This window comes from Elusimicrobiota bacterium (assembly GCA_016182905.1).
Lineage (GTDB): Bacteria > Elusimicrobiota > Elusimicrobia > UBA1565 > UBA9628 > GWA2-66-18.
In genome coordinates, this window is the sequence record JACPFR010000014.1 from 1 (window position 1) to 56097 (window position 56097).

The 56097-nt window shown below is 67.3% G+C and carries 55 protein-coding genes and 1 tRNA gene; 32 read left to right on the forward strand and 24 right to left on the reverse strand.

Annotated elements, in window-relative coordinates; translation table 11 throughout:
• On the forward strand, positions 1–1612 hold a 1612-nt coding region (locus tag HYV14_05330; protein ID MBI2385421.1), incomplete at its 5' end, for a Zn-dependent oligopeptidase.
• Positions 1613–1786: 174 nt separating this feature from the next.
• Here HYV14_05330 and HYV14_05335 read toward each other — a convergent pair.
• Both HYV14_05335 and HYV14_05340 read right to left on the reverse strand, forming a co-directional pair.
• The gene (locus tag HYV14_05335) at positions 1787–2629 is read right to left on the reverse strand and encodes a prolipoprotein diacylglyceryl transferase (protein MBI2385422.1); all 843 of its coding nucleotides are present in this window, start codon (positions 2627–2629) and stop codon (positions 1787–1789) included.
• Position 2630: 1 nt separating this feature from the next.
• On the reverse strand, positions 2631–3800 hold the full coding sequence (locus tag HYV14_05340) for a class I SAM-dependent methyltransferase (protein ID MBI2385423.1): 1170 nt from the start codon (positions 3798–3800) through the stop codon (positions 2631–2633).
• 92 nt (positions 3801–3892) lie between these two features.
• Between HYV14_05340 and HYV14_05345 the strand changes: the two genes are divergently transcribed.
• From HYV14_05345 to HYV14_05365, 5 genes are all read left to right on the forward strand, one after another.
• On the forward strand, positions 3893–4939 hold the full coding sequence (locus tag HYV14_05345) for a hypothetical protein (GenBank protein MBI2385424.1): 1047 nt from the start codon (positions 3893–3895) through the stop codon (positions 4937–4939).
• 3 nt (positions 4940–4942) lie between these two features.
• Positions 4943–6199 carry a hypothetical protein gene (locus tag HYV14_05350; protein MBI2385425.1) on the forward strand — a complete coding sequence of 419 codons (1257 nt, stop codon included), beginning with the start codon at positions 4943–4945 and terminating at the stop codon, positions 6197–6199.
• 12 nt (positions 6200–6211) lie between these two features.
• Positions 6212–6285, forward strand: a tRNA-Ile gene (locus tag HYV14_05355).
• A gap of 21 nt (positions 6286–6306) precedes the next feature.
• The gene (gene rfbA, locus HYV14_05360) at positions 6307–7194 is read left to right on the forward strand and encodes a glucose-1-phosphate thymidylyltransferase RfbA (protein MBI2385426.1); all 888 of its coding nucleotides are present in this window, start codon (positions 6307–6309) and stop codon (positions 7192–7194) included.
• Between the two features lies 1 nt (position 7195).
• Complete coding sequence (locus HYV14_05365) at positions 7196–7957, forward strand: hypothetical protein (GenBank protein MBI2385427.1); 762 nt, start codon at positions 7196–7198, stop codon at positions 7955–7957.
• A gap of 127 nt (positions 7958–8084) precedes the next feature.
• On the opposite strand, the gene HYV14_05370 is transcribed toward HYV14_05365, so the two are convergent.
• On the reverse strand, positions 8085–10748 hold the full coding sequence (locus HYV14_05370; GenBank protein ID MBI2385428.1) for an isocitrate lyase/phosphoenolpyruvate mutase family protein: 2664 nt from the start codon (positions 10746–10748) through the stop codon (positions 8085–8087).
• A gap of 179 nt (positions 10749–10927) precedes the next feature.
• Here HYV14_05370 and HYV14_05375 point away from each other — a divergent pair, with 179 nt between their 5' ends.
• From HYV14_05375 to HYV14_05390, 4 genes are all read left to right on the forward strand, one after another.
• Positions 10928–11212, forward strand: a complete 285-nt coding sequence (locus HYV14_05375) for a hypothetical protein (GenBank protein ID MBI2385429.1) — start codon at positions 10928–10930, stop codon at positions 11210–11212.
• Positions 11213–11293: 81 nt separating this feature from the next.
• The gene (locus HYV14_05380) at positions 11294–12739 is read left to right on the forward strand and encodes a tetratricopeptide repeat protein (protein ID MBI2385430.1); all 1446 of its coding nucleotides are present in this window, start codon (positions 11294–11296) and stop codon (positions 12737–12739) included.
• Positions 12736–13524, forward strand: coding sequence for a TatD family hydrolase (locus HYV14_05385; protein ID MBI2385431.1), 789 nt, complete (start codon positions 12736–12738; stop codon positions 13522–13524). Before HYV14_05380 ends, HYV14_05385 begins: the two co-directional genes overlap by 4 nt.
• Positions 13521–14090, forward strand: coding sequence for a GNAT family N-acetyltransferase (locus HYV14_05390; protein ID MBI2385432.1), 570 nt, complete (start codon positions 13521–13523; stop codon positions 14088–14090). The genes HYV14_05385 and HYV14_05390 overlap by 4 nt, the downstream gene beginning before the upstream one ends.
• Here the strand turns inward: HYV14_05390 and HYV14_05395 are convergent.
• From HYV14_05395 to HYV14_05410, 4 genes are read right to left on the reverse strand one after another with little or no spacing between them, the layout of a single operon-like run.
• Positions 14087–15523, reverse strand: coding sequence for an aldehyde dehydrogenase (locus HYV14_05395; protein ID MBI2385433.1), 1437 nt, complete (start codon positions 15521–15523; stop codon positions 14087–14089). The two genes, HYV14_05390 and HYV14_05395, sit on opposite strands and share 4 nt — an antisense overlap.
• A gap of 1 nt (position 15524) precedes the next feature.
• Complete coding sequence (locus HYV14_05400; protein MBI2385434.1) at positions 15525–16301, reverse strand: glucose 1-dehydrogenase; 777 nt, start codon at positions 16299–16301, stop codon at positions 15525–15527.
• Positions 16298–16600 carry a hypothetical protein gene (locus tag HYV14_05405; GenBank protein ID MBI2385435.1) on the reverse strand — a complete coding sequence of 101 codons (303 nt, stop codon included), beginning with the start codon at positions 16598–16600 and terminating at the stop codon, positions 16298–16300. Before HYV14_05405 ends, HYV14_05400 begins: the two co-directional genes overlap by 4 nt.
• A gap of 52 nt (positions 16601–16652) precedes the next feature.
• Positions 16653–17738: a hypothetical protein gene (locus tag HYV14_05410; GenBank protein ID MBI2385436.1), complete on the reverse strand. Its 1086-nt coding sequence runs from the start codon at positions 17736–17738 to the stop codon at positions 16653–16655.
• 66 nt (positions 17739–17804) lie between these two features.
• Here HYV14_05410 and HYV14_05415 point away from each other — a divergent pair, with 66 nt between their 5' ends.
• The 5 genes from HYV14_05415 to wecB (HYV14_05435) all read left to right on the forward strand — a co-directional run bounded on the left by HYV14_05415 (position 17805) and on the right by wecB (HYV14_05435) (position 23136).
• Positions 17805–18863 carry a deoxyhypusine synthase gene (locus tag HYV14_05415; GenBank protein MBI2385437.1) on the forward strand — a complete coding sequence of 353 codons (1059 nt, stop codon included), beginning with the start codon at positions 17805–17807 and terminating at the stop codon, positions 18861–18863.
• Between the two features lie 7 nt (positions 18864–18870).
• Positions 18871–19725, forward strand: a complete 855-nt coding sequence (locus HYV14_05420) for a histone deacetylase (GenBank protein MBI2385438.1) — start codon at positions 18871–18873, stop codon at positions 19723–19725.
• 164 nt (positions 19726–19889) lie between these two features.
• The gene (locus HYV14_05425) at positions 19890–20942 is read left to right on the forward strand and encodes an agmatinase family protein (GenBank protein ID MBI2385439.1); all 1053 of its coding nucleotides are present in this window, start codon (positions 19890–19892) and stop codon (positions 20940–20942) included.
• Positions 20939–22048: a UDP-N-acetylglucosamine 2-epimerase (non-hydrolyzing) gene (gene wecB / locus HYV14_05430; GenBank protein ID MBI2385440.1), complete on the forward strand. Its 1110-nt coding sequence runs from the start codon at positions 20939–20941 to the stop codon at positions 22046–22048. The genes HYV14_05425 and wecB (HYV14_05430) overlap by 4 nt, the downstream gene beginning before the upstream one ends.
• Complete coding sequence (gene wecB / locus HYV14_05435) at positions 22045–23136, forward strand: UDP-N-acetylglucosamine 2-epimerase (non-hydrolyzing) (protein ID MBI2385441.1); 1092 nt, start codon at positions 22045–22047, stop codon at positions 23134–23136. Before wecB (HYV14_05430) ends, wecB (HYV14_05435) begins: the two co-directional genes overlap by 4 nt.
• Here wecB (HYV14_05435) and HYV14_05440 read toward each other — a convergent pair.
• The 5 genes from HYV14_05440 to HYV14_05460 are packed head-to-tail and all read right to left on the reverse strand — an operon-like array spanning position 23118 to position 27492.
• On the reverse strand, positions 23118–24236 hold the full coding sequence (locus HYV14_05440; protein ID MBI2385442.1) for a glycosyltransferase family 4 protein: 1119 nt from the start codon (positions 24234–24236) through the stop codon (positions 23118–23120). The two genes, wecB (HYV14_05435) and HYV14_05440, sit on opposite strands and share 19 nt — an antisense overlap.
• Positions 24233–25162, reverse strand: coding sequence for an NAD-dependent epimerase/dehydratase family protein (locus HYV14_05445; GenBank protein ID MBI2385443.1), 930 nt, complete (start codon positions 25160–25162; stop codon positions 24233–24235). The genes HYV14_05440 and HYV14_05445 overlap by 4 nt, the downstream gene beginning before the upstream one ends.
• A gap of 3 nt (positions 25163–25165) precedes the next feature.
• Positions 25166–25705, reverse strand: coding sequence for a hypothetical protein (locus HYV14_05450; GenBank protein MBI2385444.1), 540 nt, complete (start codon positions 25703–25705; stop codon positions 25166–25168).
• Between the two features lie 46 nt (positions 25706–25751).
• Positions 25752–26123: a hypothetical protein gene (locus tag HYV14_05455; GenBank protein MBI2385445.1), complete on the reverse strand. Its 372-nt coding sequence runs from the start codon at positions 26121–26123 to the stop codon at positions 25752–25754.
• A 19-nt stretch (positions 26124–26142) separates the two neighbouring features.
• Positions 26143–27492 carry a glutamine synthetase gene (locus tag HYV14_05460; GenBank protein ID MBI2385446.1) on the reverse strand — a complete coding sequence of 450 codons (1350 nt, stop codon included), beginning with the start codon at positions 27490–27492 and terminating at the stop codon, positions 26143–26145.
• 222 nt (positions 27493–27714) lie between these two features.
• Here HYV14_05460 and HYV14_05465 point away from each other — a divergent pair, with 222 nt between their 5' ends.
• The 6 genes from HYV14_05465 to HYV14_05490 are packed head-to-tail and all read left to right on the forward strand — an operon-like array spanning position 27715 to position 32889.
• Positions 27715–28530 carry a ParA family protein gene (locus HYV14_05465; protein MBI2385447.1) on the forward strand — a complete coding sequence of 272 codons (816 nt, stop codon included), beginning with the start codon at positions 27715–27717 and terminating at the stop codon, positions 28528–28530.
• On the forward strand, positions 28527–29438 hold the full coding sequence (locus tag HYV14_05470) for a ParB/RepB/Spo0J family partition protein (protein ID MBI2385448.1): 912 nt from the start codon (positions 28527–28529) through the stop codon (positions 29436–29438). Before HYV14_05465 ends, HYV14_05470 begins: the two co-directional genes overlap by 4 nt.
• A complete protein-coding gene (locus tag HYV14_05475; GenBank protein ID MBI2385449.1) occupies positions 29438–30436 on the forward strand; it encodes a hypothetical protein in 999 nt (332 codons plus the stop codon). The genes HYV14_05470 and HYV14_05475 overlap by 1 nt, the downstream gene beginning before the upstream one ends.
• The gene (locus tag HYV14_05480; GenBank protein MBI2385450.1) at positions 30423–31478 is read left to right on the forward strand and encodes an aspartate-semialdehyde dehydrogenase; all 1056 of its coding nucleotides are present in this window, start codon (positions 30423–30425) and stop codon (positions 31476–31478) included. Before HYV14_05475 ends, HYV14_05480 begins: the two co-directional genes overlap by 14 nt.
• On the forward strand, positions 31475–32332 hold the full coding sequence (locus HYV14_05485) for a hypothetical protein (GenBank protein ID MBI2385451.1): 858 nt from the start codon (positions 31475–31477) through the stop codon (positions 32330–32332). The genes HYV14_05480 and HYV14_05485 overlap by 4 nt, the downstream gene beginning before the upstream one ends.
• 41 nt (positions 32333–32373) lie before the next feature.
• Positions 32374–32889 carry a hypothetical protein gene (locus HYV14_05490; GenBank protein ID MBI2385452.1) on the forward strand — a complete coding sequence of 172 codons (516 nt, stop codon included), beginning with the start codon at positions 32374–32376 and terminating at the stop codon, positions 32887–32889.
• A 57-nt stretch (positions 32890–32946) separates the two neighbouring features.
• Here HYV14_05490 and speE read toward each other — a convergent pair whose 3' ends face one another.
• From speE to dnaA, 10 genes are all read right to left on the reverse strand, one after another.
• A complete protein-coding gene (gene speE, locus HYV14_05495) occupies positions 32947–33795 on the reverse strand; it encodes a polyamine aminopropyltransferase (GenBank protein MBI2385453.1) in 849 nt (282 codons plus the stop codon).
• Entirely contained in the window at positions 33792–34730 is a 939-nt protein-coding gene (locus HYV14_05500) for an adenosylmethionine decarboxylase (GenBank protein MBI2385454.1), read from the reverse strand. The genes speE and HYV14_05500 overlap by 4 nt, the downstream gene beginning before the upstream one ends.
• Positions 34731–35141, reverse strand: a complete 411-nt coding sequence (locus HYV14_05505; protein MBI2385455.1) for a hypothetical protein — start codon at positions 35139–35141, stop codon at positions 34731–34733.
• Between the two features lie 2 nt (positions 35142–35143).
• The gene (serS, locus tag HYV14_05510; GenBank protein ID MBI2385456.1) at positions 35144–36445 is read right to left on the reverse strand and encodes a serine--tRNA ligase; all 1302 of its coding nucleotides are present in this window, start codon (positions 36443–36445) and stop codon (positions 35144–35146) included.
• Positions 36442–36960, reverse strand: coding sequence for a hypothetical protein (locus HYV14_05515; protein MBI2385457.1), 519 nt, complete (start codon positions 36958–36960; stop codon positions 36442–36444). Before HYV14_05515 ends, serS begins: the two co-directional genes overlap by 4 nt.
• A gap of 10 nt (positions 36961–36970) precedes the next feature.
• The gene (gene gyrA, locus HYV14_05520; protein MBI2385458.1) at positions 36971–39487 is read right to left on the reverse strand and encodes a DNA gyrase subunit A; all 2517 of its coding nucleotides are present in this window, start codon (positions 39485–39487) and stop codon (positions 36971–36973) included.
• Between the two features lie 134 nt (positions 39488–39621).
• Positions 39622–42144 carry a DNA topoisomerase (ATP-hydrolyzing) subunit B gene (gene gyrB, locus HYV14_05525; protein ID MBI2385459.1) on the reverse strand — a complete coding sequence of 841 codons (2523 nt, stop codon included), beginning with the start codon at positions 42142–42144 and terminating at the stop codon, positions 39622–39624.
• 40 nt (positions 42145–42184) lie between these two features.
• Positions 42185–42490, reverse strand: coding sequence for a DUF721 domain-containing protein (locus HYV14_05530; protein MBI2385460.1), 306 nt, complete (start codon positions 42488–42490; stop codon positions 42185–42187).
• Positions 42487–43605, reverse strand: coding sequence for a DNA polymerase III subunit beta (gene dnaN, locus HYV14_05535; protein MBI2385461.1), 1119 nt, complete (start codon positions 43603–43605; stop codon positions 42487–42489). Before dnaN ends, HYV14_05530 begins: the two co-directional genes overlap by 4 nt.
• A 197-nt stretch (positions 43606–43802) precedes the next feature.
• Positions 43803–45152 carry a chromosomal replication initiator protein DnaA gene (dnaA, locus tag HYV14_05540; GenBank protein ID MBI2385462.1) on the reverse strand — a complete coding sequence of 450 codons (1350 nt, stop codon included), beginning with the start codon at positions 45150–45152 and terminating at the stop codon, positions 43803–43805.
• Positions 45153–45396: 244 nt separating this feature from the next.
• Here dnaA and raiA point away from each other — a divergent pair, with 244 nt between their 5' ends.
• The 11 genes from raiA (at position 45397) to lepB (ending at position 54981) form a co-directional block, all read left to right on the forward strand.
• Complete coding sequence (gene raiA, locus HYV14_05545) at positions 45397–45921, forward strand: ribosome-associated translation inhibitor RaiA (GenBank protein ID MBI2385463.1); 525 nt, start codon at positions 45397–45399, stop codon at positions 45919–45921.
• 4 nt (positions 45922–45925) lie between these two features.
• Positions 45926–46876, forward strand: coding sequence for an HPr(Ser) kinase/phosphatase (gene hprK / locus HYV14_05550; GenBank protein MBI2385464.1), 951 nt, complete (start codon positions 45926–45928; stop codon positions 46874–46876).
• A complete protein-coding gene (gene rapZ, locus HYV14_05555; protein MBI2385465.1) occupies positions 46873–47733 on the forward strand; it encodes an RNase adapter RapZ in 861 nt (286 codons plus the stop codon). The genes hprK and rapZ overlap by 4 nt, the downstream gene beginning before the upstream one ends.
• Positions 47730–48149 (forward strand): PTS galactitol transporter subunit IIBC, encoded by a 420-nt coding sequence (locus tag HYV14_05560; protein ID MBI2385466.1) that lies wholly within the window; start codon positions 47730–47732, stop codon positions 48147–48149. The genes rapZ and HYV14_05560 overlap by 4 nt, the downstream gene beginning before the upstream one ends.
• On the forward strand, positions 48149–48631 hold the full coding sequence (locus HYV14_05565; GenBank protein MBI2385467.1) for a PTS sugar transporter subunit IIB: 483 nt from the start codon (positions 48149–48151) through the stop codon (positions 48629–48631). The genes HYV14_05560 and HYV14_05565 overlap by 1 nt, the downstream gene beginning before the upstream one ends.
• Entirely contained in the window at positions 48628–49224 is a 597-nt protein-coding gene (locus HYV14_05570; protein ID MBI2385468.1) for a hypothetical protein, read from the forward strand. Before HYV14_05565 ends, HYV14_05570 begins: the two co-directional genes overlap by 4 nt.
• Entirely contained in the window at positions 49221–50009 is a 789-nt protein-coding gene (locus HYV14_05575; GenBank protein MBI2385469.1) for a PTS system mannose/fructose/sorbose family transporter subunit IID, read from the forward strand. Before HYV14_05570 ends, HYV14_05575 begins: the two co-directional genes overlap by 4 nt.
• Entirely contained in the window at positions 50006–50272 is a 267-nt protein-coding gene (locus tag HYV14_05580; GenBank protein MBI2385470.1) for an HPr family phosphocarrier protein, read from the forward strand. Before HYV14_05575 ends, HYV14_05580 begins: the two co-directional genes overlap by 4 nt.
• Positions 50273–50413: 141 nt before the next feature.
• Positions 50414–52135, forward strand: coding sequence for a phosphoenolpyruvate--protein phosphotransferase (gene ptsP, locus HYV14_05585; protein ID MBI2385471.1), 1722 nt, complete (start codon positions 50414–50416; stop codon positions 52133–52135).
• A 6-nt stretch (positions 52136–52141) separates the two neighbouring features.
• The gene (gene lepA / locus HYV14_05590) at positions 52142–53950 is read left to right on the forward strand and encodes an elongation factor 4 (protein ID MBI2385472.1); all 1809 of its coding nucleotides are present in this window, start codon (positions 52142–52144) and stop codon (positions 53948–53950) included.
• Positions 53951–54141: 191 nt separating this feature from the next.
• Positions 54142–54981 (forward strand): signal peptidase I, encoded by an 840-nt coding sequence (gene lepB / locus HYV14_05595; protein MBI2385473.1) that lies wholly within the window; start codon positions 54142–54144, stop codon positions 54979–54981.
• A 109-nt stretch (positions 54982–55090) separates the two neighbouring features.
• Here lepB and HYV14_05600 read toward each other — a convergent pair whose 3' ends face one another.
• Both HYV14_05600 and HYV14_05605 read right to left on the reverse strand, forming a co-directional pair.
• Complete coding sequence (locus HYV14_05600) at positions 55091–55597, reverse strand: hypothetical protein (GenBank protein MBI2385474.1); 507 nt, start codon at positions 55595–55597, stop codon at positions 55091–55093.
• Positions 55598–56044, reverse strand: a complete 447-nt coding sequence (locus tag HYV14_05605; protein MBI2385475.1) for a hypothetical protein — start codon at positions 56042–56044, stop codon at positions 55598–55600.
• Positions 56045–56097 lie beyond the last annotated feature (53 nt).

Sequence of the window (56097 nt, forward strand, 5' to 3'; positions counted from 1 at the left end):
CGTCGACAAGGAGCTGCTCGACTTCAAGCGCTCCGGCCTCGAGCTGCCGAAGGAGAAGCGCCAGGAGGTCGTCGACCTGCGCAAGAAGCTCGTCGAGCTAGAGGCCACCCTCGGCAAGAACATCAACGACTACAAGGACTTCGCCCTGTTCGACCTGTCCGAGCTCGACGGCCTGCCCGAGGACTTCGTCGCCCGCCTCGACAAGGTCGACGGGAAGTACAAGGTCGGCCTCGACTACCCCGACTACTTCCCGTTCATGGAGAACTCCACCAACCCGGCCGCGCGCCGCGTGATGGAGGGCAAGTTCAACGACCGCGCCACGCGCCAGAACCTGCCGGTGCTCAAGGAGGTCCTCGCCCTGCGCCTGAAGGCCGCGCGCCTGCTCGGCTACCCGACCCACGCGAGCTTCGTCCTCGAGGACCGCATGGCGAAGGACCCGAAAGCGGTCGCCGCCTTCATCACCCGCCTGCGCAAGAAGGTGAAGATCCTCGGCGCCGACGAGCTCGAGGTCCTCAAGGCGCTGAAGGTCGTCTTCGAGGGCCGCGCCGCCGACGGCAAGTTCAACGCCTGGGACTGGCGCTTCTACGACAACCAGCTCAAGAAGGCCAAGTACTCCGTGGACAACCAGAAGATCAAGGAGTACTTCCCGGCCGATCACGTGACCGAGCAGATGCTCGGCGTCTACCAGAAGCTCCTGGGCCTGAAGTTCCGCCAGATCACGGACGCCGACACCTGGCATCCCGACGTGAAGCTCTACGAGATCACCGACGCCGCGGGCGGCGAGCCGATCGCGTACTTCTACCTCGACCTGTTCCCGCGCGAGGGCAAGTACAAGCACGCCGCCGCCTTCTCGATGATCACGGGCCGGGTCCTGCCCGACGGCCGCTACCAGAAGCCGGTGTCGTCGATGGTCGCCAACTTCAACAAGTCCACGAAGGACCGCCCGTCCTTGCTGACCCACGACGAGGTGGAGACCTTCTTCCATGAGTTCGGCCACATCATGCACCAGACCCTGACCAAGGCCCGCTACGGCCGCTTCTCCGGCTCGGCGACCGCGCGGGACTTCGTCGAGGCCCCGTCGCAGATGCTCGAGAACTGGGTCTGGGACCGGGAGGTCCTGCAGTCGTTGTCGGGCCACTACTCCGACCGGACGAAGAAGCTGCCGGGCGAGCTGCTCAACAAGATGCTCGCGGCCAAGAACGTGAACTCCGGCCTCGTGACCTTGCGCCAGCTCCTGTTCGGGTCGGTGGACCAGCTCTACCACGGCAACCCCCCCTCGGACACGACCAAGGCCTACGCGCGCCTGGCCTCGGAGGTCTCCATGATCCCGATGTCCTCCGGCACGCACCCCGAGGCGAGCTTCGGCCACCTGATGGGCTACGACTCGGGCTACTACGGCTACATGTGGTCGAAGGTCTACGCCGAGGACATGTACTCCCTCTTCAAGGAGGCAGGCGCGCTCAACCCGCAGCTGGGGCGGCGCTACCGCACCGAGATCCTCGAGAAGGGCTCCTCGCGCGACGAGATGGAGTCGCTCAAGGCGTTCCTTCTGCGCGAGCCCAACGAGGACGCGTTCCTCGAGAGCATCGGCCTCAAGCCCGGAAAGAGCTGAAGGCGATCGCGGAGATCAGCCAAGCGCGAATTGATAAGGGCCGGCGGAAGGATCATGTCCGACGGGGCTTGGGGTTGACGCGACCATGGCCGTCGTTGTCGCGTCTACCCCGGAGGGCGCGGCCAATCGCGCCCGTCCCCGGAGGACATGATCCTTCCGCCGGGCCGTCTCGAGCTAGGGCTTGCCGTCGGCGTAGATCGTGCGCGACTTGGGGTCGCGCTCGATGACGCCGCGGACCTTGAGCGCCCAGGCGGCGGCGAGGCCGGCGCCGAGCGAGACCCACTGGGACGGCGACAGGAACGACCAGAGGAACACGCCGCGGTCGTCGCCGCGCAGGCACTCGATCGAAAATCGCAGGATCGAATAGTAGAGGATGTAGCCGAGGAAGGCCGAACCGTAGCGATACTTCCCCGCGCGAATCTTCGGGAGGACCCAGCCGATCAGGACCGCCGCGGCCGCGGCCTCGCCGAACGCCTCGTAGAGCTGGGTCGGATGAAGCAGCACGCCGAGCAGCCGCGGCGGCACGCTCGACGCGGGGTCCATGAACGCCGAGCCCCAGGGCAGGCCCGTCGGGCGCCCGTGGCAGCAGCCCTCGGCCCAGCAGCCCAGGCGGCCCAGCACATGGCCCAGCGCGAGCGCCGCGCCGAAGTAATCGGCCACGGGCAGATACAGGCGCGGGCGGTGGGTCTTGTTGTGCCAGATCTGGAAGAAGAACCCCGCGAGGCAGGCCAGCAGGAAGCCCGACCAGAACACCCAGCCCGTACCCCAATCGCGCAGCATCGCCCCGGGATCGGCGGCGAAGTCCCGCCACTCGACGAGGAAGAAGCCGAGCTTGCCGCCCGACAGGGCCGCGGCGAGCAAGGTCCCCACCAGCGCGTAGAAAAGCCCCGGCGTGGCCCGCAGATTCTTGACCTGGGTGCGCAGCCAGACGATGCCGGCCAGATAGCCCAGCGCGGTGAGGACGGAGTAGGTCGAGATCGTCGTGCCGTCGGCCAGGCGGCACAGGGTCGGGTGCATCTCAGGGCTTCTCGCAGAGGATCTGCTTGAGCACCGACTGCGGCCCGTCCACCACCGACGCGTAGGTCAGGTACAGGTGCCAGGCCCGCTCGATCGTGGGCGTGATCATGTGCCGGGTCCGCGGCAGGTTCTCGACGTAGAGCTTGTACCAGTGCCGGAGGGTCTTCGCGTAATGGCCGTAGCGGAAGTTGATGTTCTTCACCCGGAAACCCAGCTTCTCGATGATCTTGAGGTGCACGTGCAGCGGGAACTGGAAGTGGTCGGGGAACACGTACTTCTGCGAGAATGTCCCCGAGATCGTCGTGTAGTTGGTCAGGCCCGCGTTGTTGGCCGGCGGGATGATGGCATGGAACCACGCCTTGCCGCCGGACTTCAGCAGGCCGTAGCAGTGCCGGTAGTAGCGCTCGATCTCGGAGCGGTCGAGATGGCTGATCATGCCGCAGGTGTGGAGCTTGTCGAAGCTCCCGTCGGCGGGCACCTCGAGATAATGCAGCAGCTTGAGGTTCTTCGAGAAGCCGTCGTCGACCTGGTTCTGCGAGAGGGTGATGCCGAGGGTGTTCTTGCAGCCGAACTTCGTCTCCGCCAGGTGCGGCGCGAAGCCGTAGCCGGTGCCGATGTCGATGAACTTGTCGTCCGGCTGGACCTGCAGGGCGGTCAGCGCCTGATCGAACTTGTCGTACTGGGCGTCGCCCAGGGCCTGGTCGTCGAGGTCCCCGATCTTGAGCGGGTCCTTCCACATCGCGCAGGAGTAGGCCTTCGTCCTTTTGTCCAGATAGGACAGGATGAAGTCGTTGGGCAGGTCGTAGTGGGAGCTGACCGCCCGCAGCTTGCGCCGGATGTTCGAGGGGAAGAGGGCGGTCGTCAGGTAGCGCAGCTGGTACTTGAGATGGATGCGCCACAGCTGGTCCTTTCGCACGAAGTTGCGCGCCCCGACGAAGGAATACATGTCGCCGTTGAGGTCGGCGTCGCCCATCGCGTAGTGGTCGAGGAACTCGGAGAGGTCCTGGCGGGCGAGGGCCGCGAGCGAGTCCTCGGTCTTGCAGGCCATCTCGACCTTCTCCGGCCCGGAGCCGACGGCGCGGCTCTGGCCCTTGTAGGAGATGCGGATGATATATGGAAGCGTCGGGAACATCCAGTTCATCGCGGCGCCGGCCTGGTCGAGTTTGGACAAAGAGGTCTCCTGAGCCTTAAGCTTAACGGCGCGCGGCGCGCGCGTCAAGCCCGGGGCTTGACGGAACGCCTAGACGGGCTATACTCCATCCCATGACCATCAAACCCCTCCTCGCCGCCGCCCTGATCGCCGCCTCCTGCCTGCCGCTGCGCGCGCAGGACTACGACAAGAAGGACGTCAAGAAAGCGGAGAAGCTCGCCGCCGCCGACAAGGATTTCAAATCCCTTCCCGAGGACGAGAAGCAGGAGGTCATCCTCTTCATCGCCAAGGAGATCCACGGCCACCGGCGCAAGGCGATCGACGCCGACATCCGCACGCTGAAAGGCGCCAAGCTCGAGGACCTCAAGAAGAAAGCCCGGCGCAACGTCGTCATCGCCGAGCAGGACAAGGAGGCGGTGTCCGTACCGGGGACGAGCCGCCTCGACGTCAAGCACATCGACACCCCGCCCTTCGGCCGCCTTTTCAAGGACAACGAATGGGACGTGCTCGGGGACTCCGCCGAGGCGCAGACCCTCAAGCAGAACATCGACAAGGTCTCCGACGTCGTCAAGAAGGGCGGGGGGCGCCTCGTCTCGATGCACGTCGAGTCCTCGGCGAGCACCCTGCGCAACACCGGCAAGGCGGCGAAGCTGACCCATCTCGAGCTGTCGAAGCTGCGCGCCGAGGCGGCGGCCCGCTACGCGCTCGACTACCTGAAGACGAAGGGCTTCGACCTCGATGAGGACGAGCAGGTGACCCTGGATTACTACGGCGCGAACAAGAACGGGACCTCCGGCGCGTCGAGCCCGTTCGCCGTGCCCGCCGGGACCGACCCCAAGCTCGTCTCCGAGGGCTCCTGCCAGGCGCCGCCCGACATGAAGGCCGCCGCCGCCGCGGGGGACCTGGCCAAGATCGCGGCGTTCTACGACCCGAACAAGTTCGTCCAGCTCACCTTCGACGCGGTGTTCGAGGTCAAGGATGACAAGCCCGGCAAGGACATCCCCGGCGAGGCCCACGTCGTCACCGCGACCGTGGATTACCGCGACCCGGTCAAGATCAAGCTGCCGCGCATCCGCCTGCCGCGCATCCACATCGGCTGGCCCTTCGGCAACCGGGACCAGCGCAAGGCACGGCGCCAGGTCAGATGCCCGAAGTGGTGAGCGATGCTGATCCTGCTCGCCCTGCTCCTGGCGGGGCCGTCCCCCGCGCGCGCGGAGGGCGCTCCTTCCTCGCAAGCCCCGGGCCTCGACTCGGCTGACAAGGACGGCGACGGGGTGGTCAGCGGCAAGGAGCGCCGGCAAAAGCGCCGAGCCGAGCGGCGCGCCCGCCGCGGCGAGAAGGGCCCGAACGGCGAGATCATGAGCGACGAGGAGGCAGACGCCGCCGACGCCGCGGAGTCCTCCTCCCGGAGCGCGTCCGCCTCCGGCAAGGCCTCCGCCGCGGCCGCCGCGCTGAAAAGCTCCCTGCCCTCCATGGACGCCGCCGGCGGCCTCCCCGGCGGCACGGGAGCGCCGGGTGGACGGGAGATGAACGAGGGCGGCCGAAAGTCGGGCGTCGTGACGAGTGCTTCGGCCGGAGGGTCGAGATCGACTCCCGCGGGAGACGCCGAGACCCTGCCGAGCGGGGATCCCGGAAGGCCCAAAGCCCCGTCCGACTTCGCCCTCGCCGCGCGCTCGGGCTACGCCCCCGCCTTCGCGGCCGCCGGGCTCAAGCTCGGCCCCGACGGGAAGAGCGTCGTGCGCCTCGACGGCAAACCCGCGACGGCGGAAGACTACGCCCGCCTGCAGAGGGAGATCGCGTCGATGCCCGCCGCCCTCGGCCGGCGCCCCGACTTCTTCTCCGTCGTGAGCCCGGGACATTACGCCGACCTCAAGCGCGGCTACAAGGAGAAGAAGGAGGGCGACGCGGTCTACAAGGACGTCGGGACGACCGCGGAGGACCGCGACTTCGTCCACACCGCCTCCTGCGACAAGCTCTCGGGCGATTGCAACAAGAACGTCGAGAAGGCCTCTTACAAGAAGGGCGACTTCGTCGCGCCCGAGGACCTCGACAGCATGTGGGACGCACTGCAGAAGGAGCTCGACGGCTCCGCCGAGGCGGGCGGCCTGCCCAGCCTCGCGACGACGCGCTCCGACATCTCCCGCGCGGCGGCGATGGACGCGGCGCGGGCCCTCTCCTACGCGGGCGCCGGGGAGGACGACGCGATCCGGATCGCGACCGGCGAGGGGCCCAAGACCGCCCCGACGCAGATCTCCCAAGCCGTGGCGTCGCTCGGCCGCCTTTGGAAGCGCGCCTCGTCGATGACCTCGCCCGAGGCCGGCGGCACGGCGGGGGGCGGCTCGGGCGCCCCGATAGCCCTCGGCGCCTTGGCCCTCGCCGCGCTCGGCGCCGGCGCGCTGTTCCTGCGCCGAAAAGGCTAAAATCACGAATACGCCCCTGTAGCTCAGTTGGTTAGAGCGGTCCGCTCATAACGGATTGGTCGCCGGTTCAAGTCCGGCCGGGGGCATTCTTTTAGGAGACCTATCGCATGGCCAGTCAGCGCTTGAAAGGCATCGTGCTCGCCGGGGGCTCGGGGACGCGCCTGTACCCCGTGACCCGCTCGGTCAGCAAGCAGCTTGTCCCCGTCTACGACAAGCCGATGATCTACTATCCCCTGTCCACGCTCATGCTGGCCGGCATACGCGACATCCTCATCATCACGACCCCCGAGGACCGGCCGGCCTTCGCGCGCCTGCTCGGCGACGGTTCGTGGGCAGGACTGAATATTTCATATGCGGTCCAGCCCAAGCCCGAGGGCCTGGCCCAGGCCTTCATCATCGGCGCCGACTTCGTGGGCAAGGACCGCGCCGCCCTCGTCCTCGGCGACAACATCTTCTACGGCCACGGCCTGCCCGAGCATCTGCGCGCCGCCGCGGCGCAGAAGACGGGCGCGACCGTCTTCGCCTACCACGTCCGCGACCCCGAGCGCTACGGCGTCGTCGAATTCGACGCGCGGGGGCGGGCGGTGAGCCTGGCCGAGAAGCCGCTGAAGCCGAAGTCCAACTATGCCGTGACCGGCCTCTACTTCTACGACAACACGGTCCTCGATATCGCCGCCAAGCTCAAACCCTCCCCGCGCGGTGAGCTCGAGATCACCGACGTGAACAAGGCGTTCATGCGGAAGGGGAAGCTGCACGTGCAGACGATGGGCCGGGGCATCGCCTGGCTCGACACCGGCACGCACGAGGCGCTCCTGCAGGCCTCGACCTTCATCCAGGTCATCGAGGAGCGGCAGGCGCTCAAGGTCGCCTGCCTCGAGGAGATCGCCTTCAACATGGGCTGGATCGACGCCAAGGAGCTGCGGGCGCTGGCCGAGCCGATGCGCAAGAACGAGTACGGCCGCTACCTGCTCCGCGTCGCCGAAGGGCGGGACTGAGATGCTGAGGCCCGACGTCGTCGAATATCTCAAGGAGAACCTGAAGAGCTACCCGGTCGAGGTCCTGCGCAAGCAGCTCGCCGACGAGGGCGTCTCCGACGCGGACTTCACCGATTCCCTGGCCGCGGCCCTGCGCGCCCCGACGACGGTCTCCAAGACCCTCCCGGTGAAGCGCAAGGCCAGCGTCGCCGCGATCGCCTTCCTCTGCGTCGGGGTGGCGATCATCCTCTCGATCGGGTTCTACGCCCTGTCCCAGAAGCCGACGCTGTCCCGCAACGAGGGCAACACCGAGAACCCCCCGGGCGAGTCCGGCTTCATCGGCCATGCGGGCTGGATCGTGCGCCTGCCCAAGGACTACGTCGGCATATCGGACTTCAAGGACTCGAGCAAGCGGCATCAGGTCGTGTACTTCTGCAAGAAGGGCACCGACCCGACGAACTTCGTCAACGAGGGCCTGTTCGGCCAGCTCGGCATCGTCAAGCTCGAGGTGCTCCCGACCCAGTTCCCGAACAACCCGACCGGGATCGCGAACCTCTCGCGCATGGCCGCCGGCAAGTACAAGAACGCGGGCGAGAAGTTCACGATGAAGAACATGCAGGTCGCCACCTTGCCCGGCGTCTCGGTCACGGTCCTCTCCCCCTTCCCGCGCGCGGAGGCCTTCGTCCTGGGGCAGGACCACATGTACTTCTTCTCCGCCGGCCAGGAGGACGACGTCTGGCGCGACATAGTTCTCAGCCTGCGCGACGCCCACACCGAGAACTGAACGGCTGAACCACAAAGACACTAAGGCACAAAGAGAAGAGGGTTAACGGCGAACATTTGCCGTTAACCCTCTTCCGTTTCTTTGTGTCTTAGTGTCTTTGTGGTTTTTTCCGTTCAGCTGTCCGCCGTCAGACGCCCTTGCTGACCTTCTCGAGCGTGAGCCAGCGGTTGGTGCCCGCGAACTTCTGGTGCATGCGGGACCGGGGCTCGCCGTTCGGCTGGTCGATCTCGGTGAGCTGAAGGTCCGCCAGCGCGTCGATGCCGCGCTCGCGGAAGCCCCGCAGCGAGTTCTCGAGCGCCATCCCGACCGTGCGGAAGGCGAGCAAGGTCGAGAACTGGAGCGTGAAGCCCATCTTGCCCAGGACCTCGTTGGTGATCAAGGTGCCGTCCTTCTTCGCCTTGCCCCAATGCAGCGAGGGCGAGAGGTTGAAGCCGAGCATCTGGTTCGGGTAGTACTTGTGCACGCCCTCGGCGAACTCCTGGGGCCCCTCAAGGTCGGTGTTGTTGAACTCGGGCCAGATCACGTCGACGCCGAGCGAGGCGGCCTCGAGCGCGCGGTCGATCGCGTGCTGGACGCTGCCGGTGCGGCCGCCGGGGACGGCGCCGTCGACCGCGTCGGTGCGGGCGATGACGACGAGGTTCGTCCCCGTGGCCTGCGCCGCGGCCTTCACTGCGATGAGCTTCTCGATCCACTTGTTGGTCGGGACGAGGACCTTCTCGCGCTTGACGCCGTGGTGCGCGACGATGTGGCCGCAGGTGCGCTCCGCCGGGTCCTGGTCCTCGAGATGGACGCCGGCGACGCCGGATCTGATGAGCTCGCGCGTGAGAGTGAACGTCTGGGTCGGGCCGCCGAACCCGGCCTCGATGTCGGCGAATATGGGAGGCGTGTTGAGGACCAGGCCGCCGTCGTCGTAGAAGTGGCGGTCGCGGGTGCCCTCGATGCCGCGCACGAGCTCGCGCGCCAGGTCGACCATCTGGTGCGACGGGTAGATGCCGATGTCGGGGTACATGTTGTGCGCGACGGCCAGCTGCCAGCCGCTGGCGTAGATCGCCTCGAAGCCGAGGTCGGTCAGCATCGACGCGGTCATCGCGTCGTAGGCGCCGGCGGTATGCAGGAAGGACTTCGACGGGTTCGTGAGGCGGTGGGCGAACTTCTCATGGAGCAGGGCGCGGAGCTTGTCGGAGGGGTGGACCTTCTCGTGGGGCGCGTACATCTTGGCGAATTCGGCTTGGGGATACTTCCAGGACTTTATGCCCTCGGGCAGGGGGGCGACTGCTTCCTTGATCATTTGCTGGCTCCATTCGCTGGCTCTTTGGTATTTATCCGCCGTGGCGGATTCCGGATTCGCGGCCAAGATCTTGGTCAGCTCCTCGCCGAACCAGCGCTCGACGAGCGCCGCCGTCACCTTCACGCCCTCGTCGGTGACGACGGCGTGGCGCACGCGCTGGGCGATCATCAGGCGATAGATGCGGTCGGTCGCCAGGTCCTCCATGAAGTTGCCGATCAGGGCGCCGGTCCTGTCGTAGCCCTTGATCATGCGCGCGCCGAGCCCGGAGAGGACGCCGAAGCGGTACTCGATGCAGGTGCGGATCGCGTCGCGCGTGCCGGCGACGGTGACCGCCCCGACGCCGGCGGGCGAAGGCGTCAGGTCCGGCCGCGTCGCGGCGGCGTGCGTCACGCCGAGCTGGTTCGGGGCCGGGAACTGGGAGATGGCGCCCTCATGCTGGTCCGGATGGCCGGTCCAGGCGCCGTCGAAGCCGATGGAGGCCTCGTTCTTCTTGTCGGCGGCCAGGCGCTCGAGCGCCCGGGCGTTGACCGCGGCGTCGGCGCGGTCCGGGAACAGGGCGCTCATGCCGCCGATCGCCAGCGCCCCGCGCCGATGGCAGGCGTCGACGAGGCGCTTCCTGAGGTTCTGGAAGAAAGGGACGGCGTGCGGTATCGTGTTCCGGTCGGGCAGGATCCACGCCGGGTCGGCGAGCTTGAAGTGCAGCAGGCTCGCCATGTAGTCCCAGCGTCCGAGGTTGAGGCCGATCGCGTGGCGCCGCGCCGCGAACAGGATCTCCTCGACCTGGTACGCCGCCGGGAGGGACTCGATCAGGAACATGATCCGGGTCGTCCCGACGGGGACGCCGATCGCCGTCTCCATCTCCGCGATGACGTCCGAGAACCAGGCGGCTTCCTCGAACGACTCCGTCTTGGGAATGTAGAAGCAGAGCTTCGCCTGCAGGGCGGCGTCTTCCGACGCCGCCCGGCGGCGCTGATCCGCCGTCCCGAAGAAGACGGCCGCGAGGTCGAACAGGGACCCGGAGACCGTCTCGCCGGGGAGCGCGTTGACCTCGTCGAGGTGGAGGCCGCGCGGCCGGTAGAACATGACCTGCGCCGACGGCTTGATCGTCGCGCCGTTGAAGGAGAGCCTGCCCTGGATCGCCGCCACCGTGTTGCGGTGCGCGGCCCGCACGTTCGCCCAATCCGTCGTGATCGAGTCCTCTCCGTCGGGCATGCAGCCGGGGTCCTTCGTGTTGCACATCGCGACGAGGAGCTTGGCGTTGTCGGCGGGCCCGGTGATCTGGTTGCGCTGGTCGCGCGCCCAGTCGGGGATGGTCAGACGCCACGCTCCGGAGGTCGCCTCGGAGTCGGGAAGGTAGCCCGGGGCGATCCCGGCGTGCGCGTCCGCGAGGGCGCGCCGCCGCGCCGCGAGCAAGGTCCGGCGGCGAGGCTCGAAGGTCCGGTGCAGCGGACGGAAGAATTCCAAGAGCTCCGGGGAGGGCGCGTCCTGGATCGGGGTCTCCATGATGTCTGTCATACTCGGGTCCCACCTAAGGTAAGAAACATCGCTCGCCCGGTCAATGACGAGTTTGTGAACAAACGGCGTTATTTTTTTGACCCCTCTCCCCCCCTTGCGAAAACAGGGAAGTCCCGTTACACTCCTATCCCGAGCCGACTCAGCGGCTCGGACCGGAGGAACCCTGCATGAAAAAGAAGGTCCAGAGCGCCGCCGCGAAGGCGGCCCCCCGTAAGATCAAGAAATCTCCCGTGCGCCGCCTCGTCCTGAAAGCCGCGCCCGCCGAGACGATGACCCCCGACGAGGTCTCGCATCTCGAGACTTTGGTCAAACGCTTTGAGGACAGCGAAAAGGCCTGGCAGCGCATGACGGCCCCCATCGACGACGCCGATCCGTGGACCCAGGTCGAGGAGCACATGCTCGAGCGCCGCGACGGCGACTCGGACAGACGCTGGAAGTTCTTCTCTAAATAGGCGCCGCGCGCCTAAGCACCCCGCCCCCCTCTTCCGATTCGTCGAAGAGGGGGGCGGGCTCTTTTTCCTATAATAATGACGATGAAAGCCTCATCCCGGCGGACGAACATGCTCATCGTGATCGCGCTCCTCATGATCGCGGTCGCCTTCGCCGCCTACTCGGTCATCATGATGAGCTGGTTCAAGACGCCGCCGCGCTCCGGCGCCGCGGCCGGCCTCACCGTTGCGTCGCGCGCCGAGGCCGAGGAGCGCCTGGCCGCCGCCCGCAAGGAGTTCCGCGCCCGCCTGCTCGACGCGCGGGCGCATCTGCGGCTGTCGGACGCGCTCTGGAAGGCCGGACGGCCGGTCGATTCCTTCTACGTGATGTACGCCGCCCGGCAGCTGTTCAGCGAGGACGCCTTCGCCCGCGCGCACGCCGAGGTCGTCCTCGGCGCGGGCGGGCCCGCCGCCGAGACGCGCCGCCGGCTCGACGGCGTGCGCGACGCGGCCGCCGCCGTCCCGATCCACGCGGAGATCGCGCGCGAGCACCCCGACGCTCCCGAAGGCCGCATGTCGCTCGACTCGCTGTCGCGCATGGCCGCGGGAGACGAGAACGCCGCGGGCGGAGAGGCGGCCCAGCTCGCCCGGACCGCGCTCGAGGATATCCACCACGACGACCCCAAGCATCCCGGCAAGCTCGCGGCGCTCGGCATGGCGTTCTTCGCCCGCGGCGATTTCGCCCTCGCCCACGCCGTCGCCTCGGAGGCCCTCGCCAAGGACCCGGACCAGGCCGGCGCGGCGCAGATCATGGGAGCGCTGGCGCTCCAGCAGAAGGACATGGACGGCGCGCTGCGCTGGCTCGCGGCGTCCTGGGACCGGAATCCCGACGACCTGTACAGCGCCTCGAAGCTCGCCCAGATCTACGACAAGCGGCGCGCCGACGCGGAGAGCGCCCTGCCGTTCTATCTGGCGCTGCACCGCCAGAATCCCGATTTTTCCGACGGCGGCGAGCCCGTCGAGCGCCGCATACGCGAGACCCTCGACGCGCGCCGCGAGTCGCTGCTCAAGCTCGCGCCGGTCGAGGGTCTCGGCGCCCGCTTCGCCCTCGACGACGCGTCCCTGCGCGCCGAGGCCTGCCTGCGCGCCGCCGCGTTCAAGGACCCGCGCTGGATCGACCGCCTGAGCGAGCTCCTCGACGACGACGCCGAGATCGTGCGCCGCAACGCCGACTACGCGCTGTTCGAGATCGGCAAGAAGGACCTCGAGGCGGTCCGCATGCGCCGCGACCTGTGGCTGGCCAGCGACAAGCCCCTCGTGCGCATCCGCGCTCTCAACCTGTTCGCCGACCTCGAGGGCAAGAACGCCCTGCCCGCGCTGGCGACCGCGCTGCGCGACCCCGATCCCGCCGTCCGCGCCTTCGCCAAGGTGATGGTCCTCGACCATTACTTCGACGCGGCGCCGGAGGCCTCCAAGCTCCGCGCCCGCTACCTCGCCGAGGAGCGCGACCCCGAGGCCCTGTCCTTGCTCGCGCGTTTCCCCGCGAAATGACCTTCGTCGACACTCACGCGCACCTGGGCGACGCCCAGTTCGACGCCGACCGGGACGCCGTCTTCGAGCGGGCCGCCGCGGCCGGCGTCTCGCGCGTCGTCGAGATCGCGGACCACCCCGACGAGTGGGCGCGCGCCGTCGCCATCGCGCGCGCGCGGCCCGGCGTCGCACGCTGCACCTTGGGGCTCCACCCGTACTACGCGGACCTCTACGACGCCGCCTTCCTCGCCCGCCTGCGCGCCGCGCTCGACTCGACGCCGGAGGCCGTCGCCATCGGCGAGATCGGTCTCGACTACGCGCGGGCCGAGGTCCCGCGCGACGTCCAGCGGCGCGCGTTCGAGGACATCGCCGCGGCCGCGAGGTCCTGGAACGTCCCGGTCGTCGTGCACTGCCGCGACGCCTTCCCCGACCTCCTTCCGATACTTGCCAGAGTCTACGACGGCAAGCCGTCCGGCCGCTTCTGGGGCGTCATCCACTGCTTCACCGGCACGCCCGACGACGCGGCGGCGTGCACGGCGCTGGGCTTCGCCCTCGGCGCCGACGGCCCGGTGACCTACAAGAAGAACGACGCCCTGCGCGAGGCCTTCCGCCGCGCCGGCCCGGACGCGACCGTGCTCGAGACCGACTCCCCCTACCTTCCCCCGCAGAGCAGCCGCGGCAAGCGCAACGAGCCCGCCGCCATCCTCGAGATCGCGGCCAAGCTCGCCGAGGTCTGGGGCGTCCCGCTCGACGAGGCCGGCCGGCGCACGAGCGCGGCGGCCGCCGCGCTGTACCGCTGGCCGTGATCCGGGAACTGACGGAGAACGAGCTCCCCGAGGCCGCCGCGCTCGCGGCCGCCGCGTTCCGCGAGGACCCGGGCTTCGTCCACATACTGCCGGACGACGCGCTGCGCCGCCGGCGTCTGCCGTCGCTGTTCGAGGCGATGCTGCGCGTCGACGGGCTGGCCGGGGGCCGGGTGTCCGGGGCTTTCGACGACGGCGCCCTGATCGGCCTGTCCTCGATCATCCCGGCGGGCGTCGAGAATCCGGACCTGCCGGACTGGATCAAGCACCTCCCGGGTCTGGCCTGGTTCCTCGGGGAGCCCTCAGCACTCCTGCGCGCGCTCGCCTTGATCCACGCGATCGAGGAGCGGCGCACGAAGGAATCGGATTATCTCCACCTGCTCGCCGTCCATCCCGCGACCCAGGGACGCGGCGTCGGCGCGGCGCTCCTGAACGCCGCCCCGAAGTCCCTGTATCTCGAGACCTTCGAGGAGAGGAACGCCTCCTGGTACGAGGCTCGCGGCTTCCGAAGGATCGCCGAGATCCGCTCCCCGGTGCGCCCTTCGTTCTGGGCCTTGAGGCGAGGCTAGGCGTTCGAGATGAAGACGTTCTTGACCTCGGAGTAGAGGTCGAGCGCCTTCAGGCCGAGCTCGCGGCCGAGGCCGGAGCCCTTGCAGCCGCCGAACGGAGCCTCGAGATGGACGCTCGAGCTCGTGTTCACCGAGATCACGCCGCTCTGCACCGCGCGCGTCACCCGCAGGATCCGGCCGACGTCGCGCGTCCAGAGGGAGGCCGACAGGCCGTACGCGGAGTCGTTGGCGAGCGCGACGGCTTCCGCCTCGTCCTTGAAGGGGATCACGGCGAGCACCGGCCCGAAGATCTCCTCGCGGACGATCCTCATCTCGGCGTCGGCTCCGGCGAACACGGCCGGCGTCATGTAGTGTCCCCCCTTCGGGACGCCCTTCGGACGGACGCCGCCGCACAGGAGCTTGGCGCCCTGGGCCTTGCCGGAGGCGATATAGGCGACGATCTTGGCGTGCTGCCGGGCGGAGATGACGGGGCCGATCTGGGTGCCTTTTTTCTCCGGATGGCCGACGACGAACTTCCGCGTCCGCGCGACGAGCGCGGCGACGAGCTTGTCGTGGACCTTGCGATGGACGAGGACGCGCGAGCGGGCGCAGCAATCCTGGCCCGCGTTGTAGAAGACCGACCAGACGGACTTCTCGACGCACAGGTCGAGGTCCGCGTCGTCGAAGACGATGTTGGGGGACTTCCCCCCCAGTTCGAGCGAGACGCGCTTGATGCCGTCGGCCGCCGCCTTCATGATGCCCGTGCCGGTCGCCGTCGAGCCGGTGAACGAGATCTTGCGCACGAGGGGATGGCGCACGAGCGCGTCGCCGCAGCCCGGACCGGGGCCGGGGACGACGTTGAGCACGCCCTCGGGAAGGCCGGCCTCGGCGGCGAGCTTGGCCAGGGCCAAGGCGGTGAGCGGGGTCTCGGGCGAGGGCTTGAGGACGACGGTGTTGCCGCAGGCCAAGGCGGGGCCTATCTTCCAGGCCGCGATGACGAGCGGGAAGTTCCACGGCACGATGAGGCCGCACACGCCGACCGGCTCGCGCAAGGTGTAGTCGAGGCCGGCGCCGGCGACAGGGATCGTCTCTCCGAAGTGCTTGTTCGCCGCGCCGCCGTAGTACTCGAAGGTGTCCGCCGCGAGGCCCATCTCGTCCTTCGCGTCGGCGAGGGGCTTGCCGGCGGTGCGGCACTCCAGCAGGGCCAGGGAATCCAGGTTCTCGCGGATGAGCGCGGCTATCTTCAGGAGGATCTTGCCGCGCTCGCGCGCGTGCGATCTCGACCATGCTCCGCCCGCGGCCTTGGCCGCGGCGCCGACGGCGGCGTCGATGTCCTCGGGCCCGCCTTCCGAGACGCGGGCGACGAGCGAGCCGTCGGCGGGATTATGAACGGCGTAGACGCGGCCCGACTTCGCGGGGATGAACCGGCCGTCGATGAACAGCCGGGTCTGCATCTTAAAAATAATTGGACGTGATGCCGCCGTCGACGACCATGGCGGCGCCGTTGGTCCACTTCGACTCATCGGAGGCGAGGTACAAGGCCATGTTGACGATGTCCTCGGACTTGCCGAACCGTCCCATCGGGATGCGGTTGAGGCGCTTGGCCTTCTCGGCGGGCTCCTTGAAGAGCCAGGCGGTCAGCAGAGGCGTCTCGATGGGCCCCGGGCAGATCGCGTTGGTGCGGATCCCCTTTGGCCCATACTGGACCGCGAGGGACTTCGAGAGGGCGAGGACGGCGCCTTTCGACGCGGTGTAAGCGTCCTGCGGCACCGTGCAGCCGACCAAGGCGACGAAGCTCGCCACGTTGATGATCGAGCCGCCTCCGGCGGCCAACAACTCGGGGATGCCGTGCTTGCAGACGAGGTAGACGCCTTTGACGTTCACGGCCAGGACCGTGTCCCAGACTTTTTCCTCCGTGTTCGTCACGGAGTTGTCGTCGTTGGGGAAGATGCCCGCGTTGTTGTACAGCACGTCGAGCTTGCCGAACGCCTTCACGGCGGCGGCGACGCCGGCCTTCACCTCGTCTTCCTTCGCGACGTTCATCGCGACCGCGATCGCCTTGCCGCCGGCGGCCTGCGCCGTCTGCACGACGCGCTGGGCGGCCTCGAGGTTCATGTCGCAGGCGACGACCTTGGCCCCTTCGCGGGCGAAACGGACCGTCGCCTCGGCGCCCATGCCCGACCCGGCGCCGGTGATGAGGACGACCTTGCCCTCCAGACGCCCGGCGCTCATGAGATGACGAGGAAGCCCGCCTTCTTGACGGCCTCGCGCAGGCGGGTCTTGCCGAGGTCGGTGTCCAGGCCCCGGTCGGTGGTCACGGTCAGGTTGCGGACGACGCGGCCGCGGCCGCGCAGCTTCCCGACGAGCGTCGAGATGTCCTTGGCCGCGGCGCGGACGTTCGTGACGCCGTCCTTGGCGAACCAGCGGATGGTGACGGTGCCGCTCTTGCGGCTGGGCATCAGCTTGAGGGTCAGGGCGGTCTCGGTGACGAACAGGTCTCCGACCTCTTCCTGCGAATTCTTATCGATCATGGCGTCTCCTGCTCGGCGAGAAGGGCACTGTAGCGCAACGGACGCGGGGCTGTCAACGCGCGAGGGCGGGCTGGATCAGCCAGCCCTTTTCCCGGGCCTTGGCCTCGAGGTCCTTGTCGCCGGACAGGATCACCCGCACCCCGTCCCCGTAGGTCATCAGGTCGAGGTCGGCCGCGTCTCGCCCGAGGGCGAGGTCCGGGGGACGCCCCACCGACGCCTTGACGATCTCCGCCTTGCCGCTGCGGGTCGGGACCGGCTTGAGGACGGACGCGGAGTAGCGGTTGCCGTCGGGCGCGGCGCGCACGCCCGCGACGCGGCTCGGATCGATGCCGTAATCCGCCGCGGCCGCGATCAGCACCGGCTGGGGGACGTCGTCGACGACCCAGACGTCCACGCCGGCCTCGCGGAGCTTCAGGGCGAGGTCGCGCATCTCGGGGATCAGCCGCAGGCCGCGGCGCACGCGCAGCGGCTCCCGGTCGGCGGGCTCGGAGTGGACGAGCTCGACGCCCCCGGGGCGGGACTTCTCCCCGGCGAGCACCGCGCGGGCGTAGTCGACGGCCTCGTCCTCGCGCCAGCCGGCCCACACGCGCATCAGGTACTGGCGGCACTCGCGACGGCCCACCTCGCGGCAGAGGCCGATGTAGCTTCCGAGCATGGCCTTGCGGTAGACGTGGTAGTCCGGCTGGGAGGACCACACCGAGCTCGACAGCGAGATGAACTGGTTGTAGGCGGCGCGCGCCGGCTGGCGGCCGTAACCGACCGGCATGATCTCCCACCACGGGTCGTCGAAGCGGAAATCGACGCTCGTCGCGAGATGAAGGAACACGAGCTCGGCGGGATCTCCGGTGACCGACGCGTCGCTCCACGGGAGCACGGCGACCGGCGGCTTGGCCGGGTCGTAGCCGGGGGCTCCCTTCCAGCGCTCCGCGAGGAACTTGTCGAGCGCCGCCCGGACCTCGGGCTTCCAGCGGCCGCTCATCAGGCGCGGGACGACCGGCGCGGTCGAGACCGCGGGCTCCTCGACGGCCGCGCGCTTCGGCATCCTCCGGAAGTTCTTCGGCTTGCGCGCTTCGGCGGGCGCGGCCGCGAGCGCGAGGAGCGCGAGAAAAAAGGCGATTCCCGGAAATTTTTTTCTCATCGTCGTCGAGCAATGTTATAAAATAAACGGCCGCTCATTCTTCGTCGGAGGATCACCGAGCCCAACATGGCGAACATCAAGAAGTCGGACCTGCTTAAGGAAGAGATCGAGCACATCGACATCACCAAGCATGACATGCGTCCTCTCGTCGAGGCCTACTCGAAGATGTCCTTCTCCGCCCGCGACCTCGCGCGCGCGAGCAACATCTACGACAAGATGCTCGCCGACAAGGAATGCGGGGTGATCCTCTGCCTGGCCGGTTCCTTGTTCTCCGCCGGGCTCAAGAAGATCGTCTGGCAGATGGTCGAGAGCAACATGGTGGACGCGATCGTCTCCACCGGCGCGAACATCGTCGACCAGGACTTCTTCGAGGCCCTCGGCTACAAGCACTACAAGGGCTCGAAGTGGGAGGACGACATGTCCCTGCGCGGCGCCCGCATCGACCGCATCTACGACACCTTCATCGACGAGGACGAGCTCGGCGCGTGCGACAACGTCATCTCCGACATCGTGGGCAACCTCAAGCCCAAGCCTTACTCCTCCCGCGAGATCGTCGAGGAGATGGGCAAGTACCTCGTGAAGAAGTCCAAGGTCAAGGACTCCATCGTGCTGTCCGCGTACAAGAAGGGCGTTCCGATCTTCATCCCGGCGCTCTCCGACTGCTCGGCCGGCTTCGGGTTCCTCCACCACCAGTGGCACAACCCCGAGAGCCACGCCTCGATCGACTCCGCGAAGGACTTCCGGGAGCTCGTGCGCGTCAAGCTCGCGTGCGGCGACACGGGCCTTCTCATGATCGGCGGCGGCGTGCCCAAGAACTTCGCCCAGGACGTGACGGTCGGCGCCGAGATGATCGGCCTCGAGCCCATCATGCACAAGTACGCGGTGCAGATCACCGTGGCCGACGAGCGCGACGGCGCTTTGTCGGGCTCGACTTTGCGCGAGGCGTGCTCGTGGGGCAAGGTCGCGGTCACCGACGAGCAGATGGTCTTCTCCGAAGCCACCATCGCGCTCCCGGTCCTCGCGGGCTACGGCTGGCACAAGGGCAACTGGAAGAAGCGCCGCGAGCGCCGCTTCAACGCGATGCTCAACGACGAGAAGGCGAAGATTCCCGCCGCCCTCCGCTAAAGATCACATGGGTCGGGTCTTCTCCGACCTCAAGACCGCCGAATACGGCGCCTCGGGACACCCCGAGGCGCCGTTTCGCGTTTTAAGGACCTTCGAACGGGCGAAGTCCGCGGGGCACGCCCCGGAGCTCCCCGCCGTGACCGCCGGAGCCTCGGACGTCGCCCTGCTCCACGGCGAGGGGCACCTGAACTCCATCCGCCTCGGCACCTTCGAGGACGCCGACACGCCGATGTTCGCCCGCATCGCCGACATCGCCCTGATCTCCCTATCCGGCGCCCTCTCGGCCGCGGACGCGGCGCTCACGGGAGAGCCGTCGTTCTCGCTGATGCGCCCGCCGGGGCACCACGCCGGCAAGGACCGGGTCGCCGGCTTCTGCTACCTGAATAATCTGGCGCTCGCCGTCGCCCGCCTTCAGAAGGCGAAGCCGGGCCTGAAGGTCGGCATCGTCGACTTCGACGTGCACCACGGCGACGGGACCGAGTCGCTGGTGCTCGGCCGCGAGAACACCGCCTTCCTGTCCCTCCATCAGTACCCGCTGTACCCCGGGACCGGTTTCGAGTCGCGCGGCAACTGCCGGAACGTGCCCCTCGAAGCGGGGGCCGCCGAGGATGATTGGCTTTCGGCCTTCATGCCCGCCTTCGAAGACCTGATCAAAACCAAGCCCGACGTCCTCGCCGTCTCCGCCGGCTTCGACGCTTATAAAGGAGACCCGATCGCCGGCCTCAAGCTCGACCGCGCGACCTTCAAGCGGATCGGCGCCCTTCTCGCGGCGACCAGGATCCCGCGCTTCGCGACGCTGGAGGGCGGCTATTCGGAAGACCTCCCCCTCCTCGTCGAGAGCTTCCTCGATGGGTTTTTCTAGGCGACCGCCGGCCCGACCTTTTTTGGTTCTCTGCTTTTAAGCAGAGCGGAGGCAGATTGAAGCGATTAAACACTCCGTTGGCCCCCGCCTATGCTTAAAAGCAGAGAACCATTTTGGAGGAGTCCGCCGGCGCCCCCGATTTCTCCGGTTTGCTAGAATCAACCATGCTCGACTTCGATCCGAACTCCGCCCCCGACGCCGACTCCGGCGTCTTCGGTCTCCCCCACGAGGAAAAGGACGCCGCTTTGGTCCTGCTGCCCGTGCCCTGGGAGGCGACGACCTCCTACGGCGGCGGGACTTCGAACGGCCCCAGGGCGATCCTCGAGGCCAGCGGGCAGGTCGACCTGTTCGACGGCGAGGTGCACAAGCCCTACGAGCCCGGGATCTACATGCGCCCGGAGTCCAAAGAGGTCCGCGCCTGGAACAAGGCCGCGAAGGCCGCCGCGCAGAAGGTCATCAAGCAAGGCGGGCGCATCGAAGGGAACAAGGCGCTGCAGAAGGCGCTCAAAAAGGCGAACGGCCTCGGCGGGAAGCTCAACGATTGGGTCTACCGCGAGACCAAGGGCTTGATGGACGCCGGCAAGATCGTCGGCCTCGTCGGCGGGGACCACTCGGTGCCTTACGGCGCGTTCAAGGCGGCGGCCGAGAAGCACGGGGAGTTCGGGCTGCTCCATTTCGACGCGCACTCCGACACGCGCGTCGCCTACGAGGGGTTCACCTGGTCGCACGCCTCCATCATGTACAACGCGATGGAGAACATCCCGAAGATCTCCCGGATCGTCCAGGTCGGCATCCGCGACTTCTGCGAGCAGGAGCACGAGTTCACGCGCGCTCTCGGGGAGCGCGCGAAGGTGTTCTACGACCGCGATCTGGCCTGGCGCCGGTTCTCCGGCGAGCCGTGGACGAAGACGGCCGCGGAGATCGTCGCCGCCCTGCCGCCGCGGGTGTGGATCAGTTTCGACATCGACGGCCTGGACCCGAAGCTGTGCCCGCACACGGGCACGCCGGTCCCCGGCGGCCTGGAGCTCGCCGAGGCCGTGCACCTGATCGGGCTCCTCGCCCGCTCGGGACGCACGATCATCGGCTTCGACCTCAACGAGGTCTCCCCCGCCCCCGGCGGCAAGGACGAGTGGGACGCCAACGTCGGCATGCGCCTGCTGTACAAGCTGATCGCTTGGACCTTCGTCAGCCGCGGACTGCGCAAAGCCCGCGAATGAACATACTCGTGGTCATGGGCACGCGGCCCGAGGCCATCAAGCTCGCTCCCGTCGTGGCCGCGCTGCGCCGGCGAAAGGGATTGAAAACGCTCGTTTGCGCCACGGCCCAGCACCGCGAGCTGCTCGACCAGGCGCTGCGGCTCTTCAGGCTGAAGCCCGACTTCGACCTCGATCTCATGCGCCCGGGCCAGTCGCCGGACGCCGTCGCCAAAAGGGTGGTCTCCTCGCTGGGCCCGCTCCTAGGCCGCGTGAAGCCGGACATGGTCGTGGTGCAGGGCGACACCACCACGGCCGCCGCCGCCGCGCTGTGCGCGTCGGAACGCGGGATCCCGGTGGCGCATGTCGAGGCGGGACTGCGTTCCTTTGATTTCAAAGACCCTTTTCCCGAGGAACTCAATCGCGTCTTCATCGACACGCTCTCCTCGCTCGTGTTCCCCCCGACGCCGCAGGCAAAAAAAAATCTGATGCGCGAGAAGCTGGGCGGCCGTTCGTCGTTGATGACCGGCAACACGGTGGTCGACGCATTAAGGTCCGCCGAAGGCGGACAAGCTCCAAACCCTCTTACCCCGCACGAGGTTCTGGTGACCTTGCACCGCCGCGAGATCCACGGAAAGCCGTTAACAAGGATCTACACGAGTCTACTGAGGCTCGTCAACCAACATGAGGATCTGTTGTTCGTCTATCCGGTGCACCCCAATCCGTTGATTCTAAAAACCGCGAAGCGGATGCTCCAGCACCCGCGCCTCCGTCTCCTGTCCCCCCTGTCCTACCCCGATTTCCTCGCCCATCTGAAGCGTTCCCTCTTCGTCATCACCGACTCCGGCGGCGTCCAGGAGGAGGCCGTCTGCCTCGGCAAGCCCGTCCTCGTCGTGCGCGAGAAGACCGAGCGCCCCGAGGTCCTCGCCTCCGGCGCGGGCCGCCTCGTCGGGCTCGACCCCGCGCGCCTCGAGCGCTGGACCTCGCGCCTGCTGACCGACCCCGCCCTGCGCCGCAGGATGAGCCGCGGCCGGAGCCTATACGGCGACGGCCGCGCCGCGAAGCGCGTCGCCGCCGGGATCGTCCATTGGCTCGGCCGCGGCCCTCGTCCCAAGGAATGGAGACCATGAAACACATACTTCACGTCGTCGGCGCCCGCCCGAACTTCATCAAGGCCGCCCCCGTCCTGCGCGCGCTGGCCGCCCGCAAGGGCGTCCGTCAGACCTTGGTGCACACCGGCCAGCACTACGACGTCAACATGTCGGACGTCTTCTTCCGCCAGCTCGGGATGCCCGCGCCCGACGCGTCGCTCGGCGTCGGCTCCGGGTCGCACGCCAAGCAGACCGCCCAGGTGCTCCTCGGCCTCGAGCCCGTGCTGCTCGAGCGCAAGCCCGACGCCGTCGTCGTGTACGGCGACGTCAACTCGACGATGGCCGCCGCGCTCGCCGCCGTCAAGCTCCGCATCCCCGTCGCGCACGTCGAGGCCGGCCTGCGCTCCGGCGACCGGGAGATGCCCGAGGAGATCAACCGGATCATCACCGACGCCGTCTCCGACCTCCTGTTCACGCCCTCCAAGGACGGGGACGCGAACCTCGCGAAGGAAGGCGTCCCGAAGAGCAAGATCCGCTTCGTCGGCAACGTGATGATCGACACCCTGATCCGGCTCCTGCCGGCCGCGGCGCGGCCCGCCGAGCCGCGCCTCGACGGCCGCTACGTCCTGGTGACGGTCCATCGCCCCGCGAACACCGACGATCCGAAGGGCCTGGCGGCGCTGATGAAGGCCCTGGCCGGAATCTCGAAGCTCGCCCCGGTCGTCTTCCCGATCCACCCGAGGACTCGCGCTCGTCTTGATAAGGCCGGCTTCAAAGCGCCGGCGGGCGGACGTCTTATGCTCATCGAACCTCTGGGCTATCTCGAGTTCCTCGCCCTGCAGCGGGACGCGGCCCTCGTCGTCACCGACTCGGGCGGCATCCAGGAGGAGACGACGTACCTGGGCGTGCCTTGCCTGACGGTGCGGACGACGACCGAGCGGCCGGTCACGGTGACGGCCGGCACCAACATGCTCGTGCGCGACTGCTCGCGGCTGCCGCGCGAGGCGGCGGCGGCCCTCAAGCGGGGACGAAAGCCCGCCAGGCCGCCGAAGCTCTGGGACGGCAAGGCGGGCGAGCGCGTCGCCGACGGCCTCCTGTCCTGGCTCGCTCAGCGCCGCGCGGCGTAGACGGCCTCGTAGGCCGCGATCGTCTTGCTCGCCGCGCCGCTCCAGGAGAAATCCTTGCAGCGCTCGAGGCCCTTCGCGCGCATGCGCGCGCGCAGCTCCGGGTCGAAGGCGACGGCCTCCATGCCGCGGCACATATCCTCAGGGGTCGGGTCCGCGTGCAGGCCCGCGTCGGCGACGATCTCGGTCTGGGCTCCCCCCCGCGCGGCCACGGTCGGTATGCCGCAGGCCATCGCCTCGATCAGCGGGAGGTGGAAGCCCTCGAGCGCCGACGCCGAGACGTAGGCGAGGGCCTTCCGGTAGTACGGGGCGACCTGCGACTGCGGGACGTTGCCCGCGAAGGTCACCTCGCCGGTCAGGCCGGCCTTGGCGAGCAGCTCCTCGATGAGGGCCTGCTCGTCGCCGGGCGCGCCGCAGATCACGAAGCGGTGCGGCGCCTCGGGGTGCTTCTTCTTGAACCGGACGAAGCCTTCCATGAGGATGCGCGTGTTCTTCGTCGTCCGAGTGACGCCGACGAAGAGGAAGTAGGGCTTCTCCGCGGGATCGCGGGGCGAATCGTCGGGCCGGAACTCGTCGAGCGGAGCGCCGTAGTAGACGACCTCCACCTTGGCCGGATCGAGGCCCCAGTGCTCGATCGCCGCCTCGCGCGCGACGCCCGAGATCGCCAGGACCTTGTCCGCCTGGCGGACCGAGCGCGGCAGCAAAGTGTTGAAGTAGAAGCCGTCCCAGCCGGTGAAGCGCTCGTCGGTCGCGTAGGCGAGCGTCATCAAGGACGGCAGGCGGTCGAGCCGGGGAAGCCAGTTCGAGAAGCCGTGGACGACGTCCACGCCGAGCGCGCGCAGGCGCCTCTCTTGCCAGCGCAGGCCGAGGTATTCCTCGGCGGGGAGCAGCAGGCGCTGGGGCGCCTTGATCGTCTCGATCCGGAAGTTCGGCTGCGGCGGCAGGTAAAGCTCGCGGATCCGCTCCGGGTTCTTCCAGAAGGCGCCGAACAGGATGTACTCGTTCTTCTTGTCCTCGGCGGCCAGCGCCCGGACGATCATGTCCGTGTAGCGGCGGAACCCCCCTCCGGCGAGGGCCCCGGAGACCTCGAGCCCGATCCTCATCGGGACCCGAAGCGGCCGCGGTACCAGTCGACGGTCCGGCGCAGTCCCTCGGCTAGGCCCACCGTCGGCGCCCAGCCGGCGTCGCGGCGCGTGAGGCGGTTGTCGGCCCGGCGGCGCGCGGTCTTGTCCCAGCCGCGGCGGGGCGTGAAGCGCACGTCGACGTCGCGGCCGCAGGCGTCCTGGATCATCGCGGCCAGAGCCTTGATCGAGGTCTCGCGGCCGGTGCCGACCGGATAGACGCGCGGGCCCAAAGTCTTGCGCGAGCGCGCGACGGCCAACGTCCCCGCGACGATGTCGTCGACGAAGGTGAAGTCCCGGGTCTCGGTGCCGTCGCCGGTGATCGTCAGGGGCTCCCCCTTCATGACGCGGTCGATCCAGTTGATGATCACGTTCCGGTACCGGCCGGGCCACTCGCCGGGGCCGTAGCAGTTGTAGTAGCGCACGGTCCGGACCGGGACCGCCGCGATGCGGCGATAGTAGCGGCAGTACAGCTCGCCGGTGAACTTGGACGCCATGTACGGGGTGCTGAAGCCCTCGGCGAGGCCCGCGTCGAGGTCGCCGGTCAGCGACGAGGTCGAGGCGAACAGGAAGGTCTTGAGCCCGCGGATGCGCGAGGCGCCCTCGAGCATGTGCATCGTGCCGAGCGCGTTGGCCCGGAAGTCCTTGAGCGGGAAGTCGCAGGAGTTCTGGTTGGCGAAGAAGGCCGCGAGGTGGTAGATCTCGTCGAAGCCCGGCTTCAGGACCCGCGCGACGGTCTTCTCGTCGCCGACGTCGCCTTTGACGAAGCGGACGCCCTTGGGGAGGTTCTCTCTATGCCCCGAGGTCAGGTCGTCGAGGACGGTCACGCGGCAGCCCTCGCGGACGAGCGCGGCGACGAGGTTTCCCCCGATGGCCCCCGCCCCGCCCGTCACGAGAGCGCGCTTCATCGCTCAGCGCCGGCCGCGGCGCTGCAGGCGCTCGCCCCGGTTCTCGCGGCGCTCGCCGCGGCGCTCCATGCGCTCGCCGCGCTTCTCTCGACGCTCCCCCCTTCTCTCCATCCGTTCGCCGCGCTTCTCGCGCGCTTCGCCGCGGCGCTCGAGCCGCTCGCCGGCCCGGTCCACCCGCTCCGCGGCTCTCTCGCGCCCCGCGTCCTCGAACCGGTCCGCTTTTTCCTGGAGGTTCTCCCCCCTCTCCTGCAGGCGCTCCCCTTGCTCCTGGCGCTTTTCGCCCCGCTTCTGCATGTTCTCGCCTTGACGCTGGAGCCGCTCGCCTCTCTTCTCGATCTTTTTTCCCTGCTTCTCGACGCGCTTGCCGCGATTTTCGAGCGCGGGGCTGGCCGGGGTCGCCCCGTCACCCGGGGCGTCCGGCTGGGCCGGCGTCACGCCGGACGGCGTCTCGACCGGCTTATCGGAGTCATCCTGCGCCGAGGCGACGGTCGGAACGGACAACGCGAGGCTCAAAAGAGCCGCGAAAAAAATAATCTTGCTCATGGTTCCCCCTGCTTCCTTATTATACGAACGGCTGAAGCGATTGTCCTCATTCCAGGTCGCCGCTCTTCAGCTTCCATATCCACCCGACGGCTCCGCACGGGAGGAGCACGACGGCGATGGCCGCGGCCACCGAGGCGTCGGCCCAGCCCAGGGCCTGGACCAGCGCCTGGGCGGAGCCTCCGGGCGACGGCATCCCCAAGTCCCAATACCAATGACGCCACGCGGCCAGTACGCCGGGCCAAGCCCCGGAGAACGCGGCCAGGATCCAGCCGTATCGCAGTTTTCGCAAGAACATCCCCGTCGAACCGGCGGCCATGATCGACGCGAACAGCATGTGCGTCGAGCCCTCGGCCTCGAGGCCGAAGAGGACCGCGGCATGAGGCCGAGAGACACGACATCCCGCAGCCAGCCCGGCCACGTCTTGAATGGGCTCTTGCTCAAATCCTCTCGAAGTAGCGGCCGCGCTCCCAGTCGGAGACCGCCCGGTCGGAGGCGGCCTGCTCGGCCTGGGCCGCGTGCAGGTAATGCGCGTGGACCTCTTCGCCGAAGGCGGCGCGCGCGGCGGCCGATCTCTCGAAGAGGCCGATCGCCTCAGTCAAGGTCTTGGGCACCGGCGAGACGTTCGCCTTGTAGGCGTCGCCGGCGAGCTCGGCCGGGGGCTCGATCCTCTTCTCGATGCCGTGCAGCCCCGCGGCGATGGTCGCGGCCAGCGCGAGATAGGGGTTGGCGTCGGCGCCGGGAAGGCGGTTCTCGATGCGCAAGGAGTCCCCCTCCCCGACGACGCGGAAGCCGCAGGTGCGGTTGTCGCGCGCCCAGGCGATGCGCGTCGGCGCGAAGGTCGCGGCCTGGTATCTCTTATAAGAATTGACCGTCGGGGCGAAGAGCAGGGAGAACTCGCGCGCCAGGGACATCGCCCCGCCGAGGAACCAGCGGAACTCCTTCGTCGGCTTGCCCTCCAACGAGAAGGCCGAGCTCCGCCCCGCCTTATCCCACAGGCTCGCGTGAATATGGCACGAGGAGCCCGCGAGCTTGTCGCTGTACTTGGCCATGAAAGTGAGCGCGGCGCCCTTCTGCATCGCGATCTCCTTGGCGCCGTGCTTGTACACGGTGTGCAGGTCGGCCATCGTGACCGGGTCGGAGTACTCGAGGTTGATCTCGTGCTGGCCGGGCCCCCACTCCCCCTTCGAGTTCTCGACGAGGACGCCGGAGGCCTCCATGAGGTTGCGGATCTCCCCGACGACCGGCTCCTCCCGGGTCCCCTGCAGGATGTGATAGTCCTCGATATAGGTTCCGTAATGCTCGAGGCCGGTCCAGTTCTTCTTCTGCGCCGACTCGTACGTCTCCCGCAGCAGGTAGAACTCGAGCTCTGTCGCCATCTTGAGCGACCAGCCCTTCGCGGCGGCGCGCGCGACCTGGTCCTTGAGGATCTGCCGGGGTGCCACCGCGATCGTCTTCTCGTGGGCGGCGTCCAGCACGTCGGCCACGACGAGCGCCGTGCCGGGCAGCCACGCGAGGCCGCGCCACGTCGAGAAATCGGGGACCAGCGCGAAGTCCTGATAGCCCTTGTCCCAGCTCGTGAGCGCGAACCCGGGGACGGGATCCATCTCCATGTCGACGGTGAGCAGGTAGGCGCAGGCGTGGGTGCCGTGGGACGCGACCGACTTGGCGAAATGGCGCGCGGTGAAGCGCTTCCCGATCCAGCGGCCCTGCATGTCGGGCATCGCGAGGATCACCGTGTGGAACTTCCCCTTCTTGATGGCGGCCAGCAAGGACGCGGCGTTGTTCATGGGCTGAGTGTAAGATAAAAGCGCAAAACTGTCCAGCCCGAGCCTCCCCCGCAGCGGGAAATAAACAAACAACACTAAACGATACTGAGGAGTCTGTAATAATACAAAACAACAGGTTAGCTAAGACTTGACAACTTTATGACCACATGCTAACATCAGCGGAGTTTTCACGAGTAAACAGAATCGGCGTTAGAAAAACAAGTTTTCACGAGTAAACACGCTATGGTTGAAATAATCGCGATCGCAAACCAGAAAGGGGGGGTGGGAAAGACCACCACCGCCGTCAATTTGGCCTCAGCTTTGGCCGTTCTTGGTCACGAAACCTTGCTGATCGACATGGACCCCCAAGGCAACGCCACTTCTGGGGTGGGGTTCAACAAGCACGAATTCGATCCCAACATGTACGATGTGCTTGTCGACCTCATGCCTTTGGAAAAGACCATCAAGCAAAGTCCGCTGCCGAAGCTGTCCGCCGCGGGGACCAATAACGACCTGGCTGGGGCTGAAATCGAGCTGGTTTCGGCCCTGGCCCGGGAGAGCCGGCTCAAAGGCGCCCTTTCGGCGGTCAAAAACAGGTTCGCCTTCGTGGTCATCGATTGCCCGCCGTCTTTGGGCCTTTTGACGGTCAATGCCCTCAATGCGGCCGATAAAATCGTTATTCCGATCCAGGGGGAGTACTACTCCATGGAGGGCTTGGCGCAATTCACAGGCGCTGTGGATAGAGTGAAAAGCGCCTTGAACCCCAAACTCGAGACCGAGGGGGGGGTCCTGACCATGTTCGACTCCCGCATGACCTTGTCCAACCAGGTCAAGGATGAGGTCGGCAAGTTCTTCGGCCCCAAGATGTTTTCGTCCATCATACCCCGCAACATCCGCCTGGCCGAGGCCCCCGGTTTCGGCCAAAGCATTTTCCAGTACGACGCCAAGTCCAAAGGCGCCGAGGCGTATATGTCCTTCGCTCGGGAGTTCCTGTCCCGGCGCGGCCTGTCCACCCCACCCTCGCCCATCACACCTGAAACCACGGAGAATCCAGCATGACCCGCAAAGCTCTCGGCCGCGGCCTCTCGGCCCTCATCCCCAGCGTCCCGGCGCCCGTCGTCTCGCCCGCCTCCGCGGCGGCGGCCGCGACGCCGTCCGAGGGAAACGCCCTCAAGGTGCCTGTCGACAAGATCCGCCCCAACCATCTCCAACCCCGGCGCCACTTCGAGCCCGAGGCCCTGACCGAGCTCGCCACCTCCATCAAGCAGCACGGCCTGGCCCAGCCCATCGTGGTCTCCTATGACGTGGCGACCCGCTCCTATGAGCTGATTGCGGGCGAGCGCCGCTGGCGCGCCACCCAGCTGGCCGGTCTCAAGGAGATCGACGTCGTCGTCCGCGAGCCCCGGGACGAGAAGCACCGCATGGCCCTGACCCTCATCGAGAACCTCCAGCGCGCCGACCTGAATCCGATCGAGGTCGCCCTCGGCTACCTGCGTCTGATGAAGGAATTCGGCATCAACCAGACCTCTCTCGCCGAAGAGGTGGGAAAGTCGAAGGCCGCGATCTCGAACACCTTGCGGCTTCTGGAGCTGTCCGACGAGATCCAGAAAGCCCTTCAGTACGGCCAGGTCACCGAAGGCCACGGCCGCGCGCTGCTGACGATCAGCGACCCCAACCTCCGTCACGCCGTCTTTCAAAAGCTGGTCGCCAACAAATTGTCCGTCCGTGAGACGGAGGCCCTGGCCCGCGAGATGGAGGCGGACCCCGTCGTCGCGGAGACGCCGGCCAAGGACAAGAAGCCGGAGGCGAAACCCGCGGACCTGCGCGCGCTCGAGGAATCGCTCCAGCAGATCCTCGGCACCAAGGTCGTCATCCGCACGAAGAAGACCGCGTCGAAAGGCTCCATCCAAATATCGTTCTTCTCCTTCGAAGACTTCGACCGCATACTAAAAGTACTTAAAAATTAATGATAATTTCATATTTATCCCTCGTCGCCGCCCTGACCGCCGCCGCGGCGGACGGGCTCCCGGCGTCCCTTTCCACGAGCTCGATCGTCCCGACCATCGTCACGATCGCGCCGAGCCTCCACGAGTACGGCCGGTTCGCGGACGGCGGCCCGGACGCCAACTGGTACGTCGGCTTCAACAACGCCTGGATCGTGAAGCTGCCCCCCGCGCCTATTGGAGATTTCACGCACGCCTTCATCGGGGCCAAGCTCGGCCGCGCCAAGACCCGGCCCGTGCCGGACAAGCCTTGGCTGCGCGAGACCATCCCCGGCAAGGTGTACGCGGGCATATCCGCCTCGCCCGCGTGGACGTCGGAGCAGAGCTTCTTCCTCGCCGAGACGCGGGACATCCCCGCCGAGGCCGATCCGCAGGCGCGCGTCGACGGCGTGGGCGCGGGAGAATGGTTCTGGGCGGAGGTGCCGCTGTCGCAGGTGAGCTTCACCGCGCCCAACTACCTGATCGTCTGGTCGCCGACGAATTATTTCACGAAGGCCTCGAGCGCGCCGATCCTGGCCGCCGCCGACCTCGAGGAGCCGGGGGGGGAGACCCGCGCCTGGCTCAACCGGTCGATCCAGGGCGTGCCGCCGCGCTCGCGGGGAGCCTCCCTCGAGACCCCGCTCAACACCTTGGCTCCCGCGATCGCGATCAAGCTCGTCCCGCCCGGGCCCGAGGAGCCGGCCGTGTCCGTCGCCGACTTCAGCGTCGCGCGCGCCGGCAAGCGCGTCATCGTGCGCTTCTCCGCCGCCGGCGAGGACGTGGCCGAGGCGTGGGTCGAGTCCTCGCGCGACCAGCTCGAATGGCAGCGCGCCTCCCGCATCCAGCGCCGCCCGCCGTACGCGTTCTCGCTCGCGCCCGACAAGACGCCCGTCCCCGGCTCCTTCCTGCGCGGCGCGGCCCGGGACATCTCCGGAGCCGTCGGCGTCTCGGACGGCTACATGATCCCCTATGCGCCCCGGTAACGGCCTCGCCGTCGGCGTCGTCGGCGCCACCGGCATGGTCGGCCGGGAGCTCGTCGCGCTGCTGGAGCGCCGCCGCTTCCCCGTCGGCGAGCTGCGCCCGTTCTCCTCCGGCCGCGCCGCCTCCTCGGTGCGCTTCAAGGGGCGCGCGCTCGCCGCTCCGGGGGTCTCGGCCGCCGCTCTCGGCTCCTGCGACCTCGTCTTCCTCGTCAGCTCCGACGAGGTCGCTCTCGAGCTGGCGCCGGCGCTCGCCAAGGCCGGCGTCTGGACCATCGACGACAGCGCCGCGTTCAGATTGAAGGATTCCGTTCCGCTCGTGATCCCCGAGGTGAACGGCGGGGCTCTCCGCGAGGACCGCCGCCTGATCGCCGGTCCCAATTGCACGATGACCGGCCTCGCCGTCGCCGGCTCGCTTCTCCACAAGCTCGTCGGCGTACGCGAGGTCCGCCTCGCCTCCTATCAGGCCGTCTCCGGCGCCGGGAAGGCCGCCTTGGCCGAGCTGTTCTCCCAGTACTCGTCGCTGTCCGGCCTGCGCGCCGAGTCCGACGGCCGCGCCCCCGTGCTCGGCCCGGGCAGATCATCCGTGCTGCCGCGCGCGATCGCCTACAACGCGATCCCCCAGGTCGGACGCTTCGGCGCGGACGGCTACTCGAGCGAGGAGACCAAGGTCGCCGCCGAGCTGCGCAAGATCTGGTCCGCGCCCGGGCTCAAGGTCTCCGCGACCGCCGTGCGCGTGCCCTCGATCCGCGGCCACGCGCTGGCCGCGTGGCTGACCTTCTCCCGCCCGGTCGCGCTGTCCCGCGCCCGCGCGCTCCTCGAAAAGACACCCGGCCTCGTCCTCAGCCGCGAGGGGGACTACCCCACGCCGCGCTCGACGGGGGGGCAGGGCCCCGTGTACGCCGGCCGCCTGCGCCGCGGCGCCACGGCGAGGGAGCTGGCGCTCTGGATCACCTCGGACAACCTGCTCAAGGGCGCGGCCCTCAACTCGGTGCAGGTCGCCGAGGAGCTCCGCCGCCGCGGCTGGCTGTCGCGCCGGGCCCGATGATCCTCGCTTTGGTCCTCGCCGCGGCTTCCTTCGCCGCGGCCGAGGCGGTCAGCCCTTTCGCCGCCGTCGACGCGGCCTGGCTGAGCAAGGGCTACAACGCGCGCGAGCGCGTCAGCGGCGTGAACGGCGACCTCTCGGCCTCCGCGGCGATCTACACCCCGGCCGCGGGCGGGGGCGACCGGCTCGAGGTCCACGTCGTCGCCAAGGGCAAGGCCTACCTGGGCTTCACCCACCCCTCGACGGTCGAGCGGCTCGAGTTCGACCCGTCCCCCGCCGGCCGCTTCGCCGACATGTTCCGCGACGGCTCGCTGACCGTGGCCTACCGCGCGACGCGGACCTCCCTGGGTGCCACCGAGCTCAACGTCCTGCGCTGGCGGCGCTTCCGCATCGAGCGCATCGCGACCTTCCCCGAGGGCCGCTTCCTCCGCCTCGACAGCGGCCCGGTCGTCGCGGCCCGCGAGCTCCCGCTCGGGCGCTACCTGTCGATGGGCTGCGAGGACTTCGGCACGATCTCGCGCACCGCCTTCAAGACGACCTTGCACGCCCCCCGCGACGGAGGGTTCCAGGACGTGTCGGCGAAGAATCCCGGCTTCTACGCGGCGGAGATCGCGCGCAAGGAGAAGGCGCTGGGCCGCCTCAAGGTCGAGCTCGAGAAGAACGCGGGGGAGTACCTGGGCCTCGCGATCTCGGCCTATTACGACTACGCGGCCCTGGGCCGGAGGCGCGAGGGCTGGACCCGCCTGCGCGAGTTCTTCAAGATCCCGGCGCTGGCGCCCCCGTCGGTGACGACCTGCATGACCTCGATGGAGAAGGACCTGCGGGACAGGCTCGAGATCCCCGCCGCCTGGCCCTGAAGACCTGGACGCGGGGCGGGTCTTTCGGGTAGAATCGGCGCATGAACAACATCATGGCCGCCGCCGCGCTCATCGCCTCCCAGATCGGAGCCCCGCCCCCCGTCGACGCCCCGGCGGTCGTCGTGCCGGTCGCGACGGCGAAGGCCGTCGCCGCGCCGCGCGCCGCCGCGGCCTCCGGGTACGTCTCGGCCTCGGGCACCTTGTCCGGCTCCGGCTACCTGCACTGCAGCGCGCCGCAGAACGGCAGCGGCTGGATGAACGGCTCGGTGAACCTGACGGCGAACATGCCCGTCAACGCCGGCGACGGCGCGAGCGGCTACGTGCCCGTGTCGGGCTACGTGCACCTCAGCGGCTCCTGCCAGAACGGCGGCGGCTTCGTGTCGGGCTCGGCGTTCGTCAACGGCTACGGCACGCTGTACGGCCGCGACGGGAAGGTCGCCGGGACCGTCCGCCTCGACGGGAGCGTGTTCGTCCACCAGTACGCTTCGTCGTCGTTCGTCTGGGTGAACCAGTTCGCGACGCTCAGCGGCTACTTCACCGCCGATCCCCAGAACTGAACGGCTCGGACCCCGAGGGCGACTGTTTCCGGAAACAGTCGCCCGTCGATGCGCGCGCTAGCGTCCGATCGCTTTCTTGAGGAAGTTCGGGAGGGCGAAGCAGGCGGCGTGGATCTCGGCGTTGTACCAGCGCAGCTTCAGCCCCGACTTCTTCACGCGCGCCGGCTTGAAGTCGCGCAGCGGATGAAGGCCTTTCGTGGCGAACGTGAACGCCCAAAGCCCTCCCGGATAGGTCAGGTTGTTGAAGAGGCAGACCTCGACGACGGGGAAGATCGGCTTGGTGATCTTGAACAGGTTCTTGATCGTCGAGATCTCGTAGAAGGGGGAGCCCGCCTGGCTGGCCACCACGCCGTCCTCGGTGAGGATCCGCTTCACGTTCTCGTAGAACGACGGCCCGAACAGCTCCTTGGCCGGGCCGAACGGCTCGGTCGAGTCGACGATCACGACGTCGAACTTCTCCCTCGTCTCGGCGACGAACTTCACGCCGTCGTCGATGAGCACCGTCGCCCGTCTATCGGAGAGGGCTCCGGCCGTCTGCGGGATGTGCTTTCGCGAGGCGGAGACCACGAGGCCGTCGATCTCGACCAACGTGCAGCTCTCCACCGTCTTATGCCGCAGCACCTCCCGCACCGTTCCGCCGTCCCCGCCGCCGATGACGAGCACGCGCCGCGGCTTCGGGTGCAGGAACAGGGCGGGGTGCGCGATCATCTCGTGGTAGACGAACTCGTCGCGCTCGGAGACCATCGTCATCCCGTCGATGAGCAGGAGCCGTCCGTGGCCGGCCGTCTCGACGACCTCGACGCTTTGAAAGGGGCTGCGCCCCTTGAAGAGCCGCTTCTTGAGCTTGAAGCTCGTCCTGACGATGTCCTGGTAGACCTCGTCGACCCAGACGGTCTTTTTGCTCACAGGACGATCTCCACGGCGGGCGCGGCGCCTTCGACGGGCTTGAAGTGATGGTCGAAGGTCACCCGGTAGCCGCAGGCGAGGTTCTGGCGCACGGCCCGCTTGATCGGGTAGTAGCAGCGGATCTTCTGCCGCGAGGACTGCGGCTGGAAGAGGATCACGTCGCAGGACTGGGGCTTGAACAGGTCGAGCACGCGCGTGATCGTCTCGTTGGCGTCGCCCTCGACCGCGTTCGTCTCGAAGCTCACGTACGAGCCGATCTTCTGGGGCGTGACGTGGATCGTGTAGTACTTCGAGCCGCGGATCGCGTTGAGGGAATAGCCCATCGGCTCGAAGAGATAGTCGTCCACTTGGAATCCGGGCAGGATCGACCAGACGCCCGACTTCTCCTTGATGAAGTCCTTCTTGCGGGCCGGGCCGGACATGAAGACGCGGGAGGCCTGGGGGTCGATGCCGTGCATCAGGATCTCGAGCGTCAGGTCCTCCGCCGCCGGCACGTAGGGCTTGTCGAGATGGAAAAGGAAGACGTGGTGGTCGTCGCCGTCGCCGAAGCGGTAGGACTTCGCGGGCATCCGGTCGGTCAGGCGGCGGCAGTCGTCGAAGAAGTTGGAGGGCTGGTACTCCTGGTGATGGGCGTTCTTGCGCTCGTAGACGAGGTACTGGAAGGAATCGGTCCCGAAATCGTCGACCAGCTGGAGGACTGCGGCGACGAGGTCGGTGCGGCCGCAGGTGATCATCGTCAGCCAGGTGTCGGTGACGAACAGGCTCGACTCGGACAGCAGGTAGGCGTCCATCGACTCGTTGGAGATCGTGGACAGGACCTGCGCGTTGGACTTCGCGACGATGCCCTTCCAGTAGTCGTGGCCGCGCGCGCGCAGGGACGGCAGTCCCGGCGTCATCGCGAGCTCGACCTTCTTCTCCGGTCCTTCGAAGAACATCTACTTCTTTCTCCTGTTTCGCGCGGCGACTTCCTTGGCGCGCAGCGCGCGCTCGCCGGCCTTGATCGTCTTCCAGTTCGCCAGCACTTCCTTCGAGTCCTTGAAGCGCCGGGTGCGGCCGAAGACGTGGGGATGGCGGCGCATCAGCTTCTTGGCCTGGCTCTCGGCGATCGAGTCCAGATCGAAGCGCTTCTTGCCCAGTCGCGCGTGGAAAAGGACGTGGAACAGGATGTCGCCGAGTTCGTCCTCGATCTCGTGCCAGCGTCCGCCCTCGAGCGCGACGGCGAGCTCGACGGACTCTTCCCGGAGGAAGGGGATCAAGGTCTTGTGCGTCTGCTCGCGGTCCCAGGGGCAGCCCTTCGGGCCCAGGAGCTTGGCCACGACGGCGTCGAGTTTCCGGATGCCCTTCATGGTCAGGGGATCGCGATGCGCTCGGCGCCGAAATAGGGGACCAGCGCCCGCGGGATGATCACGGACCCGTCGTTCTGCTGGTTGTTCTCGAGCACGGCGGCGGCCAGGCGGCCGACCGCGACCCCCGAGCCGTTCAGGGTGTGCACGAGCTCCGCCGGAGCCTTCGGGTCGCGCCGGAAGCGGGCCTGCATGCGGCGGGCCTGGAAGTCGGAGCAGTCCGAGCAGGAGGAGATCTCGCGGTACTTGTCCTCCGACGGCATCCAGACCTCGATGTCGTACGTCTTCCGGGAGGCGAAGCCCATGTCGCCGGTGCACAGGTGGATCACGCGGTGCGGCAGCTCGAGCGCCTCGAGCGTCGCGGCGGCGTCCTTCGTCAGCTGCTCGAGCGCCGCGAGCGAGTCTTCCGGCTTGGTGATCCAGACGAGCTCCACCTTGTCGAACTGGTGGTTGCGGATGACGCCGCGCACGTCCTTGCCGTAGGTGCCGGCCTCCTGGCGGAAGCAGGCGGTCAGCGCGGTGAGCTTCATCGGAAGCTTCTCGGCGGGCAGGATCTCCTCGCGGACCATGTTCGTCAGCACGATCTCGGAGGTGGAGATCAGGTAGAGGGTGCTGACCTTGTCGCCCTCGACGTTGACCGTCTTGTACATGTCGGCTTCGAACTTGGGCAGTTGGCTCGTGCCCTCGAGGACCTCGGGCAGCGCGAGATAGGGGGGATGCACCTCGAGATAGCCGCTCTGGGCATGGCGGTCGAGCAGGAAGTTCCCCAGCGCCCGGATGAGCCTGGCGCCGGAGCCCTGCCACAGCGCGAAGCGCGAGCCCGCGAGCTTGACGCCCGTCTTCATGTCGAGGGCGCCCAGCTTCTCGGCGACGGTCTGGTGGTCCAACGGCTTGAAATCGAACTTGCGCGGCTCGCCGGCGGTCCGGACGACCGGGTTCTCGGTCTCGTCCTTGCCCACGGGCACGGTCTCGTGCGGGATGTTGGGGATGTTCATCGCCGCGTCCCGTATGAGCTTCTCGGATGCCAGCAGCGCGGCTTCTTTATCGGTCATCCGGCCCTTGAGCTCGGAGACCTCGGCCTTGAGCTTCTCCGCGGTCGCCGTGTCCTTGGCGGCCATGGCCTTCCCGATCTGTTGGGAGGCGGCGTTGCGCTTGGCGCGCATATCCTCGACTTCGTTGAGGAGGGCCCGATGCGACTCGTCGAGCTTGATCAGCTCGTCGAAGGCCGCGCCGAGCTTGGGATTCCGGGACGAGAGCGCCGCCCGGACCACGGCGGGATTCTTCCGTGCGCCGCCGAGATCGATCACTTCGAGACCTCCAGGACCGTCTCCAGCGACTGGACCGCGGCCGCGCCCTGGTGCGGCTCGATCATCGCCTGGATCTTCACGCGGTCCGCCCACCAGCCGGAGCGGCCGAGCTTGTTGAGGTAGAGCTCCAGGGCGGGGGAGGTGGTGAGGAACACGTCCAGGATCTTGTTGGCGCCGACCTTGGGGACGCGCTTCTCATCGACGGCGAACGGCACTCCCCACGACCCGTCCGCGGCCTCGCCGCCGGCGGGCTTTATGCGCCCGGTCATGCCGTAACGGATCAGGATGCCTTCCGCCGGCATCGGGCCGCGGTTCTTCAGCGTCAGCCGCGCCCGCAGGCGGACGTCGAGCTTCGGGGCCGCGTCGGAGACGGCCGGCGCGTCCTCCCAGGCGACGACGCGGCCGCGCTCCACGCGCGCGCGCTGCCAGGTCAGGCCCTCGACGGAAAGCTCCGCCCCGGCGTCCGCGGCCGCGAAGGCCGCGAACGCCAGGACGGGAAGGATGCGCCGCTTCAACCCGCGCGCCTCACTTCTTGCCGCCGTCGATCGGAAGCTCGGGGATCGGGCTGACGGGAGGCTCGTTGGCGATCGGCGCCACGCGCGCCACCTTGTCCGACTCCTCGAGGCGCACGAGGCGCACGCCCTGGGTGTTGCGGGAGATGGTCTTGATGTCCTTGCAGCGCAGGCGGACGGCCTTGCCCTGCTCGGTCATCACCATCAGGTCGTCCTCGTCGGTGACGAGCTTCACGCCGATCACGGAGCCGTTGCGGTCCGTCGTCTTGATCGTGATGATGCCGCCGCCGCCGCGGTGTTGCCCGCGGTACTCGGAGAGCTCGGTGCGCTTGCCGTGGCCGTGCTCGCAGACCGTCAGCAAGGTCTTCTTCGTGTTCGGCGGGAAGACCTCCATGCCGACGACCTTGTCGTCCTTGTCGACGCGGATGCCGCGCACGCCGGCGGCGCCGCGACCCATCGAGCGGATGTCGCTCTCCGGGAAGCGGATGACCATGCCGTCCTTGGTGGCGACGAGCAGTTCGTCTTTTCCGGAGGTATGCTGCACTTCCACGAGGACGTCGCCCTCGTCGAGGGTGATCGCGATGATGCCGCTGCGGCGGATGTTCTCGAAGTCGCTAAGGGGCGTCTTCTTGACCGTTCCGTTGCGGGTCGCCATCGCCAGGAAGGTCTCCTGGCCTTTCTTTTCCTCGAACGAGCGGATGGCGATCGCGGAAGTGACCTTCTCTTCGCCGGTAAGAGCCAACAAATTAACAACGGCTTTACCGCGCGAAGTGCGGTTGCCTTCAGGGATCTCATACGCGCGCAGCGCGAAGACCCGGCCCCGGTTCGTGAAGAACAGGAGCGCGGCGTGGGTGTCGGTGACGAAGAAGTGCTCGATGAAGTCCTCTTCCTTCACGTCGGCGCCGGTGATGCCCTTGCCGCCGCGGCCCTGGGCCTGATAGGTGGCGACGGGGATGCGCTTGACGTAGCCGGTGTTGGAGAGGGAGATCACGACCTCCTCCTTCTGGATGAGGTCCTCGAGAGACATCTCGGCGGCCTCGGAGGTGATCTGGGTCTGGCGCGAGCGGCCGAAGGCGTCCTTGACGCCCTCGAGCTCCTTGACGATGATCGCGTAGACCTTCTTGACGTCGGCCAGGATCGCCTTGAGCTCGGCGATGCGCTTGACCAGCCCGTCGTACTCGTCCTGCAGGTCGCCGACCGAGAGCTTGGTCAGGTTGGCCAGGCGCATCTCGAGGATGGCGTTGGTCTGGGCCTTCGACAGCTCGAAGGCCTCCATCAGCTCGGTCCGGGCCGCGTCGGTATCCTTCGCGGCGCGGATGATCTTGATGACGCGGTCGATGTTCTTGATCGCGATGATCAGGCCTTCCAGGATATGGGCCCGGTCGAGGCACTTGCGCAGCTGGAACTTCGTGCGCCGGGTCACGACGACCTTGCGGTGCTGGATGAAGTGGCCGAGCATGTCGCGAACGCCGAGCACGCGCGGGCGCCCGTCGACGAGGGAGAGGAGGATCACGCCGAACGTCGTCTCCATCTGCGTGTGCTTGAGGAGCTGGTTGAGCACCACGTTCGCGTTGCCGTCGCGCTTGATCTCGATGACCACGCGCATGCCCTTGCGGTCGGACTCGTCGCGGATGTCGGAGATGTCGGGTATCTTCTTGTCGCGGACGAGGTCGGCGATCGTCTCGAGCAAGGTCGCCTTGTTGACCTGGTAGGGGAGCTCGTGGATGATGATGGCCTGGCGGTTGCCCTTGATGTCTTCGATCTCGGTCTTGGATTGGACCCGGACGGAGCCGCGTCCCGTCTCGAAGTAGTCCTTGATGCCCGCGCGGCCGCGCACGATGCCGCCGGTCGGGAAGTCGGGGCCCTTGATGATCTTCATCAGGTCCTTGTTCTCGATCTTCGGGTCCTTGATCAAAGTGATCGCCGCCTCGCAGACCTCGCCGAGGTTGTGCGGGGGGATGTTGGTCGCCATGCCGACGGCGATGCCCGACGAGCCGTTGACGAGCAGGTTCGGGACCTTCGCGGGCATGACCGACGGCTCGGTGGTGGTGCCGTCGAAGTTGGCGGTGAAGTCGACCGTGTCCTGGTCGATGTCGGACATGACCTCTTCGGCGATCTTGGCGAGCCGGCACTCCGTATAACGGTAAGCGGCAGCCGGGTCCCCGTCCACTGATCCGAAGTTGCCCTGGCCGTCGATGAGCGGGTGGAGCAGCGAGAACTCCTGGACCATGCGCACCATCGCGTCGTACACGGCGGAGTCGCCGTGCGGGTGGTACTTCTTGAGGACCTCGCCGACGACGCCGGCGCACTTCGAGTATTTCTTGTTCGAGGCGAGGCCTTCGTCGTGCATCGCGTACAGGATGCGGCGATGGACGGGCTTGAGGCCGTCGCGCACGTCGGGCAGGGCGCGGCCGACGATGACCGACATCGAGTAGTCGATGTAGGAGCCGCGCATCTCGGCGCCGAGGTCGCGCTGGATGATGTTGCCGGCGGGTTCGGGAGTGAGTTCGGGCTGATCGGGCTTGCTCATGATTATCTCCGAAGAGTGATTGCTTTACGGGCCGTTAGTTATCCACACGATTCACAACACGACTGTCGTCTACGACAGCGACGATCCGCCGCGTTCGATGATTCCGGACTTTCCTTTCAATACCGCGTGTCCTGCTAAATGTCGAGGTTCTTGACTTCCTTCGCGTGCTTCTCGATGAACAGCCGGCGCGGCTCGACCTTGTCGCCCATGAGGGTGACGAAGGCGCTCTCCGTGTCGGCGGCGTCGACGACCTTGACCTGGAGCAGGCGGCGGCGCTTCGGGTCCATCGTGGTCTCCCAGAGCTGCTCGGGGTTCATCTCGCCGAGACCTTTGTAGCGCTGGATCTGCGCGCCGTGGCGGCCGGCGTCGCGGACCATCTCGAGAAGGTCCTTCAAGCTGTAGCCGTCGACCTCGTTGTGCGAGGTCTTCGCGCGGAACAAGGGCTTGGTGTTCTCGTCGCGCATGACCTCGTACCACTTCAGGTCCAGGCCCATGTCCTTGAACTTCTTGGCCAACGTCTCGAGCTTGGCCATCTCCCAGAGCTCCTGCACGTCGGGCTCGAGGGATTCCTCGTCGGCCTCGCTGAGGGCGGACTCCTCGACGGGCGCCTCGCCGTCGGCGGGGGCGGCCTTCGCGGCGGGGGCCTTCTTCTTCTCGGCGCGCTCCGCGACGAGCTTGGCCTTCTGCTCGGCGACGTAGGCGTCGCGGTAGACCTTCCATTCCTTGTCGGAGTAGAAGAACTGGTACTCGCCGGCGCTCTTCTCGACGCGGTACAGGGGCAGCTTGCCGCTGGCCTGGTACTCGAGGAAGTCCTCGAGGTGCAGGCTCTTGCGGGCGATGTGGCGGATCAGGCTCTCGAGCTCGGCCAGGAGCTTGAGCAGGTCGCGCAGGTCCTCGGCGTCGAGCTTCTTCGACTTGCCGTTGGCCGGGTTGACCGCGGTGACTTCCAAAGAATTCCGTCCTTCATTGAGAAGCCACTGCTCCATCTTCTCCTCGGTGTCCACGTACATCTCCGTCTTGCCCTTCTTGACCTTGAAGAGCGGGGGCTGGGCGATGTAGATGTGGCCGTTCTCCACGAGCTGCTTCATCTGCCGGTAGAAGAAGGTCAGGATCAAGGTGCGGATATGCTGGCCGTCCACGTCGGCGTCGGCCATGATGATCAGCTTATGGTAGCGGAGCTTGTCCATCTTCAGGCCGTCCTCGCCTTCCCCGATGCCGGTCCCGATGGCCGAGATGAGAGTGCGGACTTCCTCGTTCGAGAGGATCTTGACCAGGCGCGCCTTCTCCACGTTCAAGATCTTGCCCTTGATGGGCAGGATCGCCTGGAACACGCGGTCGCGTCCCTGCTTGGCCGAGCCTCCGGCGGAGTCTCCCTCGACGATGAACAGCTCGGAGCGCTCCGGGTCGCGCTCCTGGCAGTCGGCGAGCTTGCCGGGCAGGCTCGAGCCGTCGAGCACGCCCTTGCGGCGGGTGAGGTCCTTGGCCTTGCGCGCGGCCTCGCGGGCCTCGGCGCCGGCGATCGCCTTGGCGCAGATGGACTTCGCGGTGGACGGGTTCTCCTCGAAGAACGTGACGAGCACGTCGCCCACGATGGACTTGACGATGCCCTCGACCTCGGCGTTGCCGAGCTTGGACTTCGTCTGGCCCTCGAACTGCGGGTTCTGGATCTTCGCGGACAGGACGGCGCACAGGCCTTCGCGCACGTCGTCGCCGGTCACGTTGAAGTTCTTGCCCTTCAGGAGGTCGTACTTCTTGATGTAGTCGTTGATGACGCGCGTCAGCGCCGAGCGGAAGCCCGCCAAGTGGGTCCCGCCCTCGGGCGTCTTGATGTTGTTGACGAAGGAGAACACCGTCTCGGAGTAGTCGTCGTTGTACTGGATCGCGAAGTCGACGATGACCTCGTCCTTCTCCTTGGTCATCGAGATCGGCTCGCGATGGACGACCTTCTTGTTGTGGTTGAGATGCTGGACGAACTGCGAGATGCCTCCCTCATAATGGAAGGCGTGGCGCTTGTCCTCGCGCTCGTCGGTGATGGAGATCTTCGCGCCGGCGTTGAGGAAAGCGAGTTCGCGCAGGCGGTTCGACAGGATCTCGAAGGAGTACATGTGCCCGTTGAAGATGTCGGGGTCGGGCTTGAAGGAGATCTTGGTGCCGTGGGAGTCGGAGTTGCCCGCGGCCTTCACGTCGGCCTCGGGCTTGCCGCGCTTGTAGTTCTGGATCCACATCTTGCCGTCGCGATGGACCTCGGCCTTCAGCCACTCGGACAGGGCGTTGACGCAGGTGACGCCGACGCCGTGCAGGCCGCCGGAGACCTTGTAGGCGCCCTTGTCGAACTTGCCGCCGGCGTGGAGCACGGTCAGGATGACCTCGAGGGCGGACTTGCCCTTGAACTTGGGGTCCTTCATCGGGTCGACGGGGATGCCCGAGCCGTCGTCCTTGACGGTGATCGAGTTGCCCTGGTGGATGAACACGTCGACGGTCGTGCAGCGGCCCGCCAAGATCTCGTCGACGGAGTTGTCGACGACCTCGTAGACCAGGTGGTGCAGGCCGGACGGGCCGGTGCTGCCGATGTACATCGCGGGGCGCTTGCGCACGGCCTCGAGCCCCTCGAGCACCTGGATGTTCGATGCGTCGTACTTCTCGTCCTTCTTAGCCATATCTGTCGTCTCCATCGCAGCTTCGGACATTCCGCCTCCGCTACCGATAAGTTGTTTTGACCGCCGTGATCCACGGACGACTGAAATATTTATTCAGGGACCTCAACAGGACCCCCGACCTCATCTGCAGTTCCTGGGCCGCCGCAGCGCTCTTCGGCCTCACGAACAAAGTCCCCTTCTTGACGGCCACGAGCGCCCAGTGCTTGGCGTAGGCGCCGCACTCCTTGTCCCACACCGCGTTCAGCAGGGACAACTTGTCGTTGACCGTGCCGGCGCGGTACGAAAAACTCTTGACCAGGTCGCCGGCGGTGGACCAGCGCCCGGGCTTCTCCCTTTCCGCGGTCACAGCCTCATCGGCATGACGACGAACTTATAGTCGCCCTCGCCGCCGGCCGGCTCGAAGAGGGCCGGGTTGACGGGGCTCGTCATCGCCACCGACACGGTGTCCGTGTCGACGTGCTTCAAGGCGTCGATGACGAACTGAGGGTTGAAGGCCACGGAGAACTCCGCGCCGGGGTACTCCACCGCGAGATCCTCGTTGAACTCGTTGTTCTGGCTCGAGGAGGTGACGTGCAGCGCCCCCTTCTTTAAAGCGTATTTGACGGAGCCTCCGCGGTCGACGGCGCAGAGCGAGGCGCGCTTGGTCACGGCGAGGAGGTCCTTGGTCGAGGCGGTGAAGACGACCTCCCGCTTCGTCGGGATGACCTGATCGTAGTTGGGGAACGCCCCTCCCACGAGGCGGGAGAGGATGGTCGTGTCCTTGAGCTGGAACGTGATCTGGTTCTCCGTCACCGCCACGAGGATCTTCTGGTCGTCGTTCTCCTCGATCTCGAGCAAGGTGACGAGCCGGAGGAGCTCGGAAAGGACCTTCGTCGGCACGATGACCGAGAACTCCTTGTCCTTCGGGATGATCTTTTTCGCGCACACCGCGAGGCGGCGGCCGTCGGTGGAGACCATCTCGAGGACGCCCTTGCGCGCGGCCCAGAAGACGCCGTTGAGCACGTGGCGGGTCTCGTCGGAGGAGGCCGCGAAGATCGTCTTCTTGATCATGCCGGCCACGATCCCGGCGGGCATCTCGAAGGACGTGGCCTTGTTGAATTCGGGCAGGACGGGGTATTCGGACTTCGGGGAGCCCACGATGCCGAAGCGCGAGCGCCCGCACTTCAAGGATATCTTCCCGCCCGCGTCCACTGAGAGTTCGATGTCCTGGGATTCCGGGAGGCTGTGGAGGATGTCCGCGAACTTCTTGGCTGGGATGGTGATGGAGCCGTCGGTCTCGATCTCGGCCTTGATGTAGTGCTTGACGCCCATCTCGAGGTCGGTCGAAATGACCTTCACCTTCTCGTCTTCGGTCTCCAAAAGGAAGTTCAAGAGGATCGGGAGCGTGGTCCGGCTGGACAGGGCGGACTGGATGGTCTGGACTCCCCGCGCCAGTTCTTCCTTGCTGATGTTTATTTTCATTTAAATCATCCTCTCCGTCATCGAGCGGGGGACGCGGTGGATAACCCGGCTCCCCTTGGTGAATATCCGTCCGGACTCTGTGGATAACTCTCCCGGCTTATCCACACTGTCCACAGTTCGGCGCGCCGTCCACGATCGTCGTAAAAAGTACACGAACTGTTCACAGGCCGGATGTACACGCGGCGGACACATGGCGGTCATCTTTCCGCCGCCTTGATGTCCGCCTGCAGCTTGTTGATCAGCTCGAGGAAGAACGGGTCCTCCTCGATCTTCTTCTCGATCTTCTTGCGCGCGTGCAGCACCGTCGAGTGGTCCTTGCCGCCGAAGGCCCGGCCGATGTCGGTCGAGGACAGCTCCGTCATCACGCAGGACAGGTACATCGCGACCTGGCGGGGCATCGAGATGGACACGGTGCGCTGATGCCCCTTGAGGTCCTTGACGTCCACGGAATACTTGAGCGCGACGACCCGCTGGATCGTCTCGACCCTCACCGGGGAGGAGTCGTCGACGGCGATCGAGTCCTTCAGGATGTCCCGGGCGTCGTCGACGGACAGGGGGGCGCCGGTCATCGCCTGGAAGGCCTTCAGGCGGATCAGGCAGCCCTCGAGCGCCCGGACGTTGGTCTTGACCGAGGAGGCGATGAAGAGGATGACGTCGTCGGGCGCGGTGAAGCCCTCGTGCGCGGCCTTCTTGCGCAGGATCGCGATGCGGGTCTCGAGGTCGGGCGGCTTGATGTCGGCGACGAAGCCCCACTCGAGCCGGGAGACCAGGCGCTGCTCGAGCGGCGACATCTCCTTCGGAGAGCGGTCCGAGCTGACGACGATCTGCTTGCGGGAGTCGAAGAGGGCGTTGAAGGTGTGGAAGAACTCCTGCTCCGAGCGGTCCTTGGCGATCAGGAACTGGATGTCGTCGATGAGCAGACAATCCAACGAACGGTAGCGGGCGCGGAAGGCGTCGATCTGGTTGTTCTGCACGGCGGCGATGAACTCGTTGACGAACTGCTCGCTGGTCGTGTAAAGGACGCGGGAGCGCGGATGATGGCGCCTGATCGCGTTGCCGATCGCGTGCATGATGTGGGTCTTGCCCAGGCCGACGCCGCCGTAGATCACGTACGGGTTGTACTGCGTGCCCGGGCTCTTCGAGATCGACTCCGCGGTCGCGCGCGCGAGGCGGTTCGACTCGCCGATGACGAAGGAGTCGAAGGTGTAGCGAGGGTTGAGCTCGGAGAGGGGGAAGTCGGACTGGGGCGAGGCCTCGGGCACGGGATCCGAGGGAGGAAGCACGCGCGTCAGGTCCCGCTCGACGCGGAAGTCGATGCCGATCTCCTGGCCGGAGAGGTCGCGCAGCAGCGAGATCAGCCGCTTCTGGTAGCGCTCCTTGATGCCGTCCGAGAAGAACTTGTTGGGGACCTTGAGCATCAGGACCCCGCCTTCGAGCGATATGGCCGAGACCGGCTTGAGCCAGAGCTCGGCGTTCTCATCGCCGATCTCCGAGCGCAGGCGCTCCACGGTCTGATTCCAGAGCTCGATTCCGTCGGCTATTTTCACAGGTTATTCACAGATGTGGATAACTCGGTTATCCACAGGATAAATGTTTTATTTATATGTGTTTATCTTAATAACGGCCGCAACGTCTCGCGACCGCGGTCGACGCGCCCGCGCGCCCCGGGAATTCTTCCCGGGACCGGGCTCCATACTACCAGTTTCTCTTCCATAGAGTCAACCCGAGGCCGGCGCCGACGGCGCCTCATTCGTTGACAGCGCGAGGGCCAACCGCTAGAATCTCTCACCTATGGAGATCCAACTGACGGCCAAGCAGCTCAAGATCACGCCCGCTCTGCGCGAGTACGTCCAGCAGAAAATGGGGAAGACCCAGAAATATTTCGACCATATCGTTTGGGGACAGGCTTTTCTCTTCGTGGAAAAGCGCTCTCATAAAGCGGAGATGATCGTGCACGCGCCGGGGCAGACGTTCCGCGCCATCGCGACGGCCGCGGACCTCTACTCGGCCATCGACCTCGCGTCCGACAAGATCGACGCGCAGCTCAAGAAGCACAAGGAGCGCATCAAGAGCCGCCACAAGCCGAAGACCTCCGACACGATGGCCGAGGCCGTGCCTCCCGTCGAGCCGTCCTTCGCGGTCTCGCGCCAGCCCGTCTATCCGATGACCCCCGAGCAGGCCTCGGCGGCGTTCGACTCGTCCGAGCGCGTGTTCCTCGTCTACCTCGACAAGGACACCGACCAGGTTCAGGTCCTCTACCGCCGCGAGGACGAGAGCCTCGGGATCATCCAGCCCGTCCGCAAGCTCAAGCGCTGACGCCGTGCACGCGACGGAACTGACCGTCGGCGAACTCCTCAAGGAGCAGGGCGAGAGGCTTCGCCTCGAGCTCCTGTCGGGAGAGAAGTCCCTCGGCCGCCGGATCACGGTGCCGGACCTCAATCGCCCCGGACTCGCGCTGTCGGGGTTCCTCGACCGCTTCCGCGCGGAGCGCGTGCAGATCTTCGGCAACGGCGAGCAGGCCTACTGCCAAAAAGCCGACGCCAAGAAGCTGGCGGACGCCCTGTCGGCGATGCTCTCCGTGGCCGAGCTGCCGTGCGTGATCGTCACGCACAACACGCCGGTGCCGCCGGCGCTGGCGCAGGCGTGCAAGAAGCACGGCGTGCCGCTGATGCGCTCCGCCTACGACACGACGACCTTGACCGGCGAATTGTCGGAGGCACTCGAGGCGCGCCTGGCGCCGGCGACCACCATGCACGGCGTGCTCGTCGACGTCTACGGTCTCGGCGTCATCATCCAGGGCGACTCCGGGATCGGCAAGTCGGAGTGCGCGCTCGAGCTGCTCAAGCGCGGACACATCCTCGTGGCCGACGACGCGGTGCAGATCCAGCACCGCCGCGGCGGCTATTTGAGAGGATCCTGCCCCGAGCCCCTCAAGAACCACATGGAGGTGCGCGGCCTCGGCGTCATCGACGTCAAGCTCCTCTTCGGCATCGGCGCGATCCTCGACCGCACGCGCATCGAGCTCGCGATCAAGCTCGAGGCGTGGACCGCGGGCACGGCGTACGATCGGACCGGGCTCGACGCCAAGAAGCTCTCCATCCTCGACGTGGAGATCCCGCTCATCCGCATCCCCGTCAGCCCGGGCCGCAACCTCGCCGTGCTCATCGAGGTCGCCGCGCTCAACCAGCGCCTGCGCTCGCAGGGCTACTTCTCGGCGGAGAACTTCAACCAGCGCCTCATCGAGCGCATGAAGACCAAGGAGCGCGGATGAAGAAGGCCGCGCCGAAGAAGATCTTCGTCATCACCGGCGTTTCGGGCGCGGGCAAGAGCCAGGCGCTCAAGGTGTTCGAGGACTTCGGCTGGTTCTGCGTCGACAACCTCCCGATCGCGCTGCTCGACGAGTTCGCGGCCTTCGTGCAGAAGTCGCCGGCGATGACGCGCGTGGCGCTGGGCATGGACGTCCGCGAGGGCAAGGTCCTCGGCGCGCTGCCGCCGCTGCTGCGGCGCCTGAAGAGCCAGGGCCTCGACGTCAACGTCCTGTTCATCGACGCGGCGGACGCGACGGTCATCCACCGCTTCTCGGAGACGCGCCACCGCCACCCGCTCGGCGGCAAGATCGCCGACGCGGTCAAGCAGGAGCGCCGCCTCCTCGCCCCGATCAAGGGCGCGGCCGACAAGGTCATCGACACGACGCGCCTGACGCTCGGCGAGCTCAAGGAGAAGATCTCCGAGACGCTCGGCCTGACGCTCACCCGGGAGATGACCTTGCAGGTCGTCAGCTTCGGCTACAAGCACGGCATGCCGATCGACGCGGACATCGTCATGGACGTCCGCTTCCTGCCGAACCCGCATTACCTGTCCGCCCTGCGCAAGAAGACCGGCCTCGACGAGCCCGTGCAGAAATACATCCTGGCCCAGCCCGTGGCCCGCAGGTTCCTCAACGACTGGCATAAGCTCATCTCGACCTTGCTCCCGCACTACGTGCGCGAGGGGAAATCCTACCTGACGATCGCCATCGGCTGCACCGGCGGCCGCCACCGGAGCGTGTTCTGCACGCGCTGGCTCGCGCAGAAGCTCCGCGCGACCGGCCACCCGGTCCAGGAGTTCCACCGGGACGTCACGCTGTGATCAATTTCATCGTCGTGACCCACGGGGAGTTCGGCGCGTACCTCGTCGAGGCCGCGGAAGGCATCGTCGGCCGCCAGGCCCAGGGCGTGCGCGTCGTGGCCACCTCCTCGCGCCAGTCGATCGAGGACATCCGGCGCCGCATCGAGCGCGCGCTGGCCGAGCTCGCCGGCCCGGACGGCGTGCTGGTGTTCACCGACATGCCGGGCGGCACGCCCAACAACGTGTCCTTCCCGCTGATCCGCGACGAGAAGAACGTCGAGATGATCAGCGGCGTCAACCTCTACATGCTCGTCTCCGCCTTCAGCGGCCGCTCTCAGCTGCCGCTGCCGCGCCTCGTCGAGAAGGTCGTCGCCGACGGGCAGAAGTCGATCAAGGACATCCGCGCGATGTTCGTCGCCGCGGTGGGGACCCGCTGATGGGCGTCACCTTACTCCGCGTCGACGACCGCCTCATCCACGGCCAGGTGGTCGAGGGCTGGGTGCCCTTCCTCAATGTGGACCTCGTCGTCGTCGTCTCCGACGCCGCGGCCGCCGACGAGATCCAGACCGCGCTGATGAAGATGGCGCTTCCCGCGTCCGTCGGCCTTCTCGTCCTTCCGGTCGCCGAGGCGGCCGCCTCCTTGACGTCCCCGCGGATGGCCGCTCGATCGGCGCTGGTCCTCGTTCCCGGCCCCGCCGAGGCCCTGGCCCTCGTCGAGAAGGGCCTGACGGTCGACCGGATCAACGTCGGCGGCCTCCACTACACGGTCGGCAAGGTCCAGCTCGGCCGCGCCCTCTTCCTCGACGAGAAAGACCGGCTCGCGCTGCGCGCTCTCGCGGCGAAGGGCGTCCGCCTCGAAGGGCGCGCGCTTCCCGGCGACGCCGAGGAAGACTTGACCGCCGCGCTGGAGGGCCGATGAGCGCCGCCGCCGCCTGCGCCGTGCTGGCCGTGCTCGAGCTCGACGCGGTCCTGGTCGCGCAGACCATGGTCTCGCGCCCGCTCATCGTGGGCGCGGTGCTCGGCGCGCTGACGGGCCAGGCGCAGGCCGGGATGCTGTTCGGCGCGGCGTTCGAGCTGTTGAGCCTGTGCGACCTTCCCGTCGGCGGCTGCCTGACCTGGTCGGCGCCGGTCGCGGCGGGCACGGCGACGGCGCTCGCGGGCCGCGGGACGTCGTTCTCCCTCTGCTTCCTCGGCGGCGTCGCCGCCGGCGTCCTCCACGCCCGGGCGGAGGCCTTCGAGCGAGCCCGCCGCGCGTCGACCGGAGACGCCCTCGTCCGGCGCGCGGAGGCGGGCGGCCCGGCCCTCGGACGGGCCCTGGGCTCCTCGATCGCCCTGCACGCGGCGATGACCTTCGCGGTGGCCGGGGCGGTCGTCGCCGCCGTCGGCGCCGTGGACCGGGCCTGGTGGGCGGGCGCGCCCGCGGTCCTCCAGGGCGGCGCGGCGCTCGCGGCCTCGAGCGCGCCGTGGATCGGCCTGTCCGGACTCGCGGCCTGGGGGCTGAAGCGCTCATGAGCCTGCCCGTCATGACGCCGCGGATGAAGGCTCGGATCGCCGGGCGGCTGCTGCTGCTCCAGGCGCGTTGGGACCCCGCGCGGATGCAGGGCTCCGGCTTCGCCTTCGCCCTCGACCCGTGGCTCGAAGCCTGTTGGGCGGCCGAGCCGGCGGCTCTATCCGCCGCCCGCGGGCGCCATCTGGAGTATTTCAACACGCATCCGGTCGCGGCGTGGCTGGCCGCGGGCGTCGTCTGCCGCCAGGAGGCCGCGGCGGCCGCGCTGACGGGCGCGGCGCGCGAGGCGGCGATCGCCCGGCTCGTGACGCAGAAGGCGTCGCTCGGCGCGTCGCTCGCCGGCCTGTACGACTCGTTCTTCTGGGGCGGCCTGCGCCCCGCGAGCGCCTTGGCGGGCATACTCGCCGCGCAGGGGGCCTACTGGCTCGGACTGCCTCACGCTCCGGCCTGGGCGGCGGCGACCGCGCTGTGCGTCTACAACGTCCCGGCCCTGGCCGCGCGGGCGTACGGCCTGCAGCGCGGGCTCGCCGAGGGCGAGCGCGCCGTGATCGCCCTCACCCGCCTTCCCGTCCAATCCTGGATCGCGGGCCTGCGCCGGGCGACGGTCGGCGGCGCCATGGCGTCGTTCGCGATCGCCGCGGGGCTCCTCGGCGTCGGCGACCGCCTCACGGCGGCGCTGACCTTCGCCGCGGGGCTCGTCCTCACCTGGCGCGGGGTGTCCCCTCTCGCCCAGCTCGGGTTCGCGGGCCTCGGCGGCATGGCCGCCGCGGCCGCGGGGGTCCGGCCGTGATGGAAAAAACCATGACGATCAAGAACCGCATGGGCCTGCACGCGAGGCCCGCGGCGATGTTCGTCCAGGAAGCGGGCAAGTTCAAGAGCCAGATCTACGTCGTCAAGGACGGCCTCCAGGTCAACGGCAAGAGCGTGATGGGCCTCATGCTTCTGGCCGCGGAGAGCGGCTCCAAGCTCACTATCAAGGCCGACGGCCCCGACGAGGCGAAAGCCATCGAGGCCCTGGAAAAACTTTTCGAGCGCCGGTTCGATGAGACTTAACGAACGAATGAACCACAAAGACACAAAGACACAAAGAACGAAAAGAATGGTAACGGCAACGCGCGTTGCTGTTAACCCTTCCGCCGTTCCTGGTGTCTTGGTGTCTTTGTGGTCAAATCCGTTCCCGTCGGGGGCTTTCTCTTGATCGTTATCAAAGGGATAGCCGCCAGCCCCGGGATCGCGATCGGCCGCGCGTACGTGGTCGAGGACGAGGACATCGTCGTCGAGCGCGTGGAGATCCCGCGCGACAAGATCAAGGAGGAGGTCCGCCGCTTCAAGGTCGCGCAGAAGGCGACCCACCGCGACCTCGACTCCGCCGAGCAGAAGGTGCTCAAGGTCCTCGGCAAGCACCACGCCAAGCTCATCGACGCCCACCGCCTCATCCTGAAGGACTCGCTGATCACGCACGACGTGCCCAAGCGCATCCAGGAGGAGGGCGTCAACGCCGAGTTCGCGCTCTCCGAGGCCCTCGAGCAGGTCAACAGGCAATTCGAGCGCATGGAGGACGAGTTCTTCCGCGAGCGCCGCCACGACCTGTTCGACGTCGGCAAGCGCCTCCTCCTCCACCTGATGAAGCGCCAGAAGCGCTCGCTGGCGGACATCGACGAGGAGTGCATCCTCATCTCCCGCAACCTGCTGCCCTCCGACACGATGGGCCTCAAGGAGACGAAGATCATCGGCTTCGCCACCGACCTCGGCGGCAAGACGAGCCACACGGCCATCCTCGCCCAGAGCCTCGAGATCACCGCGGTCGTCGGCCTCTCCGACGTCAGCCGGCGGGTGCGCACGGGCGACACGGTCATCCTCGACGGCGAGCAGGGCCTCGTCATCATCAACCCCGGCCCCGAGACCGTCGCCAAGTACGAGAAGGTCCAATCGCGGGCCGAGGCCGAGGAGCGCTCTCTCGAGACGCTGAAGGGACAGCCCGCCGTCACGCTCGACGGCCGGGCGTTCAAGCTCGAGGCGAACCTCGACTCCCCCGAGGAGCTCAAGAACGTCGTCTCCCTGCAGGTCGACGGCGTCGGCCTCTTCCGCACCGAGTACCTCTTCCTCAACCGCACCGAGCCGCCCTCCGAGGAGGAGCAGGTCAAGGCGTACGCCGCCGCCGTCAAGGCGCTCGAGACCCGCGAGGTCATCATCCGCACGGCCGACATCGGCGGCGACCGCCTCTCCATGCTCGGCATCGAGGGGCCGAAGAACGAGACGAACCCGTTCATGGGCCTGCGCGGCGTCCGGCTCTTCCTGCGCCACCTCGACCTGTTCAAGACGCAGCTGCGCGCGATCCTGCGCGCCTCGCTCAAGGGCAAGGTCCGCGTGATGATCCCGATGGTCTCCGCCGTCGGCGAGGTCCTCGCCGCGCGGCGCCTGCTCGAGCAGGCGCGCGCCGAGCTCGCGGCGGAAGGCGTGGTCTTCAAGGAGGAGCTCGAGCTCGGCATCATGGTCGAGATCCCCTCGACGGCGATCCTTCTCGACGCGTTCCTGCCGCACGTGGACTTCGTCTCCATCGGCACGAACGACCTCATTCAATACACGCTGGCTGTCGACCGCATCAACGAGAACGTCACCCATCTCTACGACCCGTACCATCCCGCCGTCATCACCTTGCTCGACTCGATCGTGCGCGCGGCGCACGCCAAGGGCAAGTGGGTCGGCGTGTGCGGCGAGATGACCTCGGACCCGCGCGCGGTGCCGCTGCTCGTCGGGCTCGGCGTCGACGCGATGAGCGTCTCGCCGCGCATGTTCCTGCGCGTCAAGCAGACGATCCGCGGCCTCAAGCACGAGTCGATGAAGCGCCTCGTGGCGAAAGCGATCGCCTGCGCCGAGTCGGACGAAGTCCGGCGACTGCTCGAGCAGAACCCCTAGGACACCATGAGCGCCCCCGACCGCATCCGAAATTTCTCCATCATCGCCCATATCGACCACGGCAAATCCACCTTGGCGGACCGCCTGCTCGAGATGACCGGCACCATCGCCCGCCGCGACATGCAGGCCCAGATCATGGACTCGATGGAGCTCGAGCGCGAGCGCGGCATCACGATCAAGGCCAAGGCCGTGCGCATGGACTACGCCGCGCCCGACGGCCAGCAGTGGCTGCTCAACCTCATCGACACGCCCGGCCACGTGGACTTCACCTACGAGGTCAGCCGCGCGCTCGCCGCCTGCGAGGGCGCACTGCTCGTCGTCGACGCCACGCAGGGCGTCCAGGCGCAGACCTTGGCCAACGCGACGCTCGCCCAAGCGGTCGGTCTGCGCATCATCCCGGTCATCAACAAGATCGACCTTCCGTCGTCCGACGTCGACGGGACCCTGGAGCAGATCTTCGACGTGCTCAAGATCGTGGAGGACCCCGTCCTGATCTCCGCGAAGAGCGGCGAGGGCTGCCAGGCGGTCCTCGACGCGGTCGTCCGGGAGATCCCCGCCCCGGCCGGAGACCCGAAGGCCCCGCTCTCCGCGCTGATCTTCGACTCCTCCTACTCCACCTTCCGCGGCGTGATCCTGCTCGTGCGCGTCGTCGACGGCACGATGAAGAAGGGCATGCGCGTGAAGTTCTTCTCCACCGGCACCGAGGCGATCGTCGAGGAGGTCGGCTTCCTCAAGCCCAAGATGGTCCCCGCCGACACGCTCGGCGCCGGCGAGGCCGGCTACCTGATCTGCGGCATCAAGGACATCCACACCGTGCGCGTCGGCGACACGGTCATGGAGAAGGACCGTCCGCTGACGGCTCCCCTGCCGGGCTATAAAGAAGCCAAGCCGGTCGTCTTCGCCGGCATCTTCCCGATCGACCAGACCGAGTACACGGCCCTCAAGTACGCCCTCGACAAGCTCAACCTGGAGGACTCGTCCTTCAACTACATGGCCGACTCCTCGCAGGCGCTCGGCTTCGGCTACCGCCTCGGCTTCCTCGGCCTGCTGCACATGGACATCGTCAAGGAGCGTCTCACCCGCGAGTTCGGCCTCGACCTGATCGTGACCGCGCCGAACGTCATCTATCGCGTGCAGACCTACGAAGGCAAGTGGATCGTCATCGACAACCCGGCCAAGTTCCCCGAGCACGGCTTCATCAAGACCATCGAGGAGCCCTACGTCCTGCTGACCATCGTGCTGCCCATCGAGCACCAGGAGCCGGTCCTCAACCTCATCAAGGAGCGCCGCGGCGTGTACGTCGGCATCGAGTACCTCTCGCCCACGCGCATGCTCATCAAGTACGAGCTGCCGCTTGCCGAGATGGTCGTCAACTTCTACGACCGCCTCAAGTCGGTCTCCAAGGGCTACGCGACGCTCGACTACCAGCCGATCGGCGACCGCGAGTCGGACATGGTCAAGCTCGAGATCCTCATCCACGCCGAGCCCGTCGACGCGCTCTCCCAGATCGTGCACCGCGACAAGGCGCAGGACGTCGCGCGCAAGCTCTGCGAGAAGCTCAAGGAGCTCATCGACCGCCAGAACTTCGAGGTGGCGATCCAGGGCCGCGTCAACGGCAAGATCATCGCGCGCGAGACGATCGGCGCCAAGCGCAAGGACGTCATCGCCAAGTGCTACGGCGGCGACATCACGCGCAAGAAGAAATTGCTGGGCAAGCAGAAGGAAGGAAAGAAGCGGGCCAAGCTGATCGGCTCCGTCGAGGTCCCCCAAGAGGCGTTCCTCGCGGTGCTCAAGATCGACGAGGACGCCGGCTAGCCCGAGCGGCGCCTGTAACGAGGAATTTCATGGAAGAACGGTTGCTTTTCGTCGGCGTCTCTCTCGGTCTCTTCGCCTGGCACTCCCGCCGCTGGAAGGACCGCGGCGGCCCCGTCTCCCCGCTCCAGTCGGCGCTGTGGCACGCGCTGTTCTACGCGATCGCGGCCTTCTCCATCGTCATGATCCTGACCATGGTGTTCGAGGGCCGCACCAAGGTCATCGCGCTGTGGGCGCGCGTCCTGCGCGTGGGCGACCTCCTGCCCGCGCTCACGGCCGCCGCCGTCTTCGCCACCATCGGCTTCTGGCGCGCCTGGTCCAAGGGCGAGAGCGTGGAGAGCCGCCGCTTCTACCTCGACGACGACCTGGAGTGGGCGGACACCGTGTTCTCCTCGGCCCTGCTCGCCTGGGTCCTCATGACCTTCCTCATCCAGGCGTTCAAGATCCCGTCCGGCTCGATGGAGAAGACCTTGCTCATCGGCGACCATCTCTTCGTCAACAAGTTCGTCTACGGCCTGCGCGTGCCGCTGTGGGGCAAGCGCGTCCTGCCCCTGCGCAAGGTCCAGCGCGGCGACGTCATGGTCTTCGAGTTCCCGGTCACCGACCCGCGCGACACGCACTGCGGAAAGATCAACGCGGGGGAGAACTTCATCAAGCGCGTCATCGGCCTGCCCGGCGAGACGATCACCGTCAGCGCCGGGAAGGTCATCGTCGACGGCAAGCTGATGAGCGACGAGAACTACGCCCAGTGGGACGAGCCTTACCGCCAGCCCGAGTCGGTCCACGCCAAGGAGATCTCACCCGAGCGCTACCAGCGGCTCTGGCAGGAGCACAAGCTCGACCGCGAGCTTGGAGATATCCAGAAGGACTTCCTCGGGCCCGTGAAGGTCCCGGAGGGCGCCTACTTCATGATGGGCGACAACCGCGACCACTCCTGCGACTCGCGCTACTGGGGCCCCGTCGACGACCGCTTCATCAAGGGCAAGGCCTGGTTCATCTACTGGCCGCCGTCGCGCATGAAGGTCGTGCGCTAGCGGCGGGGACATCGGACTCGCGCCGGTGCGAGTCCATGGCCGGCTGTTTCCGGAAACAGCCGCGAGGCAGGAAAAAACTATTGATAATCACTATTCCCGGGAATAGTGATTATCCCGAGTGATTCCGGTTCGAGCGCGCCCACAGGAGCGTCACGCCGGCCATGGCCGCGGCGAAGCACGCCAAGTGAAGCGAACCCAGCCCGATCGTTCCTAATAAAGGATTGGCGTCGGACCAGGGCGCGAAGGGCCGGACGTCGCCGTGCATGAGCCCATCCAGAAAAGGATGGGAGGCTCCCCCGACCAGCCCTCCGGCGAGGATCCCGGCCGTCGAGACCTCGGATTTCAGGAAAGGGGAAGACGCTTCCAGCCGCGCGACGGGGCCGGGAGCCAGGCGGCGCAGGCCGAGGAATAAGATCGCGGTCGCCAAACCCGCCGACGTCGCCCCGATGAAGGTATGCAGCCCGCGATGGAGAGGATATTCGTGCTTCAGGATGTGATAGAGCGTCTCGCAATCGATGAGGACCTGCGCGGCGGCGAAGGTCGTCCAGGAGAAGCGGCCGGGCGCCAGGCCTTTCACCAGCAGTCCCGGCCCGAAATGGAACGGGGTAAAGGGCATCTAGTCTTCTCTCAGCAAGGCCGGCGCGCCGGCCGGGACGCCCTTGAGGCGGAATCCGATGTAGGCGACGCCGCCGACGAGCCCCATGAACTGGTCCTTCATCGTGTTCGCCACGTCCGGCTGGGCGCCGAGGCGGAATAAATAGTCGCCAAGGAACTCCGCGAACTCCCAAACGACGGTCGCGGCCGCGACCAGGCCGAAGACCATGATCGACTCGGCCGCCTTGCTCCCGACGCGGACCCAGCCGAGACGGTCGGCGTAGGCGACGACGACATGGAAGAAATAGGCGATGGCAGCGCCGCCGAGCAGGTGCATCGGCACGTCGAGGGAAGGGAGGACGTCATAGGCGTCGAAGCCGAGCGAGAGGACGCAATGGAGGATGAAAACGAGGCTCGGGGACCAGCCCGCCTCGATCAGGAACGGGAGGTGCTCCTTCAGCCTGGACAACGGACTCTTATCGATCTGATTCGTCACGCGGCCTCCGTCGACTTCATACCGAT

Bases quoted from the DNA above. Each gene is read 5' to 3' on its own strand.
- HYV14_05335 (MBI2385422.1), bottom strand. From the start codon at position 2,629: ATGCACCCGACCCTGTGCCGCCTGGCCGACGGCACGACGATCTCGACC.
- HYV14_05345 (MBI2385424.1), top strand. From the start codon at position 3,893: ATGACCATCAAACCCCTCCTCGCCGCCGCCCTGATCGCCGCCTCCTGC.
- HYV14_05350 (MBI2385425.1), top strand. From the start codon at position 4,943: ATGCTGATCCTGCTCGCCCTGCTCCTGGCGGGGCCGTCCCCCGCGCGC.
- rfbA (MBI2385426.1), top strand. From the start codon at position 6,307: ATGGCCAGTCAGCGCTTGAAAGGCATCGTGCTCGCCGGGGGCTCGGGG.
- HYV14_05365 (MBI2385427.1), top strand. From the start codon at position 7,196: ATGCTGAGGCCCGACGTCGTCGAATATCTCAAGGAGAACCTGAAGAGC.
- HYV14_05370 (MBI2385428.1), bottom strand. From the start codon at position 10,748: ATGGAGACCCCGATCCAGGACGCGCCCTCCCCGGAGCTCTTGGAATTC.
- HYV14_05375 (MBI2385429.1), top strand. From the start codon at position 10,928: ATGAAAAAGAAGGTCCAGAGCGCCGCCGCGAAGGCGGCCCCCCGTAAG.
- HYV14_05380 (MBI2385430.1), top strand. From the start codon at position 11,294: ATGAAAGCCTCATCCCGGCGGACGAACATGCTCATCGTGATCGCGCTC.
- HYV14_05385 (MBI2385431.1), top strand. From the start codon at position 12,736: ATGACCTTCGTCGACACTCACGCGCACCTGGGCGACGCCCAGTTCGAC.
- HYV14_05395 (MBI2385433.1), bottom strand. From the start codon at position 15,523: ATGCAGACCCGGCTGTTCATCGACGGCCGGTTCATCCCCGCGAAGTCG.
- HYV14_05400 (MBI2385434.1), bottom strand. From the start codon at position 16,301: ATGAGCGCCGGGCGTCTGGAGGGCAAGGTCGTCCTCATCACCGGCGCC.
- HYV14_05405 (MBI2385435.1), bottom strand. From the start codon at position 16,600: ATGATCGATAAGAATTCGCAGGAAGAGGTCGGAGACCTGTTCGTCACC.
- HYV14_05410 (MBI2385436.1), bottom strand. From the start codon at position 17,738: ATGAGAAAAAAATTTCCGGGAATCGCCTTTTTTCTCGCGCTCCTCGCG.
- HYV14_05415 (MBI2385437.1), top strand. From the start codon at position 17,805: ATGGCGAACATCAAGAAGTCGGACCTGCTTAAGGAAGAGATCGAGCAC.
- HYV14_05420 (MBI2385438.1), top strand. From the start codon at position 18,871: ATGGGTCGGGTCTTCTCCGACCTCAAGACCGCCGAATACGGCGCCTCG.
- HYV14_05425 (MBI2385439.1), top strand. From the start codon at position 19,890: ATGCTCGACTTCGATCCGAACTCCGCCCCCGACGCCGACTCCGGCGTC.
- wecB (MBI2385440.1), top strand. From the start codon at position 20,939: ATGAACATACTCGTGGTCATGGGCACGCGGCCCGAGGCCATCAAGCTC.
- wecB (MBI2385441.1), top strand. From the start codon at position 22,045: ATGAAACACATACTTCACGTCGTCGGCGCCCGCCCGAACTTCATCAAG.
- HYV14_05440 (MBI2385442.1), bottom strand. From the start codon at position 24,236: ATGAGGATCGGGCTCGAGGTCTCCGGGGCCCTCGCCGGAGGGGGGTTC.
- HYV14_05445 (MBI2385443.1), bottom strand. From the start codon at position 25,162: ATGAAGCGCGCTCTCGTGACGGGCGGGGCGGGGGCCATCGGGGGAAAC.
- HYV14_05450 (MBI2385444.1), bottom strand. From the start codon at position 25,705: ATGAGCAAGATTATTTTTTTCGCGGCTCTTTTGAGCCTCGCGTTGTCC.
- HYV14_05460 (MBI2385446.1), bottom strand. From the start codon at position 27,492: ATGAACAACGCCGCGTCCTTGCTGGCCGCCATCAAGAAGGGGAAGTTC.
- HYV14_05465 (MBI2385447.1), top strand. From the start codon at position 27,715: ATGGTTGAAATAATCGCGATCGCAAACCAGAAAGGGGGGGTGGGAAAG.
- HYV14_05470 (MBI2385448.1), top strand. From the start codon at position 28,527: ATGACCCGCAAAGCTCTCGGCCGCGGCCTCTCGGCCCTCATCCCCAGC.
- HYV14_05475 (MBI2385449.1), top strand. From the start codon at position 29,438: ATGATAATTTCATATTTATCCCTCGTCGCCGCCCTGACCGCCGCCGCG.
- HYV14_05480 (MBI2385450.1), top strand. From the start codon at position 30,423: ATGCGCCCCGGTAACGGCCTCGCCGTCGGCGTCGTCGGCGCCACCGGC.
- HYV14_05485 (MBI2385451.1), top strand. From the start codon at position 31,475: ATGATCCTCGCTTTGGTCCTCGCCGCGGCTTCCTTCGCCGCGGCCGAG.
- HYV14_05490 (MBI2385452.1), top strand. From the start codon at position 32,374: ATGAACAACATCATGGCCGCCGCCGCGCTCATCGCCTCCCAGATCGGA.
- HYV14_05500 (MBI2385454.1), bottom strand. From the start codon at position 34,730: ATGTTCTTCGAAGGACCGGAGAAGAAGGTCGAGCTCGCGATGACGCCG.
- HYV14_05505 (MBI2385455.1), bottom strand. From the start codon at position 35,141: ATGAAGGGCATCCGGAAACTCGACGCCGTCGTGGCCAAGCTCCTGGGC.
- gyrA (MBI2385458.1), bottom strand. From the start codon at position 39,487: ATGAGCAAGCCCGATCAGCCCGAACTCACTCCCGAACCCGCCGGCAAC.
- gyrB (MBI2385459.1), bottom strand. From the start codon at position 42,144: ATGGCTAAGAAGGACGAGAAGTACGACGCATCGAACATCCAGGTGCTC.
- dnaN (MBI2385461.1), bottom strand. From the start codon at position 43,605: ATGAAAATAAACATCAGCAAGGAAGAACTGGCGCGGGGAGTCCAGACC.
- raiA (MBI2385463.1), top strand. From the start codon at position 45,397: ATGGAGATCCAACTGACGGCCAAGCAGCTCAAGATCACGCCCGCTCTG.
- rapZ (MBI2385465.1), top strand. From the start codon at position 46,873: ATGAAGAAGGCCGCGCCGAAGAAGATCTTCGTCATCACCGGCGTTTCG.
- HYV14_05565 (MBI2385467.1), top strand. From the start codon at position 48,149: ATGGGCGTCACCTTACTCCGCGTCGACGACCGCCTCATCCACGGCCAG.
- HYV14_05570 (MBI2385468.1), top strand. From the start codon at position 48,628: ATGAGCGCCGCCGCCGCCTGCGCCGTGCTGGCCGTGCTCGAGCTCGAC.
- HYV14_05575 (MBI2385469.1), top strand. From the start codon at position 49,221: ATGAGCCTGCCCGTCATGACGCCGCGGATGAAGGCTCGGATCGCCGGG.
- lepA (MBI2385472.1), top strand. From the start codon at position 52,142: ATGAGCGCCCCCGACCGCATCCGAAATTTCTCCATCATCGCCCATATC.
- lepB (MBI2385473.1), top strand. From the start codon at position 54,142: ATGGTGTTCGAGGGCCGCACCAAGGTCATCGCGCTGTGGGCGCGCGTC.
- HYV14_05600 (MBI2385474.1), bottom strand. From the start codon at position 55,597: ATGCCCTTTACCCCGTTCCATTTCGGGCCGGGACTGCTGGTGAAAGGC.